This is a genomic window from Ruminococcus sp. N15.MGS-57 (genome assembly GCF_000980385.1).
GTDB lineage: Bacteria > Bacillota > Clostridia > Oscillospirales > Ruminococcaceae > Hominimerdicola > Hominimerdicola aceti.
Genome location: NZ_LARF01000010.1, coordinates 1 through 49,540, shown reverse-complemented (window position 1 = coordinate 49,540; position 49,540 = coordinate 1). Strand labels below are relative to the sequence as shown.

48 protein-coding genes are annotated in these 49,540 nt (G+C 43.4%); 26 read left to right on the top strand and 22 right to left on the bottom strand.

All coding sequences use genetic code 11. The features are described from left to right. Positions 1-383 precede the first annotated feature (383 nt). The 4 genes from WS40_RS03340 to WS40_RS03325 are packed head-to-tail and all read left to right on the top strand — an operon-like array spanning position 384 to position 2,812. A complete protein-coding gene (locus tag WS40_RS03340; RefSeq protein ID WP_046440174.1) occupies positions 384-680 on the top strand; it encodes a hypothetical protein in 297 nt (98 codons plus the stop codon). An 8-nt stretch (positions 681-688) separates the two neighbouring features. After that, complete coding sequence (locus tag WS40_RS03335) at positions 689-1,054, top strand: hypothetical protein (RefSeq protein WP_022287829.1); 366 nt, start codon at positions 689-691, stop codon at positions 1,052-1,054. Beyond that, a complete protein-coding gene (locus WS40_RS03330; RefSeq protein WP_046440172.1) occupies positions 1,054-1,659 on the top strand; it encodes a flavin reductase family protein in 606 nt (201 codons plus the stop codon). The genes WS40_RS03335 and WS40_RS03330 overlap by 1 nt, the downstream gene beginning before the upstream one ends. A gap of 4 nt (positions 1,660-1,663) precedes the next feature. After that, positions 1,664-2,812, top strand: a complete 1,149-nt coding sequence (locus WS40_RS03325; RefSeq protein ID WP_046440170.1) for a zinc dependent phospholipase C family protein — start codon at positions 1,664-1,666, stop codon at positions 2,810-2,812. 42 nt (positions 2,813-2,854) lie between these two features. Here the strand turns inward: WS40_RS03325 and WS40_RS11350 are convergent, their stop codons facing one another. The 12 genes from WS40_RS11350 to WS40_RS03265 form a co-directional block, all read right to left on the bottom strand. Then, a complete protein-coding gene (locus WS40_RS11350; protein ID WP_117864593.1) occupies positions 2,855-3,637 on the bottom strand; it encodes a hypothetical protein in 783 nt (260 codons plus the stop codon). Then, positions 3,631-4,329: an ABC transporter ATP-binding protein gene (locus tag WS40_RS03315; RefSeq protein WP_046440168.1), complete on the bottom strand. Its 699-nt coding sequence runs from the start codon at positions 4,327-4,329 to the stop codon at positions 3,631-3,633. Before WS40_RS03315 ends, WS40_RS11350 begins: the two co-directional genes overlap by 7 nt. A gap of 60 nt (positions 4,330-4,389) precedes the next feature. Beyond that, complete coding sequence (locus tag WS40_RS03310; protein WP_022287824.1) at positions 4,390-4,650, bottom strand: stage V sporulation protein S; 261 nt, start codon at positions 4,648-4,650, stop codon at positions 4,390-4,392. Between the two features lie 107 nt (positions 4,651-4,757). Further along, the gene (locus tag WS40_RS03305; RefSeq protein ID WP_046440166.1) at positions 4,758-5,525 is read right to left on the bottom strand and encodes a TIGR00282 family metallophosphoesterase; all 768 of its coding nucleotides are present in this window, start codon (positions 5,523-5,525) and stop codon (positions 4,758-4,760) included. Positions 5,526-5,643: 118 nt separating this feature from the next. Beyond that, the gene (gene ftsH / locus WS40_RS03300) at positions 5,644-7,584 is read right to left on the bottom strand and encodes an ATP-dependent zinc metalloprotease FtsH (RefSeq protein ID WP_046440163.1); all 1,941 of its coding nucleotides are present in this window, start codon (positions 7,582-7,584) and stop codon (positions 5,644-5,646) included. A 38-nt stretch (positions 7,585-7,622) separates the two neighbouring features. Then, positions 7,623-8,147: a hypoxanthine phosphoribosyltransferase gene (hpt, locus tag WS40_RS03295; RefSeq protein ID WP_046440161.1), complete on the bottom strand. Its 525-nt coding sequence runs from the start codon at positions 8,145-8,147 to the stop codon at positions 7,623-7,625. 99 nt (positions 8,148-8,246) lie between these two features. Continuing rightward, the gene (gene tilS / locus WS40_RS03290; RefSeq protein ID WP_325208387.1) at positions 8,247-9,575 is read right to left on the bottom strand and encodes a tRNA lysidine(34) synthetase TilS; all 1,329 of its coding nucleotides are present in this window, start codon (positions 9,573-9,575) and stop codon (positions 8,247-8,249) included. After that, complete coding sequence (gene dnaB / locus WS40_RS03285) at positions 9,565-10,926, bottom strand: replicative DNA helicase (protein WP_022287819.1); 1,362 nt, start codon at positions 10,924-10,926, stop codon at positions 9,565-9,567. The genes tilS and dnaB overlap by 11 nt, the downstream gene beginning before the upstream one ends. Before the next feature lie 2 nt (positions 10,927-10,928). Continuing rightward, a complete protein-coding gene (gene rplI / locus WS40_RS03280) occupies positions 10,929-11,375 on the bottom strand; it encodes a 50S ribosomal protein L9 (RefSeq protein WP_022287818.1) in 447 nt (148 codons plus the stop codon). Positions 11,376-11,399: 24 nt separating this feature from the next. Continuing rightward, the gene (locus WS40_RS03275; RefSeq protein ID WP_022287817.1) at positions 11,400-13,376 is read right to left on the bottom strand and encodes a DHH family phosphoesterase; all 1,977 of its coding nucleotides are present in this window, start codon (positions 13,374-13,376) and stop codon (positions 11,400-11,402) included. A 47-nt stretch (positions 13,377-13,423) separates the two neighbouring features. Next, the gene (locus WS40_RS03270) at positions 13,424-15,328 is read right to left on the bottom strand and encodes a ribonuclease J (protein ID WP_081855966.1); all 1,905 of its coding nucleotides are present in this window, start codon (positions 15,326-15,328) and stop codon (positions 13,424-13,426) included. A gap of 342 nt (positions 15,329-15,670) precedes the next feature. After that, positions 15,671-17,821 carry a sugar phosphate nucleotidyltransferase gene (locus WS40_RS03265; protein WP_046440159.1) on the bottom strand — a complete coding sequence of 717 codons (2,151 nt, stop codon included), beginning with the start codon at positions 17,819-17,821 and terminating at the stop codon, positions 15,671-15,673. Positions 17,822-17,980: 159 nt separating this feature from the next. Here WS40_RS03265 and WS40_RS03260 point away from each other — a divergent pair, with 159 nt between their 5' ends. After that, positions 17,981-20,341, top strand: coding sequence for an ATP-dependent helicase (locus tag WS40_RS03260; RefSeq protein ID WP_046440157.1), 2,361 nt, complete (start codon positions 17,981-17,983; stop codon positions 20,339-20,341). 101 nt (positions 20,342-20,442) lie between these two features. On the opposite strand, the gene WS40_RS03255 is transcribed toward WS40_RS03260, so the two are convergent. Both WS40_RS03255 and WS40_RS03250 read right to left on the bottom strand, forming a co-directional pair. Continuing rightward, the gene (locus WS40_RS03255; protein WP_022287813.1) at positions 20,443-20,655 is read right to left on the bottom strand and encodes a hypothetical protein; all 213 of its coding nucleotides are present in this window, start codon (positions 20,653-20,655) and stop codon (positions 20,443-20,445) included. 56 nt (positions 20,656-20,711) lie between these two features. Further along, entirely contained in the window at positions 20,712-21,794 is a 1,083-nt protein-coding gene (locus WS40_RS03250; protein WP_256320084.1) for a nucleoside recognition protein, read from the bottom strand. Between the two features lie 91 nt (positions 21,795-21,885). Here WS40_RS03250 and WS40_RS03245 point away from each other — a divergent pair, with 91 nt between their 5' ends. The 14 genes from WS40_RS03245 (at position 21,886) to gatB (ending at position 35,880) form a co-directional block, all read left to right on the top strand. Beyond that, on the top strand, positions 21,886-22,167 hold the full coding sequence (locus WS40_RS03245; protein ID WP_022287811.1) for a YabP/YqfC family sporulation protein: 282 nt from the start codon (positions 21,886-21,888) through the stop codon (positions 22,165-22,167). Then, positions 22,167-23,354, top strand: coding sequence for a sporulation protein YqfD (locus WS40_RS03240; RefSeq protein ID WP_046440155.1), 1,188 nt, complete (start codon positions 22,167-22,169; stop codon positions 23,352-23,354). The genes WS40_RS03245 and WS40_RS03240 overlap by 1 nt, the downstream gene beginning before the upstream one ends. A gap of 130 nt (positions 23,355-23,484) precedes the next feature. Continuing rightward, complete coding sequence (locus WS40_RS03235) at positions 23,485-24,444, top strand: PhoH family protein (RefSeq protein WP_038671482.1); 960 nt, start codon at positions 23,485-23,487, stop codon at positions 24,442-24,444. Between the two features lie 7 nt (positions 24,445-24,451). Continuing rightward, on the top strand, positions 24,452-24,961 hold the full coding sequence (gene ybeY, locus WS40_RS03230; RefSeq protein ID WP_046440186.1) for an rRNA maturation RNase YbeY: 510 nt from the start codon (positions 24,452-24,454) through the stop codon (positions 24,959-24,961). Next, on the top strand, positions 24,948-25,451 hold the full coding sequence (locus WS40_RS03225; RefSeq protein ID WP_325208386.1) for a diacylglycerol kinase family protein: 504 nt from the start codon (positions 24,948-24,950) through the stop codon (positions 25,449-25,451). Before ybeY ends, WS40_RS03225 begins: the two co-directional genes overlap by 14 nt. Next, on the top strand, positions 25,448-26,362 hold the full coding sequence (gene era, locus WS40_RS03220) for a GTPase Era (protein WP_046440153.1): 915 nt from the start codon (positions 25,448-25,450) through the stop codon (positions 26,360-26,362). The genes WS40_RS03225 and era overlap by 4 nt, the downstream gene beginning before the upstream one ends. Before the next feature lie 24 nt (positions 26,363-26,386). Continuing rightward, the gene (locus WS40_RS11345; RefSeq protein ID WP_195249467.1) at positions 26,387-26,554 is read left to right on the top strand and encodes a hypothetical protein; all 168 of its coding nucleotides are present in this window, start codon (positions 26,387-26,389) and stop codon (positions 26,552-26,554) included. Further along, a complete protein-coding gene (gene recO, locus WS40_RS03215) occupies positions 26,517-27,269 on the top strand; it encodes a DNA repair protein RecO (protein ID WP_038671479.1) in 753 nt (250 codons plus the stop codon). The genes WS40_RS11345 and recO overlap by 38 nt, the downstream gene beginning before the upstream one ends. A gap of 44 nt (positions 27,270-27,313) precedes the next feature. After that, a complete protein-coding gene (locus tag WS40_RS03210) occupies positions 27,314-29,710 on the top strand; it encodes an endonuclease MutS2 (RefSeq protein ID WP_046440150.1) in 2,397 nt (798 codons plus the stop codon). A 51-nt stretch (positions 29,711-29,761) separates the two neighbouring features. Next, a complete protein-coding gene (gene yunB / locus WS40_RS03205; RefSeq protein ID WP_046440148.1) occupies positions 29,762-30,391 on the top strand; it encodes a sporulation protein YunB in 630 nt (209 codons plus the stop codon). Between the two features lie 283 nt (positions 30,392-30,674). After that, complete coding sequence (gene ligA / locus WS40_RS03200) at positions 30,675-32,651, top strand: NAD-dependent DNA ligase LigA (protein WP_046440146.1); 1,977 nt, start codon at positions 30,675-30,677, stop codon at positions 32,649-32,651. A gap of 41 nt (positions 32,652-32,692) precedes the next feature. Next, positions 32,693-32,962, top strand: a complete 270-nt coding sequence (gene gatC, locus WS40_RS03195; RefSeq protein ID WP_022287800.1) for an Asp-tRNA(Asn)/Glu-tRNA(Gln) amidotransferase subunit GatC — start codon at positions 32,693-32,695, stop codon at positions 32,960-32,962. Positions 32,963-32,974: 12 nt separating this feature from the next. Next, on the top strand, positions 32,975-34,426 hold the full coding sequence (gatA, locus tag WS40_RS03190) for an Asp-tRNA(Asn)/Glu-tRNA(Gln) amidotransferase subunit GatA (protein ID WP_022287799.1): 1,452 nt from the start codon (positions 32,975-32,977) through the stop codon (positions 34,424-34,426). A 17-nt stretch (positions 34,427-34,443) separates the two neighbouring features. After that, positions 34,444-35,880: an Asp-tRNA(Asn)/Glu-tRNA(Gln) amidotransferase subunit GatB gene (gene gatB, locus WS40_RS03185; protein WP_046440144.1), complete on the top strand. Its 1,437-nt coding sequence runs from the start codon at positions 34,444-34,446 to the stop codon at positions 35,878-35,880. A 58-nt stretch (positions 35,881-35,938) separates the two neighbouring features. On the opposite strand, the gene mtaB is transcribed toward gatB, so the two are convergent. After that, positions 35,939-37,243, bottom strand: a complete 1,305-nt coding sequence (mtaB, locus tag WS40_RS03180) for a tRNA (N(6)-L-threonylcarbamoyladenosine(37)-C(2))-methylthiotransferase MtaB (RefSeq protein ID WP_046440142.1) — start codon at positions 37,241-37,243, stop codon at positions 35,939-35,941. 250 nt (positions 37,244-37,493) lie between these two features. On the opposite strand from mtaB, the gene WS40_RS03175 reads away from it, so the two are divergent. The 6 genes from WS40_RS03175 to WS40_RS03150 all read left to right on the top strand — a co-directional run bounded on the left by WS40_RS03175 (position 37,494) and on the right by WS40_RS03150 (position 45,149). Further along, on the top strand, positions 37,494-37,724 hold the full coding sequence (locus tag WS40_RS03175) for an HPr family phosphocarrier protein (protein WP_022287796.1): 231 nt from the start codon (positions 37,494-37,496) through the stop codon (positions 37,722-37,724). Positions 37,725-38,207: 483 nt separating this feature from the next. Next, entirely contained in the window at positions 38,208-38,477 is a 270-nt protein-coding gene (locus WS40_RS03170; RefSeq protein ID WP_046440140.1) for an HPr family phosphocarrier protein, read from the top strand. Between the two features lie 109 nt (positions 38,478-38,586). Then, entirely contained in the window at positions 38,587-39,345 is a 759-nt protein-coding gene (locus WS40_RS03165) for a YdcF family protein (protein WP_046440138.1), read from the top strand. Positions 39,346-39,441: 96 nt separating this feature from the next. Further along, the gene (locus tag WS40_RS03160; RefSeq protein ID WP_046440136.1) at positions 39,442-40,929 is read left to right on the top strand and encodes an L-fucose/L-arabinose isomerase family protein; all 1,488 of its coding nucleotides are present in this window, start codon (positions 39,442-39,444) and stop codon (positions 40,927-40,929) included. A gap of 181 nt (positions 40,930-41,110) precedes the next feature. After that, positions 41,111-44,824 (top strand): phosphoribosylformylglycinamidine synthase, encoded by a 3,714-nt coding sequence (locus WS40_RS03155; RefSeq protein WP_046440134.1) that lies wholly within the window; start codon positions 41,111-41,113, stop codon positions 44,822-44,824. A gap of 58 nt (positions 44,825-44,882) precedes the next feature. Further along, entirely contained in the window at positions 44,883-45,149 is a 267-nt protein-coding gene (locus WS40_RS03150) for a DUF1294 domain-containing protein (protein WP_242998281.1), read from the top strand. 238 nt (positions 45,150-45,387) lie between these two features. Here WS40_RS03150 and WS40_RS03145 read toward each other — a convergent pair whose 3' ends face one another. Together WS40_RS03145 and WS40_RS03140 are read right to left on the bottom strand one after the other, a co-directional pair. Further along, the gene (locus WS40_RS03145; protein ID WP_046440131.1) at positions 45,388-45,876 is read right to left on the bottom strand and encodes a hypothetical protein; all 489 of its coding nucleotides are present in this window, start codon (positions 45,874-45,876) and stop codon (positions 45,388-45,390) included. 50 nt (positions 45,877-45,926) lie between these two features. Then, on the bottom strand, positions 45,927-46,802 hold the full coding sequence (locus WS40_RS03140; protein WP_046440130.1) for a hypothetical protein: 876 nt from the start codon (positions 46,800-46,802) through the stop codon (positions 45,927-45,929). Positions 46,803-46,891: 89 nt separating this feature from the next. Here WS40_RS03140 and WS40_RS03135 point away from each other — a divergent pair, with 89 nt between their 5' ends. After that, entirely contained in the window at positions 46,892-47,212 is a 321-nt protein-coding gene (locus tag WS40_RS03135; protein ID WP_325208385.1) for a hypothetical protein, read from the top strand. Between the two features lie 74 nt (positions 47,213-47,286). Here the strand turns inward: WS40_RS03135 and WS40_RS11340 are convergent, their stop codons facing one another. The 5 genes from WS40_RS11340 to WS40_RS03120 all read right to left on the bottom strand — a co-directional run. Further along, positions 47,287-47,430: a hypothetical protein gene (locus WS40_RS11340; protein WP_022287957.1), complete on the bottom strand. Its 144-nt coding sequence runs from the start codon at positions 47,428-47,430 to the stop codon at positions 47,287-47,289. After that, positions 47,430-47,864, bottom strand: a complete 435-nt coding sequence (locus WS40_RS03130; RefSeq protein WP_046440127.1) for a hypothetical protein — start codon at positions 47,862-47,864, stop codon at positions 47,430-47,432. Before WS40_RS03130 ends, WS40_RS11340 begins: the two co-directional genes overlap by 1 nt. A 383-nt stretch (positions 47,865-48,247) precedes the next feature. Next, complete coding sequence (locus tag WS40_RS03125; protein ID WP_325208384.1) at positions 48,248-48,754, bottom strand: hypothetical protein; 507 nt, start codon at positions 48,752-48,754, stop codon at positions 48,248-48,250. Positions 48,755-48,803: 49 nt separating this feature from the next. Continuing rightward, positions 48,804-48,950 carry a hypothetical protein gene (locus tag WS40_RS11335; RefSeq protein ID WP_325208383.1) on the bottom strand — a complete coding sequence of 49 codons (147 nt, stop codon included), beginning with the start codon at positions 48,948-48,950 and terminating at the stop codon, positions 48,804-48,806. 272 nt (positions 48,951-49,222) lie between these two features. After that, positions 49,223-49,540: hypothetical protein (locus WS40_RS03120; protein ID WP_046440123.1), on the bottom strand; the 318-nt coding region annotated here is incomplete at its 5' end.

Below are 49,540 nucleotides of genomic sequence, written 5' to 3'. Positions count from 1 at the left end.
AGGGACTCCACACTTCCGTCCCAGCGTTTCAGCCAGAAATATATATATGAACGTGATTTATTGTATTTTCTGCTCGCTCGGCTCACTCCATATTTCTTTGCGTAATTCATTAAGGATTGACGAAACTTCATATCTTGTGTTATACTATTCATGAGAGATAGGCTTCCTTTCTGATTTGAATTTGGTGTGGTAACTTTATTTTATCAGATTTTTGTCTATCTCTCTTTTCTTTTTTCTTAATTTTGTCCAATATCTATTGTAGCACTACAACCGTTACTTTTTTATTAATAGATAATACTTGAAATCTTCGGGATAATATAGTATAATAATTTTACATGTTGTTATCCTGATAGGAAAACTCAGGCAGAAGGAATGGTGATAGTATGAAAAAAGGAGTTATCTCTGTGAACTCAAATGCAGAGAAAACTATTATCGCAATGACGATATCCGTTGTTCTTGCCATTATTTTTGACGGCAAAAAGAAAAAGCCTGCAAAGCGCAAAAACTTTGCTCAGCGTGTTTCAAAGCACTATAAAACTATCGACAATATAATGCTTATGACAGTTGCAAAGGACGTCAAGAAAAAAGAGCAGGAACGTGCGGCTCTTAAAAAGAAAAATTCATACAAGACCAAGCTCCGTGACCTTGAGATACAAGACGCTGAGTTTATTGAACTGTAGGTGATATCATGACGGAATATTTCAAGCGTTACCGCAGTTTTGTTGCAAGCTGTCTTGAGGATAAAGACTGCGACTTTGCAAAGCTCCTTGATTATCACAAAGAACATATCGCTTTTTTTCAGCACGAACGGCTGATACATCTTATCGTGACGGTGCTTTTTGCACTTTGTACTGTCATGACGTTCATTGCCATTGCAGTTTGGCAGGTCATGATACTCATACCCCTTGCCATTGCGTTTCTCGTACTGCTTGTGCCTTATATAAAGCACTACTATTTTCTTGAAAATCAGACTCAGCTTCTTTATAAGGACTATGACAAAATATACAGACGAGTACATAATTTTGGACTTGACAACGAGAAAGGCGTGAAATAATGGAGTACACAAAATACACCAAGGAGCAGTGGAAAGGCAGCGTCATAACCTCTCCCCTGCCACCTACTCTCGTTACCTGCGGCAGTATGGATAAACCCAATGTGTTCACAGTTGCGTGGACAGGTATTCTCTGCACTCAGCCGCCAGTTACCTACATCTCCGTCAGACCTGAGAGATATTCCCACGAGCTTATCACTCAAAGCGGTGAGTTCGTCATAAATCTGCCGACCAGAGAGCTTGTGAAAGCTGTGGATTGGTGCGGTGTGAAAACCGGCAGAAAAGTGGATAAGTTCAAGGAAATGCGCCTTACCGCAGAGCCGTCTGCAAAGGTATCGGCACCTTTGCTGGCCCAGTCCCCTGTGAATATCGAGTGCAAAGTAAGAGAAGTCGTGAGCCTTGGTACACATGATATGTTCATTGCTGACATTGTGGGGCTTGACGTTGCAAAAGAATTGCTTGACGAAAAAGGAAAGCTTTGCCTTGACAAAGCGGGGCTTCTTGCCTACGCTCACGGAGAGTATTACGGACTTGGCAAAAAGCTTGGCACGTTCGGCTACTCAGTAAGGAAAAAGAAAAACAACAAAAATATCAGAAAAGGAAAATAGAGTTATGAAAAAAATTCTCACAGCCGCAGTTGCGCTGGCTGTATGCTATAGGCTCAGACCTATCAAAGCGTACGCATGGAGCGGCACTACTCACGAGGACATTGTGAAAAAATCACTTGCACTTCTGGAAAAGGAGAAAAAGCAGAAGCAGGTGACATTCTATAAAGACTATCACAGCGAGATACTCAAGGGCTGCACACAGCCTGACGAGGAAAACGATATGGACAAAGGTCATGGCAAGCATTATTACTCCTGCGTTAATCCAAAGGGCAAGGAGCTTCCTGAAACTAACGGCTATTACCGCAACCGCTTTGGTGACCTTGCAGTGAGCGCAAGAACTTGCCTCGAAGAAAACTACACCGCCGCAGTATCTCTTTACAAAAGCGGTGACATAAAAAACGCCATGCGTGTTCTCGGCAGAGCCGCACATTTTATTTCAGACATGGGCTGCACTGTTCACGTTGCAAACATGAAATATCAGGACAAGGCAAACAACGTGCATTACGCTTTTGAGAAGCACGTTTCCACCACCTGCACAAGACACACAGCCGACAGCTTCGACAAGCGTCTGCTGAAATACTACGGCAAGGATAACTTTGGCGAGGCTTCAAACAAGCTTGTAAAATACGCAGGCAAGTTCGTTGACACCATTTCTCACCTTGACCCAAGAGCTTTTGATGACGTTGCAAAGAACACTCTGCCTGTCACACAGCAGAATGTCACAGCGCTTCTTCTAAAATTCTATGACGATTGCACCTCTGACGCAGGGAATTACATACTTGACGGCAAGGCATACACATTCAAAAACGAGATATCAGGTCTTGTACTCACTGTTACCCCAAAGGGATTGCAGCTTGAAAAACCTGACAAGGAGCTTGAACAGAAGCTGACGGTCTGTCTTACAGCGGACGGCACATTCGGTTTGAAGATAGGCGACGGCGGATATGTAAACGCTTCATGCAAAGGCTATGACTATCTGAAAATAGACGGCAAGCCTGTTCAGTTCAGGGTCACTGCGCTGGGAAAAAGACGTTTCAGAATATCCACTGAGTCCACAGACTATGTAAAGGTGCTTGCAAACTCAAAGGGCGGAAAGCTCTCATTTGCTGACCTTGAGCCTGAAAACTCAGCTCAGATTTGGATACTTAACTAAAGATCACAACACAAAAAAGGCAGACTCATCGTCTGCCTTTTTTTACTGCAAATTATGTTTGCGTGTTATTATAAAATTAGTCAACAGGAAATATGCCAAAATATATGCGAACTGATACATTGTCATAAACACAAGTCTTAGGTTGAATGCCACTTCCGTATCGGGCAAGCGTGACGTTGGCATAAAGAGCATATTCCACAGAGAAAGGTCGCCTGCCAGATTGCTTATCATCGAGGATAACATATTGCAAGCGAAGATTATGGCAAAGCCTACAAGAACTTTGTGCTTGAAACAGTTTGAAAGGGAGATAACAAAATATAAGAATATCTGCAAGCCTGCAAACAGCGTCAGAGTATACAGGCATATCAGAAACGAAGTGAGCGGTTCTTCAGCAAAGCCGTTGCCAAATGCGTTTATAAAATCTCCCACAGAGTCAAGATACTCTGTTGGGTCGATAAGCAACAGCGAAAGCACAAAAACGATCATGCTTGCCGCCGACCATATAACAGAAGAAATGAACTTTGTGAAAATATGATAATATGGCTTGACAGGTATTGTCAGCATAAGATAGCCCTCGTCAGTGAAAAGGGTCTTGTGAAAGTTTGTCAACGATATGGTAAAACCCACAGTGAACAAAGCCCCCACGGCAATACCATAGGCAATGCTCACAACAATGAATATCATCAGAAAATTAGGGCTTTTAACGCTCTCACCGTAACGAAGCATAAGAGAAAATATCAGTGCAACTATCATATATCCCACCACAAGAGGGAAAAACTTTCTTGCCGAGCGTTTAAGCTCATATTTCAAAAGCTTGCCTAACATCTGTACACCTCCCTGAAAAGCTGATCCACAGACTTGCCGGTTTCGTTATGGATAGCGTCAACAGATTTATGCAACCTTAGCATACCATTTTGTATCATTACTACGTCGTCAAGGACAGGTTCGATATCTGCAATAAGGTGGGTGGAAATTACCACAGCCGCCCGCTCGTTGTAATTTGAGATTATGGTGTTGAGGATATAATCTCTCGCCGCAGGATCAACGCCTGCAATTGGCTCATCAAGAAGATAAACGTCAGCCTCACGGCTCATAACAAGACAAAGTTGCACCTTTTCTTTTGTGCCCTTTGACATTGTCTTGAACTTTGACGCAGGGTTTATCCCCAGCCTGTTCATCATATCCTGAGCCTTTGCTACATTGAAATTGCTGTAAAAATCCTGAAAAAACCTGAGCATCTCATTTACTTTCATATCGTCAGGTATGAAATTTCTGTCAGGCAGATAGGAAACCACTTTTTTAGTTTCCACGCCAATAGGCATTCCGCATATGAGTATATCCCCTGCCGTAGGTTTTATAAGTCCACAGCAAAGCTTGATAAATGTTGTTTTTCCGCTTCCGTTCGGCCCTAGCAGACCGATAATTTTACCCCTCTCCAGCGCAAGGTCAAGATTGCTCAGCGCTGTAAAGCTTCCATACTGCTTTGTAAGCCCATAAGTCTGCAAAACAGTTTCCATGCTGTCCCCTCCTTTGTAGCAAAAAGCAGCAAGACTTTAACACGCCTTGCTGCCGCATTATTATCTTTCTTCACAAATAAGCTTGATCGCAGTTCTTTCCTCACCGTCGATCAAAACGCTTGCAAATGCAGGGATACAAATAAGATCAATGCCCAATGGTGCAAGATAGCCCCTTGCGATTGCTATAGCCTTGATCGCCTGATTGGCTGCGCCTGCGCCCACTGCCTGTACCTCAACTGCACCGCTGTCACGGATAACGCCCGAAACTGCTCCTGCCACCGAATTAGGGACAGACCTTGAAGAAACCTTTAGAATTTCCACTTGAATACCTCCATAAGTAAATTCAAAGAATTTACCCCACTTATTATACAAACTATATTATACTACATACATAATAAAATTTCAAGCTTTATTAATACTTTTCGTTATTATCGCTTAATAACACGCTGTATATTTGTTGCTTTTCCCGATTTTTCATCAAATTTTACCACAACTCCGTTTATAAAGCAATCATTGGTGCTTTCTGAAAACCTCACAGGGGTGCGATATTTGAACTTATTTATGACTATATCACTGTCTACCCCAAGTACGGAAAGCTCAGGGCCTGTCATTCCAACATCGGTGATATAGGCGGTATGTCCGCCTAAGATCGTTTCATCAGCCGTCTGAACATGGGTATGAGTGCCAAGCACAGCAGTGCATCGTTTTTGCAGATAAAAGCCCATAGCCTTTTTCTCAGAAGTTGCCTCCGCATGAAAATCAACGATTATATTAGGCGTATCGATGCTTTCAAGAAGCTTGTCAACATAGTTGAAAGGATTTTCCACGGCTTCCATATACATCGTTCCCATAAGATTTACCACTGCAATTTTATAAGGACACATATCGATATAAGTCACTCCATGACCCATAACGCCCTCAGGGTAATTGGCAGGTCTTAAAAGTTGCTCGTTTGTGTCATAAAGCTCCTCAGCCTCACGTCGTCTGAAAGAATGATTTCCTGTCGTTACAACGTCAGCCCCCATGTTGAGAAGCTGTCTGTAAGACTGCGGTGTGATACCATTGCCCTGAGCAGAATTTTCACCGTTCACTACGGTCACATCTATATCATATTCACGCTTCAGCTTATACATTCTGCTTTCAAGAAAATCGCAGCCGCTTTGTCCCACAACATCTCCGATAAAAAGTAAATTCATTTGCTATCTCCGTTCTATACTGCATTTTACAGTTACCCTTATTATACACTATCCTTACTGCAAAATCAAGCAGACATCACAAAAAAATCAGACGCTTTTACACGTCTGATCTTTCATATCAATTATCGTCAACTGAAATATCATCAACTATCTCAGGAGTATCCTGGATTTCTGGTGTTTTATCAGGTTCGCCCATGAACTCGCTCTCTGTAAGCTCGCCATTCATAAGCTTCTCAAATGTTGCACCGTCAACCTTTTCATATTTCATAAGATACTTAGCCACAACATGAAGCTTATCCATATGCTCGTTGAGTATCTTTTCAGCGTCAGTAAATGCACTTTCAATAAGAGTTCTTATCTCATTATCGATCTCAGCCGCAACGTTATCGGAATAGCTTGGCGTATTAGTGTAATCCCTGCCAAGAAATACTTCATGATCGCCCTGACCGTATACAACTGGACCAAGATTGTCACTGAAGCCGTAGCGTGTTACCATGTTTCTAGCTGTGGAAGTAGCTCTCTCAAGGTCATTTGAAGCGCCTGTTGAGATGTCGTCAAGGATCAGCTTTTCAGCAACACGTCCGCCAAGAAGAACCACGATATTTTCGTACATCTCGTTCTTGCTAACATAAGATTTATCCTTGACAGGCAGGCTCATTGTGAAACCGCCAGCCTGACCTCTAGGTATGATAGATACCTGATGAACTTTATCTTGTGATTTGCTGTAGTATGTGCAGAGTGCATGACCGCCCTCGTGATAAGCGGTAAGCTTCTTTTCGTCCTCTGTGATGACCTTAGACTTTTTCTCAGGACCTGCCACAACCTTGATAGAAGCTTCCTCAAGCTCATCTTTGGTGATAGCCTTTTTATTCTTTCTTGCCGCAAGGAGCGAAGCCTCGTTCACAAGGTTTTCAAGGTCTGCACCTGTAAAGCCTACAGTTGATTTAGCAATAGTTTCAAGGTCAACGTCAGGAGCGAGCGGCTTGTTTCTTGTGTGAACTTTCAGTATAGCTTCTCTGCCCTTAACGTCAGGATAGCCCACAAGTATCTGTCGGTCAAATCTGCCCGGACGAAGAAGTGCAGGGTCAAGTATATCACGTCTGTTTGTTGCAGCCATAACAATAACAGAATCGTTATCCTCAAAGCCGTCCATTTCAACAAGAAGCTGGTTAAGGGTCTGCTCACGCTCGTCATGACCGCCGCCAAGGCCTGCGCCTCTCTGTCTGCCCACTGCGTCGATCTCGTCTATAAAGATGATAGCAGGAGCGTTTTTCTTAGCCTGTTCAAAAAGATCTCTTACTCTTGAAGCACCGACGCCCACGAACATCTCAACGAAGTCAGAGCCTGAGATAGAGAAGAACGGAACTTTTGCTTCGCCTGCAACCGCTCTTGCGAGAAGCGTTTTACCTGTACCCGGAGGGCCGAGGAGCAGAACGCCCTTAGGTATTCTCGCACCGATCTCGGTATACTTCTTATTATCACGGAGAAAATCAACGATCTCCTTAAGTTCTTCCTTTTCCTCATCTGCACCCGCAACATCATCAAAGGTAGCTTTCTTGCTGCTTGGTGCCATTTTGGCATTTGTTTTTCTGAAAGATGACATCTTTCCGCCACCTGCATTCTTCATCATGAACACAAAAAAGAATATCATAACGCCCAGCATAAGCAGCGTCGGTATCAGATTAAGCCAGAAGCTGTTATCCGATATCGGTATAAGATTATACTGCAAAGGATCGTCCGGATTTTCAGTATTATATTTCTTACGATAGTTCTCAGCGTCCTCACCGCCAAGGACTTCATTTGCAAACAGTGAAACATTTGGAACTGTATAACTATATACCTTATCCTCGCCCTTGAGCTTATACTTAAGCTGTCCGGAGCCAAGGTCAAGCTCAAACTGTGACACGTTCAGGCTGTCAAACTGTTCCATTATCTCCGAATATTTTTTGTCGGAAGATTTTGTGCTCATGCTTGTTAGCATATAGACCAATCCGCAGATTATGGCAACCGATACCAGCAGATAGATCAACAGGGTCTTTCCATTATTATTGTTTTTCAATCGATCACAACCTTTTGTTCTGTATTATATTTGGCTCCTTATTCGGAAACTATACCGATAAAAGGAAGATTTCTATATCTCTCATCATAATCAAGACCACAGCCAACAACGAATTTGTCCTCGATCTCATAGCATTTGAAATCAGGTGTTATGTCTGCAACACGTCTTGACGGCTTATCAAGCATAACAGCTATCTTAACACTTGGCGCACCCATTGACGCAAACTTCTTTTTTAACTCGCAAAGCGTTCTTCCTGTGTCGAGAATATCCTCAACCAATAAAACGTCCCACTCTCTCAGGTCAAGACCCATAAAATCATGATCTCCTGAAATTGAAACATTTCCTGTTGAGCTTGTGCCAACATAACTCTTTGCAGTAATAAAAGCGATCTGCATATCGTTGTCGATACTTCTTACAAGATCAGCAGTAAACACGAACGCTCCCTTAAGAACGCACACAACAAGGAGCTTTTTTCCTTTATACTCTTCAGTTATCTCTGCTCCAAGCTTTTTCACAGACAATGCAAGCTCTTCCTCAGAATAAAGAACCGATATATTGTTCATTAACTAACAACCTCTCTGATTATATATTATCAATGTGACAGAAAAGTGAAAAAATACAAGTTCACACAAAAAACTTTTCAGCTTAGGGTGATATTCATCTCACTTTATGGTAAAAGCCAATATTTTAACGGTTTCAGAGTCTATCTTCACCCTTTCAGCCGCACCGCTTCCTTCAACGAAAACAACGCCCTGACTATCTTTTAGGATAACGGCACTGCTCCTGTCCTCAAGTCTGAAGGACTTGTTCACCAGCTTTCGCACATCGCTGTCAAAATCTCTGTTCACTAGGCGTATCTTCTCGCCCTCTCTGCGATTTTCGACAACAATCTCACCCTTTATTTTATCATAATCCAGGCAACAGTTTGCAAACTTTTTATGAACATTTGCGATTTTTCCGTCAAAAGGATAGAATTTGAACTCTATCTCCTTATTGCCGAACTGATAAACGCCCTCGTCGCTCACCTTAACGCTCCTGAGAGTGCTGTTTTCAAGCATCTCGCCCTTTGCAAAGCTGAGCACACCTTTTGAGCAGACCGCAAAGACTCCGCCCTTGATGTTCGCCTTGCCAACGTCAAGTATCAGCCTGTCGATATCCTTGATACTGTCATGGCTCACAGTAAGCCCCTCTTTCTCAAGAATGTGCATTATTGCACGACGGCGTACACTTTCGTGGAGCTGTCTTAGACACAATGCGTCATAGCCCTTTGGCAAGACCGCTTTCTCAAAGGCTTCAAGCCCCTGATTTTCAAGATAGTCACTGTCTGTTCTAAGCCTGTCAGCTGTCATGGAATATGAGCCAAAAAGCGAACTGTTAAGCTCCGCAAGCCTTGGCACAACAAGGTGGCGAATCTTATTTCTGGTATAATCGTCAGTAAGATTTGTGGAGTCAGTAACAAAGTCCTGTCCTCTCTCTTTGAGAAAGCCCTCTATTTCCTGACGAGTACAATTTATAAGCGGTCTTATGATATTTCCCCTCACAGGCGGTATTCCGCAAATACCTTTCAGACCTGTACCTCTTGCGAGGTTGAATATGGCAGTTTCAAGGCAATCTGAAAGACTGTGTGCTGTGCATATCTTGTCTGCACCGATACTGTCGAAAAAGTCATATCTAAGCTTTCTTGCCCCCTCCTCAGTGGATACAGAATGTTCCTTGCAATAACCCACAACATCGGCATGAAACACCTTCAGCTCGACCCCAAGCTTCTCGCAAAGCTTTTCACAAAAATGCTGATCTCTGTCGCTTTCCTCCCCACGGAGGTGGTGATTGACATGACAAGCGCACACATGATAGCCCAGCTCATATAAACACAAAAGGAGCGTAACGCTGTCGGCGCCTCCTGAGAGGCACACGAGCAAGCGTTCGCTCTTATTTGCCATATTAAATTTCTCTATGGTAGAAGCTACCTTTACAAGAAAATTATTCATCATCTCTCCTGAAATCAAGACCTCTGAACAGCGTATATTCGCCTATCCAGCCAAGCTGCACCTTATCTGTCTGTCCGTGACGGTTTTTCGCAACTATACACTCAGCCACAGACTTGTCGCCCTCATCGCTGTAGTAAGCGTCACGATAGAGGAACATGATGATATCAGCGTCCTGCTCGATAGAACCTGATTCTCGCAGGTCTGAAAGGATAGGTCTTTTATCGTCACGCTTCTCTGAGCTACGGGAAAGCTGTGAAAGTGCGATAACAGGCACATTAAGCTCCTTAGCCATAAGCTTCAATGAACGTGTTATCTCAGACACCGCCTCAACACGGCTGGCGTTTTTATTTGCTGATTGCATGAGCTGTATGTAGTCGATGACCACAAGTCCAAGATTTCTCATTCTTCTGAGCTTTGCTTTCATCTGCGGCACTGTACAGCCTGCACCGTCATCAAAATATATAGGAAGCTGTGACAGCGTATCTGCCGCACCTGCTATCTTCTCCCAATCGGAAGGCTCAAGATTGCCCGACCTAAGCAGGGTATTATTAACAAGTGCCTCTGAAGCGAGCATACGGGACACGAGCTGTTCCTTACCCATTTCGAGAGAGAATATAACAACGTCACGCTTTGTCGCCTTGCAGGTATTCACCGCAATATTAAGTGCAAATGCAGATTTTCCCATTGCAGGACGTGCAGCGATAATGATAAGGTCAGTTCTGTTAAGACCTGTTGTGATTGCGTCAAGCTGGCCAAAGCCTGTCTTTGCGCCAAGATGTTCGCCTGCGTCAGGACCTGATATCTCCTGCAAATGCTCGAATGTATCAACGATAACGTCGCTTATTCGTGTAAGACCCTGAACATCTCTGCCCTGTCTTATCTCAAATATAGACTGCTCGGCAGCGTCAAGCTGCGTCTGAGAATCCTCACCGCCGTCATATGCCTTTTCAAGGATCTGATTAGCGGCATTTATAAGCGACCTTACCCTTGCTTTTTCCTCAATTATCTTGCAATAACTCTCGATATTATCCGTTGACGGCACCATTTCCATAATACCAAGAAGATAATTCTTAGCCATTGCAGACGTTTCAAAAACACCCATTGTGACGGCTTCATTAATTACCGTGATAAGGTCCTCTTTGCTGCCTGTGGTGAACATTCTCACTATTATGGTGAAAAGCTGCTGGTGCTGTGGACGATAAAAGCTTTCAGGCTTTAGTATCTCAATGACCTTCGGAAGCACCGAAGGATCACGAAGAACTCCTCCCAGAACGGCTTCCTCAGCCTCCTGAGAAAAAGGCAGTTCCCTACCAAGGGTCGCTCCTGTGGTAAGCCCACGGAAATTATCAGCCATGATTACTCCTCAACGACCTTTACTTTAATGCTGCATGATACACCATGAGTAAGCTTTATCTGTGCAGTATAGTCACCGAAAGCCTTTATCTCGGCTGTAAGATTTATCTTCTTCTTCTCGATAACAACGCCATACTGAGCCTTGAGGCAATCTGAAATAACGTTTGCTGTAACTGCGCCAAAGAGCTTTCCGCCCTGACCTGCCTTAGCCTTTACCAGAACTTCCTTATCCTTTATTTTCTCTGCGATAGCTTTATTGTCGGCTGTTTCAACATCTATCTTGTGCTGAGCGGAAGCCTTTTTGCCTGCAAGGTCATTAAGGTTTTTAGCTGTAGCTTCAAGTGCAAGACCCTTTCCGATAAGAAAATTTCTTGCATATCCGTCTGCAACGTTGATGATATCTCCCTGCTTGCCTGAACCCTTTACATCTTTTAACAAAATAACTTTCATATTATTCACTCTGCCTTTCTTTTTTTATTCCTGCGAATTATTTTCCCAGTATTCGTCAATGGCGTCTGCAAGGCGTTTTCTCGCCTCATTCATTGAACAGTTGAGCTGAGTTGCCGCCATAGTAAGATGACCGCCGCCGCCCAAAGACTCCATGACTATCTGCACATTACAAGCACCCATGCTTCGTGCAGAGATATTTATCACACCGTTCGTTTCATAGATAACGAACGAAGCTTTTACGCCTGTTATACCAAGCAGCTCGTCTGCCGCCTGTGAAGCCGCTATTCTTATTTCAGAGAAGCTTTCCTCTGTATAAGCCACTGCGCACTCTTTATAAAGGTGAGCACTGTTTATAAGCGACGATTTTTGATGATAAGTCTCGATAGAGTTTGCAAAAAGCTTTTTGACAGCTATGGTATCAGCGCCCTTTTTCTTCAAAAATGCTGCCGCTTCAAAAGTGCTTACGCCTGTTTTCATAATGAAATTCTTTGTATCCAGCATTATTCCCGCAAGCAGAGCTTCCGCCGCATGGACTGTGATATTGGAATCCTCGCCGAAATACTCGATAAGAGCCGTCACAAGCTCGCAGGCCGATGATGCGTTAGGCTCTAAGAACGACATTATAGTCGGCTCGATACCGTTCACCATTCTTCTGTGGTGGTCGATAACTACCACATTTTTCGCCCTTGCAAGTATCTCCTTTGACTCCACCAGTGCAGGGTTATGGGTATCAGTTACCACAAGAAGCGTGTTATCGTCAAGTCTTTCAAGACCCTCCTGAGGGGTTATGTAATAATGCTCTGACTCGTTTTCGTTTATGTAATTTATAAGCGTTTTCGACAAATTCTGCTCAGGGTCTACCACAACGTAAGCTTCTTTTACCATGTTTCTGATAGCACAGCAGAAGCCTGTTGCAGAGCCTACGCTGTCAAGGTCGCCAAATCGGTGACCCATTATAAGCACCTTATCGTGGTTGCAGATAAGCTCCAGCATAGCCTTTGCCACCATACGGATACGGGTCTTATTGTTCTTGTCAGGTGCAGAAGAAATGCCGCCGAAGAACTTGAACTCACCGTCCTCCTTGACAGCCGCCTGATCTCCGCCACGTCCAAGGCACATTTCGAGAGCCTGCTTTGCAAACTTCTCGCTCTCCGCAAGGTTTGCACCATCTCTGCCCACACCTATGGACAATGTAAGGTTAGAACGCTCGCCAACGGCTATTTTTCTTGCCTGCTCGAGTATCTTAAATCTCTGCTCGATTATAGGTGCAAGGTGGCGTTCCTCCATATAAACATAGAACTTGTCGCTTGCTACTTTCTTCGACACCGCAGTAGTATTCTCCAAAAATTCCTCTATGAGCTTTTCTATCTCAACAACCACGTGAGCCTTTTCGCTCTCTCTGATATTTGACATAAGCTCGTCAAAGTTGTCGATAGTTATGATTATTACCGCTTTGTGGGACATTCTGAACTCATATTCAAGCTCCACATAATCGGTAACGTCATTGAAATAGACCATTGAAAGCTCACCGTTCACATCGGTGTGTATAGCCTTCGCCTTATAAAAATGGGCGTTTATGCACACAAGGTCGCCGTCAGAGGAATATATCTTGTCCATATCAATGTTCATAAGCTCAGTGAGGTCAATGCCGTAAGCCTCTTCCTCAGAGTAGACCTGTCTGCCAAAAAGTCTGTTATACCACACGATGACGTTTTCGCTGTCGATTATTATAGCAGGAGCAGGAAAATTCAGGAGAGAATCTCTCTCCGTCTTTGAGATCATCGTGGAAAGCTTTGCCACATACTTACGAGTGTGATTGTGGAAAACCACTTCTTCAAGCACCCACAATACAGCCGCCGCCACAGACACTAGGATAAGCACACTGCCCGACTCTCTGTGAGACGGAGTAGAATGCAGCATAAAAGCGCCTATAAGTGACGAAAGCATGGTAACGCACACTGTTATTCTTATTATGATCTGTAATCCGTTGTTACTTTTCATTTTAAAGCTCCTGCATTTCTATAAACAACCGCACTGTTGTCAGGCGGTCATAATTCCATTATTATCGGCAAAATCATAGGACTTCTCTTTGTCTTTGTGAAGATAAAGTCCGAAAGATTGTCCTTCATTCTGCCCTTTATGGTATTCCAATCCTTCATATTTCTGTCAAGACAATCCTGAAGTGTTTCAGTAAGAAGCTTCTGAGCTTCGGTCATAAGCTCCTCGCTCTCTCTTACATACACAAAGCCTCTTGAAACCACGTCAGGCCCTGCAAGGATATCTCCCGAAGCCCTGTCGATAGTTGCCACGGCAATGATAAGTCCGTCCTGAGCAAGATGTTTTCTGTCACGGAGAACTATTGCGCCAACGTCGCCAACGCCAAGACCGTCCACAAGTACCTTGCCCGCAGGCACTTGTCCTGTTATCTTCATGTCAACGCCGTCTGTTTCGATAACGTTGCCTATATCAGCAATGATTATATTGCTCTCAGGGATTCCCACAGAAAGCGCCGTATCTCTGTGCTTCATAAGATGTTTATACTCACCGTGTACAGGGATAAAGAATTTTGGCTTTGTGATAGAAAGCAACAATTTCTGCTCTTCCTGACAAGCGTGTCCTGAAACGTGCACCTCGTACATTGACTCGTATATTACCTCTGCACCCAATCTCATAAGGTCATTTACTACCTTTGTGACATACTTCTCATTTCCCGGAATAGGGTTTGCGGAGATTATGATAAAGTCCATAGGAGTGATAGTAACGTTCCTATGCTCGTTTGCCGACATTCTTGTAAGCGCCGACATAGGCTCACCCTGACTTCCCGTTGTGACGATGACCATTTTTTCAGGTGCATATCTCGATATAGTGTCGATATCCACAAGCACACCGTCAGGCACTTTAAGATAGCCAAGCTCGATGCCCTTTGAGATAACATTCACCATACTTCTGCCTGACACAGCCACTTTTCTGCCGTGTGTGACAGCGTTATTTATTATCTGCTGAACTCTGTGAACGTTTGAAGCGAAAGTGGCAATGATTATCCTCTTGCCCTCAGCCTTGTTGAAAAGCTTCACAAAGCTTTCGCCAACCTTGCGCTCGCTCATGGTATAGCCGGGTCTTTCAGCGTTTGTAGAGTCAGCCATAAGAGCCAAAACGCCCTTGTTTCCAAGCTCTGCAAATCTAGGCAGGTCGATTATACCGCCCTCGATAGGTGTATAGTCTACCTTAAAGTCGCCAGTATGGATAAGCACACCAGCAGGGGTATGGATAGCCATTCCCACAGCATCAGGGATAGAGTGATTTACTCTTATAAACTCCACCGCCATACAGCCAAGCTTAACTGTCTGTCTTGGCGTTACAACGTTGAGTTTTACAGTTCCTAGAAGTCCATGCTCTTTCAGCTTGCCCTCAACAAGACCAAGCGTAAGCCTTGTGCCGTAAACAGGCACGTTGAATTTTTTTAGAAAATACGGCAGACCGCCTATATGATCCTCATGACCATGTGTAAGCACAACGCCCCTGAGCTTTTCCTGATTTTTCTCGACGTATGAGAAATCAGGGATAACGATATCAACGCCCGGCATTTCACTGTCAGGGAATGCCAGACCGCAGTCGATAACGAACATATCGTTTGAACACTCGATAACGGTGAAATTCTTGCCTATCTCGTTAAGACCGCCAAGAGGGATTATCTTCACAGGCGTTCTTCTTACAGGCTCTTTCACTCTGTTCGCCGCAGGTCTTGGACGTCTTTGCTGAGTATTCTGCGGTTTTCTCTGTGGAGTTTCATTTCTCGGCTGAAGCGTTTTTTTCACACTGCCCGAAGCTCTCTGACTTTTTACACGGTCAAGCTCTTTTGAAGCCTGAGCCAGAGGTATCTCGCTCTTATTCTGTTTTTTTCTGAAAAAACGTTTTTGTGTAGGATTTTTTACTGTGTTGTTCTTTTCGTTCATAAAATAATGTACTTTGCCCTGCTGTACTCCGCTTTTAAGCCTTCAAAGGCACAAAATGCCGCAAAAAAGCAGCACAAACATACGGCAGGAGCAATTATCTCCTTCCTGCTGCATTTTATCATGCTCAAATAATATTCGATTTTTCCGTTTAGATTCAATATACCGCTGCGTTTGGGCTTTATTATCATGTGCTGTCAAAAACGCTTAAAGCCTCAAAGAAAGACAAAATGGTGTGATGAACGCAGTTTAAATACAGCGGCATGAGCCGCCTTTGTCCGAACAAAAATATCTGATTATATTGTACTCCATTTTCGTCTCAATGTCAATAGCAATTTATTACATTTATTTGAATATGCCCTTTATCCTGCTTGTTATATCCTCGCAAAAGGCAGCCGCCTGCTCGCAGCTCACGCTTTCTGCAAACACTGTTATACCTTTTTTATCCCTCAGCGGTCTGATAACTGCGTGTGTCTTGCCCATTGTTATCTCTCCCTCTACCGAACAGCCAAGCTCTGAAAATATCTTTTCCTTGTTTTCACGGCTCATTGTTATGCCCACAAATCGGCTTGAAGTGTATGCGTCAGGCACATCACAGAGAGCTTTTTGTAGCGTTATCCCCTGCTCTGACAGATAAGACGTTACCGCTGACGCAAGGTAAAGTCCGTCATAGGCAAACATATTATGGGTTGAAACGGCAACGTCCTTTGCTATGTCAGCATTGTTTTCGTATCGGTAAAGCCTGCCACAGTGGACTTCAGCAGTGGCATCGGCATTAGAGGGGAAATTCTCAGGCAATGCCACCGCAAGCCCCTTTTCAAAGCACACCCCTGCATACATTGCCACCAGTTTTTCCCACATGACATAGCTTGTTTTCTCACTGTAAGCTGATACTTTTGTGCCGTCTGCGGAAAGATTGAATATTATACGCTCACCGTCTATATCGTTCCTGCCGTGAAAGAGTCTGTCGGCAATGGTCGCCTTTTTAACATCATATGTGCGGATATCCACATTTACGCCTTTAAATCGGTCAGGGAGTATTTTTTCAAGCTCTGCGACGTATATCTCCCTCACCGCTGAAAAATCTGTCACACGACCCGTCTGAGAAAGCCCCACACTGCGATAAGCTCTGTCGTCAGCTATGCTTCCAATGCGGTCAAGAAGCTTTTCATCAGGCAACATTCCCCCTGCCGAAATAAGCCTTGCATGACCTGAAATGTTTGTGCCAATGAGTATGCCAAACTCTCCGCCAAATCTGTTTACAGCATAAGAAAGCTCTGAAATGCCTGCTCTGCCTATACTGTAAACGTTCACTCCTGCCTGACATATGCCGCAGTCAAGGGCTTGTTTGAGCAAAAGGCTTTCGTCAGAGCCATAGGCTGTCACTATACTTCCGCCTTTTTTTGCGGCGCTTGCGGCACAAAGTCCAAAAAGCATAGCCTTTTGCGCTGTGGCTTCACCGCCCCACAAACTGCACTCGCCGTTTTCGTCTATGACAAGTCGGCTGTCAGATGATCTTTTCACGTTTTCATAAAGCCTTGCGCCCTTTTCAACAGTTTTTCCAGACCATATGCCCACGCCTTTTTCAATGACGGCTTCACTTGCGATATGAGCCTTTTCGCCCATGACGGAATATTCACCGCACTTCACACCGCTGTCAAGGACAGCCCCACGGCATACCACTGCACTGTTTATATCACAGCGTTCAGATATCACCGAGCCTATGCCAACATATCCGTTCACCTTGCCGCCCTTTACAACAGCGTTATTGTCTATGACGCTTCCGCTTTCTATGACAGACCCTGACATGACAGAAACGTTCTCTCCTATATAAACAGGCTCACCTATTGCCGCACCGCTGAAATTATTTTCCGTCAGCCTTTGTGACATATTTTTGTTGTAAAGCATATGCCTTTGACAATCAAGAAAAGCCTCAGGCGTGGTTATCCTTTTATAATAGCCTTTTCCGTCAAGCAGGACAGCTTCGCCACTTTTCACAGCCTCTGGGATAATATCCACTGACATATCCATAGGCTTTTCAGGATTAAGGCTTTCAAAAAGCTCTCTTTTCACTATATATATGCCAGCAGGTTTGTTTTCAGTATCATAAGTCAGAGCCGTACAAAAGGTATCGTGGCTCAAATGAACTTTTATGATCTCATCAAGAGGGTGAGTGCATATACAGTTACATTCCACGGCAAGAATTTCTGTTTCATCGCACATTGCTGTTCTAACAGCCTGCACAGTGCTTTTGCCTGCGGTGTTTATCATATGGAGCTTTATCTTACCTGAGTATTTTTCATCAAGAAGCCTTTCTACCTGTTCAGAACCATAGCACACCGCAAGGACAGCTTCTTCAAAGCCTGCTTTCTCCAGCATTTCAAGAGTAAAAAGCAGAATTTCTTTTCCGCATAATCTCAGAAGAGCCGCAGGTCGCCTGTCTGTCATGGGCATCAATCTTTCTCCACGTCCTCCGCATAAAACAACAGCTTTCATATATGTTCCTCCGTTCATAATATTTGATTTAATGTATTATTGGAAAACATACCCACTGTTATTCATGTGAAAAAAATTTGCCGCCGCCCTTTTCAAGATAGAAAAAATATGCTATAATGTAGGATACGGCATAAAAGAAATTTTACGGAGGTGTATATAATGGAGCAGTTTACGGCTCTTAAAAGAAAAGCACTTGAAAAATATTTTTCACGAATGAACGACCAACAGCGCAAGGCTGTATTCAAAATAAAAGGACCTCTCCTTATACTGGCAGGAGCAGGAAGCGGCAAGACCACTGTTTTGGTAAACCGCATCGCAAACATGATATACTTCGGCAACGCATACAACACAGAGCAGACCTACGGCACGCCCTCTGAACAGGACATACAGTTTCTCAAAGACTACATTGACGGCAAGACAAATGACGCTTTTACCCTCGCAGACATTGTGGCATATGACTGCATAAAGCCGTGGAGCATACTTGCTATCACGTTCACAAACAAGGCGGCAGGCGAGCTTAAAGAACGTCTTGCAGGAATGTTGGGAGAGGCAGGTCAAGGCATAACGGCGGCGACTTTCCACTCCGCCTGCGCAAGGATACTCAGGCGAGAATGTGACAAGCTTGGATTTTCAAGCAGTTTCACCATTTATGATTCTGACGATTCTCAGAGAACTGTAAAAAGCATATTGAGAGAGCTTGGCATATCCGAGAAGATGTTTCCACCGAGAACGATACTCAGCGAGATATCCCACGCTAAAGACCTGCTCCAAGAGCCTGATGAATACATCGCCTCAGCCGCAGGAGATTATCGTAATCTGACCATAGGCAAGGTATACAAGCACTATCAGAAGAAGCTCAAAGCCGCAAACGCTATGGACTTCGACGACATGATCTGCCACACAGTCAAGCTTTTTGAGCAGTTTCCTGACGTCCTCGACCACTATCAGAACTTGTATAAATATATAATGGTAGACGAGTATCAGGACACCAACAAGGCTCAGTTCAGACTTGTTTCGCTGCTGTCACAGAAGTATAACAACCTGTGCGTTGTGGGTGATGACGACCAGAGCATCTACAAGTTCCGTGGTGCGACTATCGAGAACATCCTCAACTTCGAGGAGCAGTTCGACTGCAATGCTGACACTGATGTTATAAAGCTTGAACAGAATTACCGTTCAACACAGAACATTCTTAACTGCGCAAATCAGCTTATAAGCAACAATCAGGGTAGAAAGGGCAAAAATCTGTGGACAGCTTCGGGTGACGGTGAAAAGGTCACAGTATACAAGGCTTCAAGCGAGCGCAGTGAAGCAAAATTCGTGGCTGACACTATTTTAGAGGACATAAACAAGGGCAGAAAATACAATGACCATGCAATTCTCTACCGAATGAACGCACAATCGAACGCTTTGGAGCAGACGTTCATACAAAGTGGAATACCATATAAAATAATAGGCGGTCTGAAATTCTACGACAGAAAGGAAATAAAGGATATCCTCGCTTATCTTTCTGTAATAAACAACCATTTTGACTTTCTACGTCTGAGAAGAATAATCAACGAGCCGAAACGTGGTATCGGCGAAGCCACTGTAAACGCTCTTGAGCAGATAACCTCAGACCTTGGGGATTCACCTATCCACATTATGCAGGAAGCCGATATGCTTGCTCCCCTTGTGAAGCGTTCAAAACAGCTTATGCCTGTGGGCGATATGCTCTCAGAGCTTACTGAGCTTTCTGACACTCTGCCACTTGCGGAGCTTTTGGACAAGCTTCTTGATATGACAGGCTACAAGCGTCATCTTGAAATGCAGGGCGACGAGGGTCTTACACGTCTTGAAAACATCAACGAGCTTAAATCCACCATGTCAAGCTACGAAGAAAATGCTGACGAGCCGTCGCTGTCGGGATTTTTGGAGGAAATATCACTTTACACTGACGTTGACAATCTCGACTCTGACGCTGACTATGTTGTGCTTATGACAATGCACTCTGCAAAGGGTCTTGAGTTCCCTATAGTTTTCGTGGTAGGCATGGAGGACAACATCTTCCCGTCATCAAGAAGTCTTGAATCAGAAGCTGACACCGAAGAGGAACGCAGACTTGCCTATGTTGCGGTGACACGAGCAAAGGAAAAGCTTTATCTTACCCACGCAGAGGAACGTATGCTTTACGGTCGCACTGACAGAAACAGGATATCACGCTTTATAAAAGAGCTTCCTGCCGATTGCATAGAAAAGCAAGCCGAGGAAACAAAGGCTTCACCTTATCTCAACGGCTATGAAAAGCCTCACAGCATGAGTCTGCAACAGCAATTGGCTCAGCGAAAGGCTGATAAGAGCAATTTTTCTGTTAATACCGAAACTTTCGCACCAGGCGACAGAGTTTTGCACAAGATATTCGGAGAAGGCACTGTTTTAAGTTCAAAACCCATGGCTAACGATACTCTTGTTGAGATAGCATTCGATAATCGTGGCACAAAGAAGATAATGGCAAATTACACGAAGATCAAAAAGATATAAGGTTATAAGATAGAAAGATCCGCAGGGCGAAACAAAACGCTCTGCGGATCTTTTGCAATATAAAAGCCGTACACCAAAAAATGTACGGCATATTTTATGTATCAGATAACATCGTCTTCCTGATTTGGAATGTTAAGCTGTTTCTTTGGAACACGCTTGATAGGATCATAGACCCACTTCTTACAGCTATAATCAGCGTCTACCAGACCCTGCTTCTCACAAAGGACCTTATTTCCTTCTCTTGATCTGTTGCCGAAAAGGCAGTAAGAACATGACGGTGAAATTCTGTTACCAAAATAGCTCTTCTTTGCCATGATTTATACAACTCCTTTAAGATAAGTTAATCTTTTTTCATTTGTTATTAATTATATCATACTGTTTTAGAAAATGCTAGTCTTTTCTTCAAAGTTAGTAATAAAATCATCATAATCAAGCAAAACGAGGGAACAAAATTGTTCACTTTGACGAATTTAACATTATTTGTAACAGAAGTCAAAACTGAATCAGGAATAAAGAAAGGATAGATAAAACGGCATATGACAGCAGACAAAAAGGCTGATGTCAAACGTGAGATAAAAAACGGCACAAGGGAGAAATCCACGCCAAGTGCAGATATTTGTATAATCACACACAGACCACCGAAGGAGCATACAGCGGCTATAAATGGCAGAAGATAAAATGGACTTCCCGAAAGCTCAGTGAGAGAGGTTATTTCAAGACAGCTTTTCACAAGCACAAGTCCGTTTTCTGGCAGTGAAAACACATCTTTCAGAAAGCTGAACGCTCCGCAGTATTCAAGAGAGGACATAAACGCTCCGAAAAAGACTATCATAACGCAGATAACAAAAAGTGACTTTCCTGCTGAGATAACGCTGTCGGTGAACATTCTGCCGTCAAGTCTGAAAGTCGGCTTTGATGTTTTCTTATCCTCATTTATAGCTCTGCCAAGAACAAGTGCAGTGAGAAAATTTGCCGCTAGTATGGATACGAACACTGCAATGCCTGCTCCTGTACAACCAAACACCGCAAGACCCACTGTACCAGAATAGAAAGCAGGCCCTCCACAGCAGCAAAAGCAGGACATTATCTTTGCAGTACGCTGGGATATTATCTTTCTCTGACACAGATCTGAAAGAAGCTTTACTCCCACAGGATAGCCTGCGGTATTGCCAAGAAGAAATACAAAGAAAAGCTGAGGCGGTATGCCCATTATAAATCTCGATATAGGATAAAAAGGCATTGAAACGCAGTAGTAAAGCCCACTTGAAACAAGTATCTGCGACAGCGCCATAAAAACGAACAGCGACGGGATTATGATATTCATACAGCGGTCAACGGCTTCGGAGATACCAAGCTTTACGCTCTCGCCCCCTGATATGGTGATAATGCAGAACCATATGACCACCCCCGCAAGTATGTATACGCAAAGCTCCTTTGCAAGTCTTTTCAACATTTTTATTACCTCCCTACTTTTACTTTTTAAGTATATGTCAGTCTGTCTAATAATATAATTAAGCATAAGACAATGAACGGAGGACGCAAAAATGAAGAAGATACCATTTTTAAGCTTTTTCGGCATGACAAAAGAATTGACCGCACTAAGCTCATACATAAGCATAACTGACGACAGAGCCGCCGTTATCGAAAACTGCAAGCAGATAGTTGAGTGCAGTGAGATAATGGCTAAGGTGCTGACAGGCTCTTTTGAGATAGAGATATGGGGCAGCGGACTAACAATGTCAAATTTCTGCTCCGACAGCGTGGAGATAAGAGGAAAAATAGAGTCGGTCAAGCTTGTGTCAAGAAGTATCAGGGAGAGAGGATAATGATTTTCGGTTATATAGATTATGTTATCACAGGGGACAGCTTCACCAAGTTTTTCCGCAGGATAATGTCAAAGGAGCTTCCCGTTAGCAAAATGTGTGAAAAGAACGGAAAGCTCACTTTGCGTATGCCTGCGGAACACTGTAAGGCACTTGAAAGACTATGCGATGAACTTGGGCTTGAATGCACCGCCACAAAACGTCACGGAAGCTTTGTTCTTGCAAAACGTCTTTTCGGAAGAGGAGGACTTGTCATAGGCACTGCGACTGTCATGCTTTCGTGCTTCTATCTATCAAACGTGGTGGTGAGGTTTGACATACTCAGTGATGATGAAAATATCAGAAAAGGCGTTATGTCGGTACTTAAAGAGGAGGGCGTTGAAACCGGCACTTATATCCCAAGCATTGATCTCATAGTCACAGAACGTGCGTTAAAACAAAAAGTGGAGGGCATATCATGGGCAGGCATAACACGCAAGGGGGATACGCTGATAATCGACGTTATCGAAACTGAGGGTGACACAAAGCGTGAGTCAAACCGCTATCCCTCAAATCTTGTTGCCTGCGAAAACGGAGTTATCGAAAAAGTCGAGGTTTATGACGGACAGCTAAAGATACCTGTGGGAAGCGGTGTGACAAAGGGCGATATCGTTGTAGGCGGTGAGATCATCACATCAAAATCAAGCTGGATAGACGGCAAGGAAAACGTTGAAACAAAGACAAGCTATGCACGCTCAAAGGGTAAAATACTAGGCACTTTTGAGCGCACTGTCACATTCACACAGCCCTTTGAGGACAAGGAAGAAAAGACGACAGGCAAGAGAGATACAAAGCGTTTTTTCACTGTGTTTGACGCTGATATCCCTCTTTTTTTCTCAAAGCCTGAGGGTTACTGGAAAAATGAGCAGAGGTATTCTCCCATGTCGCTTTTCGGGCTTGAAATGCCTTTTGGCATAACCACCTGCGAACTTGAAGAGTATAAATTTTCACAAGACACCCTGACAGAACAGCAGGCACTTGACGCCGTTCATGAAAAGGCGTATTTATATGAGGAAAATTTTCTCTCAGACTATGAGATTAAAGACCGACAAGTGGAGGATAATGTGACAGAAAACGGAGTAACCGCTACTGTAACATACACCCTATACGGCGAGCTTTGCAGAGAGGTGGAATTTTTTATTAAGAAATGATCAAAAAGTGTGAAAAGGTGCATAAAAAAAGTGTTAAATCTTACTGAGATTGTTGCAATCAGAGGAAAAATGTGATATAATAGCTTTGTATAATAGGTATATCAGAACAAAAAAAGAGGAAGTTGTGCTAATGGCGGAAAAACTTATCAGCGTGGACAGAATGGAAACTGTACTCAGCCTTTTCGGCAATTATGACGAGAATGTTAACCTTATCCAAAAAGAGTATAATGTTGTGATTCTCGGCAGAGGTGACGATATCAAGATAACAGGCGATGAGGAGAACGTATTTAACGCCTCGGAAGCTATAAACAGCCTTATTGCTCTTATCAACAAGGGCGAGGCTATCACTGAGCAGACTATAAGATATGTTTTCACACTTGTGCGTGAGGGCAAGCAGTATGAGATAAAGCATATGTCTGATGACGGCGTGTGCGTAACAGTGAGCGGAAAGCTCGTCAAGCCGAAAACTCTCGGTCAGAAAAGATATGTTGAAGCAATAAGGAAAAAGACTATCGTCATGGGCATTGGTCCTGCGGGAACGGGCAAGACTTATCTTGCGGTGGCAATGGCGGTAAAGGCTTTCAAGGCGCACGAGGTGGAGAAGATAATCCTCACACGTCCTGCGGTTGAAGCAGGAGAAAAGCTGGGCTTTCTTCCGGGCGACCTGCAATGTAAGGTAGACCCATATCTCAGACCGCTTTATGACGCACTTTTTGAAATGCTTGGTCCTGACACTTTCGCTAAACAGCAGGAGCGTGGCTGTATCGAAGTCGCTCCGCTGGCATACATGAGAGGACGTACTCTTGACGATTCTTTCATTATCCTTGATGAAGCGCAGAACACCACTCACGAGCAGATGAAGATGTTCCTTACACGTCTTGGATTCAACTCAAAGATAGTCATAACAGGCGATATAACGCAGATAGACCTGCCTGACCAGAGAAAGTCAGGACTTATTCAGGCAATGAACGTACTCAAAGGCATTGACGATATATCAATAAACAGATTTACCGACAAGGACGTTGTCCGTCACAAGCTTGTGCAGGACATAATCCTTGCTTATGAAAAATATAACAAAAAAGGAATGTGAAAAAGTAATGGGCAAGGTAAAAGTAATGATAACCAACAACCAGACAGAGGTAAAGATTCCTGTTGGCATAAGGCTTCTTGTAAGACGCTGTTGCCATGCTGTGTTGGAATATGAGGGTCACAATGATGATTTTGAAGTTTCTGTATCTTTTGTGAATGACGAGCAGATACATGAGCTTAACAAGGAGCATAGAAACATAGACCGCTCAACAGACGTGCTGAGCTTTCCTCTTGGCGAGAACGGTGATTTTGACATGAACCATGAAACAGGTGCTTTCCTGCTGGGAGATATAGTCATAAGCCTTGAAACAGCTTACCGTCAGGCTGAGATATATGGTCACTCTCTTGAAAGAGAGATAGGCTTTTTGACAGTACATTCAATGCTTCATCTCCTTGGCTATGACCATGAAGAAAGCAATCTTCAGGAGAGGATAATGCGTGAAAAGGAAGAAGCTATACTTGGCAATCTGGGCATATCCCGTGACGCCACTTTCTTAGGCGAGCATGAACACAGGTAAAACAGGGATAGGACGTTTCTTCAAGGGCTTTGTTTATGCCTTTGAGGGCGTTGTGAGCTGCATAAAAACAGAGCGCAATATGCGTTTTCACATTGGCGCTGCAGTGCTTGTGATACTGCTAATGCGATTTTACGGGCTTAGCGCCGCCGAAACTGCCGCAGTTTATATCTGCATAGGACTTGTTATTTCACTAGAGCTTGTGAACACGGCTGTTGAAGCCGCTGTGGATATGGCGTGTAAAGATAAAAACCCCCTTGCTAAAAAGGCTAAAGACTGTGCGGCAGGGGCTGTTCTCATTGCGGCGGCAGCTTCTGTGGCTGTGGGAATAAGGATATTCTGGGACTATTATGCTTTTATGGCTATAGCCTCTTATTTTGCAAGAAACATATGGCTAGGGATAGCTTTAGCCGCAGGTGTGATACTGTGGCTCGTATGGGTGTTCAAAACGCCTGCTGACAAAGATAAAAAAGATAAGGAAAAATATATATGAACAAGAAAAATGCAAATTCAAAAAATGCGTTCGTCACTATTGTTGGACGTGCGAACGCAGGCAAATCCTCATTGCTAAACGCACTTGTGGGCGAAAAGATAGCCGCAGTGAGCAACAAGCCGCAGACAACAAGAACAAAGATAACAGGTGTTCTCACAAAGGGAGAAACGCAGTTCGTTTTCATGGACACACCTGGTATGCACAAGGCTAAAAACAAGCTTTCCGAGCATATGCTCAACGCTGTGAACGAGTCTGTTGCAGGGGTTGACCTTATTATCCTTATGGCTGACTGCACAAAGAAAATATCCGAAAACGAGCGTGAGCTTGTAAAGGGCTTCAAGACAGGCAAGACTAAGGTGATACTTGTGCTGAACAAGATAGATCTTCTTGAAAACAAAGAGGATCTTATCGCAGTGATAGCAGAGTATTCAAAGCTTTATGATTTTATAGATATCGTACCAGTGAGCGTTCTTGAAAAGGATGGCCTTGATATTATTATGGAAGATCTTGAAAAGAATGCTGTGGAGGGTCCGCACTACTTCCCTGATGATAAATTCACAGACCAGCCAGAAAAGGTCATAATGGCTGAGATAATAAGAGAAAAGGCTCTCAATAACCTTAATGACGAAGTTCCTCACGGCATAGCTGTGACTATCGAACATCTTAACGAGCGTGAAAATAGAAACGGTGAAGCTATACTTGACGTTACCGCTACTATTTACTGCGAGAGAGAGTCACACAAGGGTATCCTTATTGGAAAAGGCGGCTCTATGCTTAGAAAGATAGGTCAGGAAGCAAGAGCTGACCTTGAAGATTTCTTCCAGATAAAAGTAAATCTCCAGTGCTGGGTCAAGGTAAAAGAGGGCTGGAGAAACCGTGAGGGCATGATAAAGAATTTCGGTTTGGAATAAAGGCAACATATTTTTCCGCTTATAATGACCGCCAAAAAAGCTGATAATATCAGTAAGGCGGTGAATATCATGACTTTATGGGACAAGTTCTTTGAAAGCGGCAGGATAGAGGATTATCTCACATATGCCGCACACAGAAAAGAGGATACTGACAATGCTGACCTTTATGGGACTGATACTGAGGGAAAATGACAGGGGCGAAACAAGCAAATCCGTCACTGTCCTCACAGCAGAGCGTGGAGTCATAGATATATTTGTTCGTGGAGGCAGGAAAAGCACGAAAAATGCGTCATCAACGCAGCTTTTTGCATACTCTAAGCTGTGCGTTGAGGAAAAGAAGAACGCTAAAGACCAATCAATGTTTTTTCTCAACAGCAGTGAATCAGAGAAGCTTTTTTACAACATCAGGCTCGACCCTAAAAAAACGGCTCTTGCCTCTTACTTTTCTGAGCTTCTCATGTATATACGAACAGAGGAAAGCGGCTGTGACGAGATAATGCGGCTGACGCTGAACACACTTTATTTTCTCGATAAAGGCGACAGGGATAACGAACTTCTCAAATCTATATTTGAGTTTCGTCTGCTGTGCGAAGCAGGATTAAGACCTGCGCTTCTTGGCTGTTCAGTTTGCATGGCGTATGAAGCTGACATTATGCACTTCAATCTGTCAACAGGTGTCTTGGAGTGTGACAAGTGCTGTTACAATCCTGACAGTATTTACGACATTGAATTAGACAGGACTATGCTATACATAGTCCGATTTATTGCACTGACGGAATATGAGCGGCTTTTTGCTTTCAAGATAAGCGAAAGATATCAGAAAAAACTGACAGCTTTTACAGAGCGGTTTGTTAGATATAATCTGAAAGGCAAGTTTCCGTCGCTTGATTTTTACAGACTTTTGTAGGCATTGCGTAGCTTTGCCTATTGTCATATTTTGAGGTATATATAATGGACGAAAGATTTTATGATTCATTGGAGCTGAACAAAATTCTTGAAATGCTTTCAAAAGAATGCTCCAACGAAAAAACGAAAAAAATGGCTTTGGGGATAAAGCCTTGTTCTGATCTTTACACGGTCAAGAAAGAAACAGGCAAGACCGCCGAAGCACTTGAACTCAGCGTGAGATACGGCACGCCGAATTTTTACAACATAAATGACGTATCAACTTACATCAAAAGAGCCGAGGCAGGCGGTGTGCTTTCTCTTGGAGAGCTTATCCAGATAAGACGCTTGCTTGCGCAGACCTATGAGCTTCACCACTGGTATGAGCAGTGTGAGAACAAGGACACTTCCCTTTCATATCTCTTTGAAATGCTCTATCCAAACAAGTATCTGCAACAGCGACTTGAAACGGCTATCATAGATGAAACAAAGCTTTCTGACGACGCAAGTGCGGAGCTGAGAAGCATAAGACAGAAGATAACACGTTCAGGGCTTAAGATAAGAGAGACCCTTGACAAGATGATAAAATCCCCGAGCACTCAGAAATATTTGCAGGAGAGCATTGTCACAATGCGTGACGGACGTTTCGTTCTTCCGGTAAAGACTGAGTTCAAGGGCAATGTCAGCGGTCTTGTTCATGACACTTCCGCAACAGGCTCAACGCTTTTTATCGAGCCTATGTCAGTAGTGGAAGCCAACAACGATATCCGCATTTTGCAGGGTCAGGAGCAGGACGAGATACACAGGATAATCGCTGAATTTTCCATGGAATGTGCCGAAATGAAAGACCAGCTCATTTCAAACTACAATGCGGTAACAGAGCTTAACCTTTATTTTGCAAAGGCAAACCTCGGTGCAAAAATGAGAGCAATGCTCCCTGAGATATCCAATGACGGTGTTATCGTGCTAAACAAGGCACGTCACCCTCTTATCGACCCCAAAAAGGTCGTGCCTATAAACTTTTCTATTGGCACTGACTATCACTCCCTGATAATAACAGGTCCTAACACAGGCGGTAAAACAGTTGTGCTTAAAACTGTGGGTCTGCTCACGCTTATGACAATGTGCGGTCTGCTTATCCCTGCGTCAGACGGAAGCAGGATATCTGTATACAAAAACGTGCTTGTTGATATCGGCGACCAACAGTCTATAGAAAACAATCTGTCTACATTCTCTTCTCACATAAGCAGAGTAAAGACCATACTTGACGAAGCAGACAGCGAGAGTCTTGTGCTTCTTGACGAGCTTGGTTCAGGCACTGACCCTGTGGAGGGCGCTGCGCTGGCGGTAGCTATAATCGAACGCATAAGGATATTTGGTGCGACGCTAGTTACAACTACTCACTATCAGGAGCTTAAAATGTACGCAATCGACACTCCTGACGTTGAGAACGCTTCATGCGAGTTTGACGTGCAGACTTTGCACCCGACATACAGGCTTATCATAGGCTCACCCGGTAAGTCCAACGCTTTTGCTATCTCTGAAAGTCTTGGTATCGACAAGGATATAATCAAGTACGCTGAGTCGCTTATTTCTGAGGATAACAGAAAGTTTGAAACTATCATAGACAATCTTGAACGCACAAGGATACAGCTTGAAGAAAACAACAGGCTTGCGGAGAAATACCGTGCGGAAAGCGAGGCTCTCAGAAAAGAGCTTGCAGAGCAGAAAGAAAAATTCTACGATCAGAAAGAAGCCGAGCTTGAAAAGGCAAGACGTGAGGCTCAGCAGATCGTAAATCGTGTTCAGCGTGAGTCGCAGGCGCTTGTTGACGAACTTGACAAGCTGAGAAAAGAGAAAGAAAATCCAAACTTCACTCAGAAAGCCATTGACGCAAGGCACAAGCAGAAGTCCACAATGAACAAGCTATACAGCGAGGCTAACCCTGTTTCTGAAAGCAGGAACGAGGGATATGTGCTGCCAAGACCGCTGAAAAAGGGCGACAACGTGCTTATCGTTGACACAAACAGAAAGGGTATCATTATAACGCCCCCTGACAACAGCGGAATGTGCTTCATTCAGGCAGGCATAATGAAAACCAAGATAGATGTAAAGAAGCTTCAGCTTATCGAAAAGCAGCAGCCGCAGAAACAGTCCAAAAAGCCTGTTAAAAAAGGCTGTGTATCCAAAAGCGGCATTGAGAGCCGTATGACAAGAAAAGTATCCACCGAGCTTGATATCAGGGGCTATGCCGCTGACGAGGGCGTTCATGAAATGGAGCAGTTTATTTCTGACGCTATCATGTCAGGAGTGACGATGCTCACCATAATCCACGGCAGAGGCACTGGTATTCTCCGTGACGCCATAAGGCGTGCACTTAAACACCACCCGTCTGTAAAATCATTCCGAAAGGGAGTTTACGGCGAGGGCGAGGACGGAGTAACCATAGTCGAACTTAAATAATCACATATCACCGCATTTTGGTATATAATAAGCCAAAGGCGGTGATTTTTTTTGAGCGTCCACAAGCGTTCTTTCAAGAACAGAATTTCATACATAATTCTTGCTGTCGTTATTATTCTTGCACTGCTCACGACAGTGTTTTTTGCACAGCTTTCAAGGCACATCAGCGAAATAAGCGAATTTGAAAGCAAGCAGGCGGCACTTGACGTGATAAATGCGGCCATAAGCAGAGAGCTTGAAAAACTGCCCCAGAGCAGTTATATAAAGATATCTGAAACTGACAGCAGGATAACCTCCATAAACAGCGATACGAACGCTGTGAACAGGCTTCAAAGCAGTGTTTCAAGGGCTGTGAACGAAAGTCTTTCACAGCTTGAGGGTACAAAACTCAGCGTACCCATCGGCACACTTTCAGGAATAAATATCCTCACAGGCAGAGGTTTTGACATACCACTGCGGCTTCATCAGATAGGTGCGGCAAAGACCGAACTTAAAAGCGATTTAACGGAAGCAGGGATAAATCAAACAAAATACAGCCTCTATCTCACTGTGACCATAGAAATGACAGCCATTCTTCCTGCACACTCTACGGATATCGTGGTGAGCTACGACTATCCCGTAAGCGAAACTGTTATCGTAGGGGAGATACCTGATATGTACTTAGGCAAGGGAAAAGGCTGATTTTTTCGCAGTTTATAGAAAAAAGGCTTGTATTTCACCAGCAATTATGGTATAATACAAAGGGCAATACCGCATAAGGCACGCCTAACGGCTTTGCACGCAATCTGCTTGCAGATTTTCCGTTATCTCGCACAGAAACTCCTTGAAATACGGAAGTATTCCTGCGTCGTTTCTATACAAGCTAACGAAAAATCTGGCTACGCATCTTGCGTACAATCCTTATGTGGTATTGCCCTGCGTATGATATGCCGTAAAAAGTTGGCAGAAACGGAGTTGTGTTATTTTGAACGAACAGGACGCTAAAAAACGTATAGACGAGCTTGTGAAGCTTTTGAATTATCACTCTCAGCTTTACTATGTTGAGGACAGGAACGAGATCACAGACTATGAATACGATATGCTCCAGCAGGAACTAAAGGGTCTTGAGGAGCAGTTTCCGCAGTTTATCAGAAGCGACTCCCCTACTCAGCGTGTAGGCGGCAAGGCGATATCAATATTTGAGAAAGTCACACACCGTGTGCAAATGGGTTCTTTGCAGGACGTTTTTTCCTTTGAACAGGTGAGAAGCTTTATTGAGACAGTTCAGCAGACTGTGGATAAACCGCAATTCGTTGTTGAGCCTAAAATAGACGGGCTTTCGGTATCCCTTGAATATCATAACGGTGAGCTTGCCATAGGTTCTACCCGTGGTGACGGCTTTGTGGGCGAGGACGTTACTTCTAATCTGAAAACTGTAAAGTCCATTCCTATAAAAATAAATGAGGAACTGCCTTTGATAGAAGTCAGAGGTGAAACATATATGCCGAGAAATATTTTTCTGAACCTTGTTAAAGAGCAGGAGGATAATGACGAGCAGCCTTTCAAAAACCCTAGAAACGCCGCCGCAGGTTCTCTTAGACAGAAAGACCCTAAGATAGCGGCAAAAAGAAAGCTTGATATCTTTGTGTTCAATGTTCAGCAAATAGAGGGCAAGGAGCTTACTTCCCATAAGGAGTCACTTGACTATCTGAAAACACTGGGATTCAAGACTATCCCTGATTACAAGCGTGTGTCTACCGCTGATGAGGTCATAGGCTGCATAAAGGCTATCGGAGAAAAGCGTTTTGACCTGCCATTCGATATTGACGGCGTTGTTATAAAGGTCGACGATTTCAGACAGCGTGAGATACTTGGTGCAACTGCAAAAGTGCCAAAGTGGGCTGTGGCTTACAAGTTTCCGCCTGAGGAAAAGACCTCAAAGCTGCTTGATATAGAGCTTAACGTGGGCAGAACTGGTGCTATAACACCTGTGGCCGTGTTTGAGCCTGTTTTTCTTGCAGGCACGAGCGTTTCAAGGGCGACCCTACACAATCAGGATTTTATAAGAGAGAAAAACATTTCCGTGGGGGATATCATCAAGGTGCGCAAGGCAGGAGACATCATTCCCGAGGTGCTGGGTTCTGTGGAAAAACATGGCGACGGAGTTTTCACGCTTCCTGAGTGCTGTCCTGTATGCGGAACAAAGCTTGTGAAGTCCGAGGAAGAAGCGGCAGTAAGGTGTCCGAACGTTGAATGTCCTGCGCAGATATTCAGAAGCATTGTTCACTTTGCTTCAAAGGGCGCAATGAACATTGACGGTCTTGGTCCGCAGATAGTTCACACCCTTCTTGACAACAAGCTTATCACCTCTGTGGCTGACCTTTACACTCTGAGCGAAAACAAGCTTTTTCAGCTTGACAACTTCAAGGAAAAATCAGCGAACAATCTGCTTAGTGCTATAGAAAAGTCAAAGTCCAATTCTTTGGACAGATTGGTGTTTGGTTTGGGCATAAGAAATATCGGACAGGCTTCTGCGAAGCTTCTGTGCGACAAGTTCGGCGACCTTGACAACATCATGAACGCTTCCTCTGAGCAGATATCCGAGATAGACGGCTTTGGCGGCGTAATGGCGCAAAGCGTTTACAACGCTTTCCATGAAGAGCATATGATAGAGCTTATCCAAAGGCTCAAAGAATGTGGGATAAACACAAAGTATGAGAAGATACAGATAGACGACCGCTTTGCAGGAAAGACTTTTGTTCTCACAGGCACTTTGCCGACACTGAAAAGAAGCGAAGCAAAAGCACTCATTGAGAAATACGGCGGCAAAGCAAGCGGCTCGGTGTCCAAAAAAACGGACTATGTTCTTGCAGGTGAGGAAGCAGGAAGCAAGCTTGATAAAGCTCAGCAGCTTGGTATCGAGATAATCACCGAAGAACAGTTCAAGGATATGATAAAATAAGATAATATCTTTTTATATAAATAAAACAGGAGGAATGTAAAATGAACATTGACATTAAACACATTGCCAAGCTGGCAAGACTTCGCATCGAAGACGATCAGCTTGATAAGTTTGAGTCAGAAATGGAAAACATCGTGGGAATGGTTGAAAAGCTCCCCGACATTCAGGACGAAATGACCCTTGACCCTGACAACCCGATGATACTCAGAAAAGACGTGGCTGTTCAGGATAAATTCACAAGACAGGAGCTTATGCAGAACGCTCCTCAGGTAAAGGCAGGCTGTCTTGTCGTGCCTAAAACAGTAGAGTAAGGAGTGTTATAATTGGAACTTTTTGAAAGAAATGCCTGCGACTTGTCAGAAATGATAAAGAACAAGGAAATAAGCTCCGCAGAGCTTACAAAGTCTGTTTTTGACAGAATAAAAGCAGTTGAGGGCAAGGTAGACGCTTATCTGACACTTGACGAAGAAAACGCTATGAAAAAAGCCGCTGAGATAGATGAAAAGCTTGCAAAGGGCGAGGAACTTTCACCTTTGGCTGGTATACCTGTTGGTATCAAGGACAATATCTCAACAAAGGGTCTGAGAACAACTTGTGCGTCAAAAATGCTTGGCAATTATGTTCCGCCTTTCAATGCAACTGTAATGAACAAGCTTGACGATATCGTTGTAACAGGCAAGCTCAACATGGACGAGTTCGCTATGGGTTCATCAACTGAGAACTCACATTTTAAGCCTACTAAAAACCCATTTGATACAGAGAGGATACCTGGCGGTTCATCAGGCGGATCTGCTGCGGCTGTTGCTGCAAGAGAGGCTATCGTTACTCTTGGTTCTGATACAGGCGGATCTATCAGACAGCCTGCTTCATACTGCGGCGTTGTAGGTCTGAAGCCTACATACGGCAGCGTTTCAAGATACGGTCTTGTTGCTTTCGCTTCATCACTGGATCAGATCGGACCTCTTGGCAAGTGCGTAAAGGACGTTGCTATGGTACAGTCCGCTATCGTTGGTCATGACAAGTATGACGCTACTTCTTCCTATAGAGAGTATCCTGATTTTGCGGCTGACCTCAAGGCTGACGTAAAGGGTCTGAGAATAGGTATCCCAAAAGAATATTTCGGCGAGGGTATCGACCCATTCGTTAAGCAGTCTGTAATGAACGCTGTGAAAGAGCTTGAAAAGCAGGGCGCAACTGTAAAGGAGATCTCTCTGCCGTCTACAGATTATGCACTTTCATCATACTACATCATTTCTTCTGCAGAAGCTTCTTCAAATCTTGCAAGATTTGACGGTGTAAGATACGGCTTCAGAGCTGAAGAATATGACGGACTTGTTGATATGTACGAGAGAACACGTTCAGAGGGCTTCGGCGACGAAGTAAAGAGAAGAATAATGCTTGGCACATTCGTGCTTTCATCAGGTTTCTATGACGCTTACTACAAGAAAGCAAAGCTCGTTCAGAAGAGAATAATGCAGGAGTTCGCATCTCAGTTCGCTGACGTTGACGTTATCGCTACTCCTACAGTTCCGTCAACAGCATTCAAGATCGGTGAAAACACTGACGATCCCCTTAAAATGTACGCAAACGATGTCTGCACTGTTACAGTGAACATTGCAGGTCTGCCTGCAATAAGCATTCCTTGTGCATATGACGACAAGGGTCTGCCTGTTGGTATGCAGCTTATCGGCGGAAAGTTTACAGAGCAGCGTCTGCTTAACACAGCTTATGCTTATGAGCAGCTTGTTGGCGGATTCAAAATGCCTGAGCTTTAAGGAAAGGGGTCACAAAAATGGTAAAAGGCTACGAAGTTGTAATCGGTCTTGAAACTCATGCTGAGCTTAATACCGAATCAAAAATATACTGCGACTGCAAGAACCAGTTCGGTCTTGAAGTCAATTCACAGGTTTGCCCTATCTGCATGGGTATGCCTGGCACACTGCCTACTCTTAACGAAAAGGTAGTTGATTATGCAATAAGAATGGGTCACGCACTCAACTGCGAGATAAACCGTGTCTGCAAGCAGGACAGAAAGAACTATTTCTACCCTGACCTGCCAAAGGCTTATCAGATATCACAGGCAGAAGTTCCTCTCTGCGGCAAGGGTTATGTTGATATCCTTGTTGACGGCGAGGAAAGAAGAATAGGTATCACAAGAATACACATCGAGGAGGACGCAGGTAAGCTGCTCCACTCTGACAAGTTCCATGGTGTATCACTTGTTGACCTTAACCGCTGCGGTGTTCCGCTTATCGAGATAGTTTCTGAGCCTGATATGCGTTCCTCACAGGAAACAAAGGTTTATCTTGAAACACTTAAATCTATCCTACAGTATCTTGGCATATGCGACTGTAAGATGCAGGAAGGCTCTATCAGATGTGATGTAAACGTATCTGTTCACAAGCCTGGCGAGCCATTCGGCACACGTTCTGAGATGAAGAACGTAAACAGCTTCTCTGCCGCTGTAAGAGGTATCGACTACGAGGTAGAAAGACAGATAGCTGTTCTTGAAGCAGGCGGAAAGGTCGAGCAGGAAACTCGCCGTTGGGACGACGAAAAGGGAATGAGCATTCCAATGCGTTCAAAAGAGGACGCACAGGATTATCGTTACTTCCCTGAGCCGGACCTGCTCACTATCGTTGTTGAGCAGGAGCGTGTTGACGAGCTTAAAAAGAGTATCCCAGAGCTTCCAAACGTAAAGATACTCAGATATGTAAAGAAGTTCGATCTGAACATAAAGGACGCAACGTTTATAGCAGAGTCTGTTTCCCTTGCAAAGCTTTTTGACGATTGCATGGCAAAGGACAAGTTCCCAGCAAAGTGCTATACAACATGGATACTTGGCGACCTTGTTAAGTACATGAACGCAACAGGCAAGACTCTCGAAGATACAAAGCTCACTGCTGACAATCTTACTGACCTCGTCGCTGCTATCGAGGCAAAGACCATTTCCAACGCTGGCGGAAAGAAAGTTTTTGCAGTTCTTCTCGAGGAGGACAAAAAGGTAAGCGACATTATCGAGGAACAGGGTCTTGCACAGGTCTCTGATGACAGCGCACTTGAAAAGATCGCTGACGAAGTTCTTGCCGCAAACGAAAAGTCTGTAAATGACTACAAGGGCGGAAAGACAAATGCTCTGGGCTATCTGGTAGGTCAGTGCATGAAGGCTTCAAAGGGCAAGGCTAACCCTGGAAAAATGAAAGAGATAATTCTTGCAAAGCTTGGCTGAACACAGAAAAATCTGATATAACGAAAGAGGATCGCATTTGCGGTCCTCTTTTTTGTACTCATATAAGTTTTCCGTAACAAAACTCGCCATCTGACGAGGTTATCTCTATCTTTAAAAGCTGTCGCCTTAAGGAAACTTCTTCGCTCGTCCTCGGTATTTTCACTGTCACATAATTTGGCGCATGACCTTGGTGCCACTGAGAGCTTGTTTCCTTTTCAAACAAAACCTCCTGCACTGTGCCAACAAGGCTTTTGAGATACAAAGCCTTCGTTTCATTGCATACATCTGCCATTTGAGCCGCACGACTGTGCTTGGTCTTGCGGTCGAGCTGACCTTTCATTTTGTCGGCAACAGTGGTAGGTCTGCGTGAATACGGGAAAATATGCGTTTCTGCAAAAGATATCTTCTTTGCAAATGCCAACGAATTTTCAAATTCCTCGTCAGTTTCCTGTGGAAAGCCCACCATTATGTCGGTGGTTATAGCGCAGTTTGGAAAATACCTGCGAAGCTTCTCGCAAAGCTCAGCATACTCCGCCGTATCATAATGGCGATTCATGCGCTTCAAAGTTTCGTCACAGCCACTTTGCAGGGAAAGATGAAAATGCGGACAGAGTTTTTCAAGCTTTGACATTCGCAGGATATCTTCATCTGAAATAAGCTCAGGTTCAACAGAGCCGATACGCACTCTGTAATCGCCATCACAGCCGCAGGCGGCTTCAACAGCGTCAATGAGCCGTGTGCCGTTTTTGAAGTCTCTGCCGTAACAGCAAAGATTTATGCCTGTGAGGATTATCTCCTTGTGACCTGAGTCAACGAGCTGCTGAACTTCGGGAGCGATATCCTCCAAAGGTTTTGAGCAGATGTGTCCTCTAGCAGTGGGGATAATACAGTAGGTGCAATACTGATCACAGCCGTCTTGAATTTTGATATACGCACGAGTTTTTTGGTCAGCACCTGAGTTTGTCATTTTCTCAAAAGCCTCTCCCCTCTCACGAGGAACTATCCTGATAATACGCTCGCCACTTGTGATATACCTTTTTATAAGGGCAGGTATCTCCTTTTTTGCACCTGTGCCAACTATGATACCGCACTCGTCAAGAGCAGAAGCTTCCTCTTCAAAAGCCTGCGGAAAACAGCCTGCCAAAACTATCAGACACTCAGGATTGGCTTTTTTTATCTTGTGAATAAGCTGTCGGCATTTTGAGTCCGACTGAGCGGTAACAGTGCAGGTATTTACAACACAGACCTCTGCATCAGCATAATCCTCCGTGACCTCATACCCCTCGGACAGCATTGCTTCCTTTATATTTTCTGTTTCATATTGGTTTACCTTGCAGCCGAATGTATAGAAAAAGGCTTTCATATTTGATTTCCTTTCAGTAGCCAAATGTTTATAATGCACAATAAGTTGCAATAATATATGTGCATATTGCATAAATCTAAACTTTGATTTTTATCACTCTTGACTATTGTACCATATTTTAATTTTTTTTGCAAATATCCATTGACAAATCAGAAAAATCGTTTATAATATAAATTGTAGAGAAAAGATCTACAGAATTTATGTGGGAATCAAGATCGGATATACCGATCATTCTGAAGGAGGAATATTTATGACAAAGGTAAAAATCATGCTCGATTCCATTGCAGCGGTAAAGAAGTTTGTAAGCGTAGTTTCTATGTACGACTTTGATGTGGATCTTGCGTCAGGAAGATATGCAGTTGACGCTAAGTCAATTATGGGTATTTTCAGCCTTGACCTTTCAAATCCTATCCAGCTCGTAGCACACACAGACGACGCTACTAAATTCCTTGACGAGATCAAAGAATTTATTGTTGACTAAACTTTGATATCACGAAAGCACTGAGTTTTAAAAGCTCAGTGCTTTTTTTGTTGCAAAATTTAAACGATTTCGCATTTTTGCAAAATATCATCATATAGTTTAATATATTTACGAATATACACTTTCTACTTTTGTTGTATTTTCATTCAAAGCGCATATAAAACGTTTGAGATTTTCGTAATAAGAAAACTTTTAGCTGATTTGTTATAGCTTTTATATAAGTTCCACATTAACTAAAACGTTTTAACATGATTAATTATCCAAATTTTATATAACAAATTAACATGAAATAAGTAAAATTCATATTAATATCTTCGTATATAATATTTTACACAATATCTGTTTACTATTTGTTCACACAGGCATATAATTATATATGGATTAAGATATGTGACATATAAGTATAGAACTGCTGTTGCCAATGTAATAAGAAACGAAAATCTCAGAAATTTTCGGTTCTTTTTACTTTTTCAGAGGTTATTATTGCGAAAGGAGGATATGCCAAAGGGCATAATCACGAATATGATCAAAGCTTATATCAGGATAAACGATCTTAATGACATCAAGACTTTGCATGAAGCGGCTTTAAGCTGCAAATACGATCTGGTGGTGCAGTCAGGAACAAAAATACTCAATCCAAAATCACTTATGGGTATTTTCGGTCTTGGCACAAAGAAAACTGTATCGCTGGTAGCTAAATATGACGACAAGCGTGATTTTCTCGAAAAATTCGGTGATCTGATCTCAACTTAGATCATTCCTTATAAAAGCGTTCTGCTGCTGCGGAGCGCTTTTCTCTTTTGCCCTTGTAATCACAAGAGCTATATGTTATAATAGTACAAAAAAGACAAGGAGATAACTAATGAGCGTAAAAATAATATTGCTTGCACTGGAAACTTTGCTGTTGTTTCTGTTTCTTGTACCATTACCTGTTATATGCTCGGGCAACCTGCTTGGCATTATCGTTTCGGTGATGCTAATGCTCATAACGGCAAACTGGACAAAATTCTGCGGTATTATATCAAAAATATGGGGACATGGCGCAGGTAAATTCGGGCTTATCTTTGTAAGCACACTGATACTTGCTGGGATAATATATGTGGGTATTCTTTCCATACTTATGTACAAAGCGCAGGAAAACCGTCCCGAAAAAGCCAATGTTATAGTTGTGCTTGGCTGTCAGGTAAAAGGCGAACGCCCCTCACGAATGTTACGCAGACGACTTGACGCTGCAATTATGGCTATGAACGACAATCCCGATACGCTTTGTATAGTTTCAGGTGGCAAGGGTGATGATGAGAAAATAAGCGAAGCCTTGGCAATGAAAAATTACCTTCTTGAAAAAGGCATGGACAGCGACAGGATAATAATGGAGGACAAGTCCACTTCAACTTACGAAAATATCCAAAACTCTCTCAAGATACTCGATGAACTCGGCATGAGCCATGATATGACTATCGTCACAGACGGCTTTCATCAATACCGTGCAAGCCTTATAGCAAAGGCTCAGGGGGTGGATAATGTCACCGCTTATTCAGCCTACACCGAGCCACGATACCTGTTCACATATTGGGTGAGAGAGTGGCTTGGGCTAACGCACTTTTTCATGCTGGGCAGCTAACTAAATTTCACGAAAATTTGCACAAAAAGCTATTGAAAACAGCACAAAGGTATGCTAGAATAAAGTCATAAATAAATGAAAATCGGAGGTTGAAACATGAAAAATACACCAGAAGTAAAACTTGGCATCGTTGCAGTTTCAAGAGATTGCTTCCCTATGTCGCTTTCAGAATCAAGACGTATCAAGGTCTGTCAGGAGTACAAAAAGGCTTACGGAGATATCTACGAATGTCCTACAGTTGTGGAGAACGAGAATGATATGCTCAAAGCCCTTGACGAGGTAAACACAGCAGGGTGTAACGCACTTGTTGTATATCTTGGAAACTTCGGACCTGAGTCCTCAGAAACACTTCTAGCAAAGAAGTTTGGCGGTCCTGTTATGTTCGTTGCGGCTGCTGAAGAACCATGCGGTGATGCACTTATCGACAACAGAGGCGACGCTTACTGCGGAATGCTCAACGCAAGCTATAACCTTGCACTGAGAAACATCAAGGCTTATATCCCTGAGTACCCTGTTGGTACACCTGACGAGTGCGCAAAGATGATAAGCGAGTTCGTTCCAGTTGCAAGGGCTATCCTCGGTCTTAAGGATCTGAAGATAATCTCATTCGGACCACGTCCACAGGACTTTCTTGCCTGCAACGCACCTATCAGACAGCTCTACAATATGGATATCGAGATAGAAGAAAACTCAGAGCTTGACCTTTTCGAGTCATTCAACGCCCATGCCGGCGACGAGAGAATATCTGCTGTTGTGGCTGACATGGAAGCAGAGCTTGGCAAGGGCAATAAAATGGCAGGCATCCTTCCAAGACTTGCGCAGTATGAGCTTACCCTTCTTGACTGGGCAGAAGCTCACAAAGGCTCAAGAAAATATGTTGTATTTGCAAACAAGTGTTGGCCTGCATTCCAGACGCAGTTTGGCTTCGTTCCTTGCTATGTTAATTCAAGACTTACAAAGATAGGCATTCCTGTTGCCTGCGAAGTAGATATCTACGGTGCTGTCAGCGAATACATAGGCGTTTGTGTATCACAGAAGCCTGTTACGCTCCTTGACATCAACAACACTGTTCCTGCGGACATATACAATGATGATATCGCAGGAAAGTTCCCTTACACACATAAGGATACATTCATGGGCTTCCACTGCGGAAACACAGCTTCATGCCTTGTAAAAGAGCCTCAGATGAAGTTCCAGCGTATAATGAAGAGAAATCTTGAGCCAGACAGCGAGCCTAATATTTCAAGAGGTACACTTGAGGGCGATATCGTTGACGGAAATATAACATTCTTCCGCTTCCAGTCAACGGCTGACGCACAGCTCAAAGGATATATTGCAGAGGGCGAAGTTCTTCCTGTTGCAACACGTTCATTCGGCTCTATCGGTATTTTCGCTATCAACGAAATGGGCAGATTTTACCGCCATGTTCTCGTTCAGAAGAACTATCCTCACCATGGTGCTGTTGCTTTTGGTCACTATGGAAAGGCACTCCACAGTGTTATGACATATCTTGGCATAACAGACATAGGCTTCAATCAGCCAAAGGGTATGCTTTATCCAACAGAAAATCCGTTTGCAGATTAATATTTTAGGGATACCGCACTGTAATGGTGCGGTATTTCTGCTTTTATGAACTAAAAAATCAACAAGTGAGCCAACGCTTATTCACACATAATTATATGCCATGCCGAATAATAAGAATTTTATTGACAAATATGCGAAAAATGTAGTATAATAGAAGTAACTATTATAAGGAGATGTAGCCATGTCTGTTTACCGTATTTATGTAGAAAAAAAGCCTGAATTTGCAGTTGAAGCAAATTCACTTATCAGCGGAATAAAGTCAGCTCTGGGACTTGAAAACCTTACAGGTCTGAGAGTTATAAACCGCTATGACGCAGAGGGTCTTTCAAGAGAGGATTTCGACCTTGCAGCACCAGTCGTTTTCTCTGAGCCTGCTGTTGACGTTACTTACGATCACCTGCCTGCTGTAAAAGCTGACGAGTTCGTTTTTGCAGTTGAGTATCTGCCAGGTCAGTTTGATCAGAGAGCTGATTCCTGCGCACAGTGTATCTCACTTCTCACTGGAGGGAAAAGACCTACTATCAAGTCAGCGAGAATTTATATCGTTTCTGGCAAACTCACAGAAGCAGAGCTTGACCAGATCAAGCACTATATGATAAACCCTGTTGAGTCAAGAGAAGCTTCCCTTGATTGCTTCGATACACTCGATATCAAGTACACTATCCCTACCACAGTCAAGACTGTTGAGGGCTTTATCTATTCAACAGACGATGACCTGAGATTCATGCTCACAGACTTGGGTCTTGCAATGGACTTTGACGATATCAAGTTCTGTCAGGATTATTTCAAGAACGTTGAAAAGAGAAATCCTACTATCACTGAGATAAGAATGATAGATACATACTGGTCTGATCACTGTCGTCATACTACATTCTCCACTATCGTCGATAACGTTTCTATCGACTCTGACTACATAGCTGCTACCTTTGCAGACTATATCAACACAAGAAAAGACCTTTATGCAGGCAGAACTGACAAGCCTGTTACACTTATGGATCTTGCTTGTATCGGCGCAAAGCAGCTTAAAAAGGCTGGTCTGCTCAAAGGCCTTGACGAGAGTGAGGAAATAAACGCTTGCTCTGTTAAGATAACTGTTGACGTTGACGGCAATCCTGAGGACTGGCTGCTCATGTTCAAAAACGAAACACACAACCACCCTACAGAGATCGAGCCTTTCGGCGGTGCGGCTACCTGCCTCGGCGGTGCTATCAGAGATCCGCTGTCAGGACGTTCATATGTATATCAGGCAATGAGAGTAACAGGTGCAGGCAATCCGCTGGTTCCTGTTGAGGACACTATCACAGGTAAGCTTCCACAGAGAAAGATAGTTGTAGGTGCGGCAAACGGTTATTCTTCATACGGCAACCAGATAGGTCTTGCTACCGGTCACGTTCACGAGATATATCACCCGGGCTATGTTGCGAAGAGAATGGAGATAGGTGCTGTAGTAGGTGCTGCTCCTGCTGAGAACGTAAGACGTGAAAGACCTGAGCCTGAGGATATCGTTATCCTCCTTGGCGGAAGAACAGGACGTGACGGCTGCGGCGGAGCAACAGGCTCTTCAAAATCACACAACCTCCACTCACTTGAAAACTGCGGAGCTGAGGTACAGAAGGGTAACGCACCTGAGGAAAGAAAGCTTCAGCGTTTGTTCAGAAACCCTGAAGTTACTTCAATGATAAAGCGTTGTAACGACTTCGGTGCAGGCGGAGTTTCCGTTGCTATCGGCGAGCTTGCTGACGGACTTTCTATCAACCTTGACGCTGTTACAAAGAAGTATGACGGTCTTGACGGCACTGAGCTTGCTATCTCCGAGTCACAGGAGAGAATGGCTGTTGTTATCGCAAAGAGCGACCTTGAAAAGTTTATGGCTGAGGCTGCAAAGGAAAACCTTGAAGCAACAATGGTGGCAAGAGTAACTGCTGAGCCAAGACTTAAAATGAACTGGTGCGGCAACACTATCGTTGACCTTACAAGAGAGTTCCTTAACTCAAACGGAGCTGAAAAGCACACAGATATCTCTATCCCTGCACCTGTTTTCGCTGCGGAGAGCAACGAGGAAGACACTGCTGACCGCTGGGAGTCTATGATATCAAACCTCAACATCTGCTCACAGAAGGGCCTTATTGAGAGATTTGACTCAACAATCGGTGCAAACACAGTTCTTATGCCATTTGGCGGTAAATATCAGAACACACCTACACAGGCAATGGCTGCAAAGCTCCCTGTTCTTCACGGCAATACAAAGACAACGTCCATTATGGGCTGGGGCTATGACCCATATCTCTCATCTGTAAGCCCATACCACGGTGCAATGAGCGCTGTAGTTGAGTCTATCGCAAAGGTCATCGCAATAGGCGGTACATATGAGAAGTGCTGGCTCACATTCCAGGAGTATTTCGAGAGAACACAGAATGATCCTGAGCGTTGGGGCAAGCCTATGTCTGCTCTCCTCGGTGCATACAAGGCACAGATAGAACTGGGATGCGGTTCTATCGGCGGCAAGGACTCAATGTCAGGTACATTCGAGGAAATAGACGTTCCACCTACACTTGTTTCATTCGCTGTTTCAGTAACAGACGCAGACAAGGTAGTTTCACAGGAATTCAAGAAGGCCGGCTCTAAGGTAATCCTTATCAAGCCTGAATATGACGACAACAAGCTTGTGAACTTCGATTCACTGAAGGCAGTATTTGAAAAGGTAGAAAAGCTTATTGCTGAGGGCAAGGTGCTTTCATGCTGGGCTGTATCCTACGGCGGTGTATCTGAGGCTGTTGCAAAAATGGCATTTGGTAACAAGATAGGCTTTAAGTTCACAGACAAGCTCACAGCAGAAGAGCTTTACAGAGCTTGCTATGGCGCATTTGTTATCGAGCTTGCAGAGGGCGTTGACACAGACGAGAGAGTTATCGGTGAAACAACAGAAAGCTACGAGATAAAGTCAGACAATTACACAATAAGCCTTGACAAGCTCCAGACACTTTGGGAGGGCAAGCTTGAGCCTGTATATCCTGTTCATGTGAAAGAGCCTGCTGAAAAGCCTGAAAAGTACAGCTACAAGGCAGACAAGAGAGTTGCACCTGCTATCAAGGTGGCAAAGCCAAAGGTGCTTATCCCTGTATTCCCTGGCACAAACTGCGAATACGATACAGCAAGAGCCTTTGAAAAGGCAGGCGCTGAGGCTGACATCTTCGTTGTAAGAAACCTCACAGAACAGGCTATCAAGGAGTCTGTTGACGCAATGGAGAAGAAGATAAAAGAGTCACAGATAGTAATGCTCCCAGGCGGATTCAGCGGAGGCGACGAGCCTGACGGCTCAGGCAAGTTCATCGTATCATTCCTGAGAAACCCAAGACTTACAGACGCTATCCATGACCTGCTGAAAAATCGTGACGGTCTTATGCTTGGTATCTGCAACGGCTTCCAGGCACTTATCAAGCTTGGTCTTGTACCATATGGTGAGATAAGAGATATGAGAGACGACTCCCCTACACTGACATTCAACACCATTGCAAGACACCAGTCTAAAATGGTAAACACAAGGATCGCTTCCAACAAGTCACCATGGCTTGCAGGCTGTGAGGTAGGCGATATCCACAGCGTGGCTATCTCACACGGTGAGGGACGTTTCGTTGCAACAGCAGAGGAAATCGCACAGCTTGCTGCAAACGGACAGATCGCTACACAGTATGTTGACTTTGACGGAGAACCTACATTTGACATTCATTGCAACCCCAACACATCATTCCAGGCTATTGAGGGTATCACCTCACCTGACGGACGTGTTCTTGGTAAAATGGGTCACTCAGAGCGTAAGGGCTGCTGCGTATCAAAGAACGTTCCTGGTGAAAAGGATCAGAAAATATTTGAAAGCGGCGTAGCTTACTTCAAGTAAAAAAACAAAAATACAAGGGCGGAGCTTTTCCGCCCTTTGTTTATATGAGGACAAAGATATGCTGAAATACATTATAATATATCTTTCCGCAATGAGCCTTTTGACGTTCATACTTTTTGGTGCAGATAAGCACAAGGCAAGAGCACACAAATGGCGGATACCTGAGAAAACGCTCCTTGGTCTGAGCCTGCTTGGCGGCTTTACAGGAGGATTTCTGGGCATGGAATTTTTCCGTCACAAAACAAAACATTGGTATTTTTATATGGTGATGATAATTTCTCTTGCACTATGGGCATTTATCATATACAAGGTCATTGCAGAGTAGAATAAGTTCTTTAGGTAGTCGGTAACGGCTGCCTAATTTTTTGCCAATTCTGGTAAAAAGCATATAAAGCAGCGTAAACTTATTGGCGAAAAATAAAGTTAATCCTGTATAATAAAACTTGACACATACAAAACAGTGCATAGTATTATACCACAAAAAAAGACTGCTTTCTACCATTTTTTCGGGGTAGAAAGCAGTCTTTTTTCATTGTGCGTTTTTTACAGCGGCTTCAGTAAGTTCAGTTTCCGTGAAGATATAATTGCCTGCCGTCATTAGGAGTGATATACACCGTGATAGTTCCCAGCTTGCAATTTTCACTGATAGCACCACCAGTAATGCCGAAGTTCATCGTGTCAGACGGAGCGGCTGAGCCTTCATCCAAATTCTTTATAGTGTCAAGCGCAAGTTTGTCAGTTGAAGTGCCGTCTTTAGTGAAACTGCCCTCAATATCACCCTCGGAAGCAAAATTAAACTTCGCCATAATGCCCACATTAGAGTGATTTGTAACTGTGATAGCCTTTGTATCGCTAGTCCATTTGCCGTCTGCCTGATCGACCTGATGTGTTTCAGGATTCCAAGTCTTTTCGCCCTCGGTGTAATCGAAGGTCATATCTTCCCAAGTAATGTCGGCGGATATAGTTACAGGAGATTCCGCACCTGCCATATATTTGCCCTGCACGTCGGCAGTGGTGTCCGCAAAGGCAGGAACCGCCATAGAGGCTGTCATTGCCAGCGACAGTATGGATATAATAACTTTTTTTCATTTTTCTGCCCTCCTTATTCCGCTGTAACGGTGTAAATGCCGTTTTCATCAGGTCCACTAACGGTGCATCCCTCTGCTAGTTGAATACCGCCATATCTGCCTGTTTCATATTCATCCGGCTTAAAGTTATATGTACCCACACCGCAGACAATCTTTGCCTCTTCTCTATAAACATTATCAAAGGAGAATTTGCCTATCCGAATATTACCCGACAGTTTTAAGGTCGGCGTACCGGTAGTAACCATGGGAACTTTAAGCGTCCCTAACGTAAAATCGCCGGAAATGGTGACATCTTTCTTAACTTTCATTGTTCCGGTAATATTATTGACTCCCTCGAATTTCCAAATGCCGCCATAGCTAGTAAAGCAATCTTTCATGATGACACAATCTCTCAAGGTCACATCTGAGTAATTATTATTGTCGCCCAACCCATTCAGAGTACAATTGTCAACGATCAGATGTTGTTCAGCTCTTCCATTCATCTGCACATAACAACCGATAGTACCGTTGCGCAGCGTCAGCGTTTCGTTGCCATCATTTGAGAGTGAAATAGATTCGACGCTCAGCGTCTTTCTGTTCAGATCAAACTCCAGATCTTTTCCTGACGAAAGCGTCAGCATCTCGTATGCTCCGTTAAGATCGTTGTTTAGCTTTGCCTTGCCACCATTTTCAAATACACCGCGCAGATCCTCCAAATTTTTCACCATAGTTGTGTCTGAGGTATCTGAGGTGATCTTTACTGTAATAGTTCCGATCTTCTGATCTTTTGTGATCGCACCTCCGGAAATACCAAAAGCAGTTGTGTCTGTTGGGGCGTTTTCAATTGTTGTATTCTCTGCAGAAGCAAGATCAAACTCGGTCTTGTCAAAGCTGCCATTCAGCCCATCCACATCGGCTGCGTAAGGAGCTTGGGCTAGACGTTCCGTCGCATAAGGAGGAATTCGACCCGCCGTTGGGTTTCTACGAGAAGTGCAGTATTATGGACGAAATGCCTCTGGCTTACTGCGTTATCGAGCTTGTATTCGATGAGGATGGTCACGGTGTTGACTTTATTTTCCGCTACTGCAACAAGGAGATGGCGATAGTTGAGGGTGTGCCCGTGGAAGAAATGCTGAATCGGTCTTTTTATGAAGTATTTCGCAACGGAGACCGAAAATGGCTGGTATCTTACGCAGATGTAGCACTCAACGGCACAAAGCACACGCTGAAAGATTTTAGCCCTGAGATTGGGAAAGACCTCACCATATATTGCTATCAGCCCGAACCCGGTTTCTGTGCCTGCGTCCTGCTGCCAGAATAAATGCACACCCCTAGAACAACCTTTCGTTAAAAAATATAAAGGTAAAAAGTGAAAAGGCTCTGATAAGACCTATTTTAGGTCATCTCAGAGCCTTTAATCGTTAAATGAGGCACAGGTTCGATAGATACTTTTTTAGCAAGTTCTTCAAGATAATCAAGCGTAAGTTCACTTTCTGATTTTGAATTGAGCTCATCTAATGCTTCCAATAACGTCAACATTACAATACACCTCCTTGCTCATAGCCATATATTACCTTAGTCTGTCCACTTTCTTCGCCAGGCCATCCGGATATGTTGTAAGCTTTGAACGCGTCAGTTAACAAAATTTGAAGGTGTTCTTTATCGTTTAGCAATCCTTTCGGGAAATCAATACGTGTTATTTTCCAACAAACTTGTTGTTCATGAATACTCTTTATTGCTTGAACAGGTATCGGATTTGATTTATACATAAAGATAAATTCCTCTATATCATTATTCGTATCATGATGGTTATAGCAATGTGCTAACCATGTTTCAGAATTTTTGTCAATAGTTAAGTACAGGGGCATGATACCTTCTGTCGTGTCCATAAAGCTCCCGTATGGGTTCTTAATCTTTTTCTTAGCCAGTTCCTCTCTTTGCGTTGGAGTCAGCTTTTCATTAACAAATGCCATAGTCTAAACCTCACAATAATAAAAGTATTTAAGGGTATTTTAAAGAGAAACCTTATAAAACCTCTTGCTGCGCTTGTATAGTAAATACAATGAATGAAACGTAAGCACTCAGAATCTCTTCCTAATGAATTATATAGATTATTTAATTGTTTGGTTGGGATTCCATTTATTGAATTCGTGTTGCCAATTTCTTCTATATTAGGGTTAACATCCGGATTTGGTTTTAATTATAGCTTCATCAATTTCGGCACTTGGTGCAACCAAAACAACAGTATCATCTCCAACAGGACGTCACAATGTAACATCTTTGCCTGAAATATAGTCTTCATAACCTTTTTCAGATATTAAATAAGATGCACCTTTACTAAATATTTCGTCTATATTCATAATATACTCACCCCATAATCTTTAGTTGCAATGTTATTAATTCTTGTAATTTCCTGCCAAAGCCCATTTTCTTCATTCCAACCTTGCCATTCCTTACAAACACGAAGCTCCTTTTCGTGTTTTAATAGCGTTTCCTTCAATTTCTCAATTAACTCTTGATTAATGAATTTAAATGGTGCTTCGTGTCTTTTCTCATTCCTAATTTGATTCCAACATACCATAAACGCTATCCAATTCTTTGCTGGATCGCAATCAAGAAGATACAATATGGCTTCTTCGAATTTGGCAACAATTTTTTCATTTTTAGTTTCCTCATAAAGTTTGTATACTCCAAAATCTATAATTCTACTAAAATCCGTTGGTACATTTGCTGGAACAAAGTGACTTATAGGACAAGCATATCCTTTCTCTCCGCAAAGGAACTCAGCAACCTCGTTATTTTCAAATGCTTTTTTTGTAAGTTCAAGCAGCTCTTCATTTGTAATTTGTTTTTCTAATTTCATAACATTTCCTTTCCCACCAAACGACGAATAAACATTTTCTATTTTTACATCAAGTATATCTATTTGTATCAATCACGGGGACATCTTCTAAAATATCATCTATCATTAACGTTGTGAATTTGAATGTAACCATCAAACCCTCCGCATCTACCCCACCGATGACTAAAGAAGTATAATAAACTTCAAGCAACTCCATAGAGTAAATTACCCAATCTCAAAAAGTCTATAGAGCTGCTTAGACCAAATTAGATGTGGAGATAAAGATAATGATAATGAAAACAACGATCGCAACGGTAAAGAACGAATTTCGCCTGACTGAATGGTCAGCCCAGATCCAGGCACAGAAAAGTAGCTGACTTACAGTGCATAAATGGTGTGAAGAAAACGGTGTCAATGTTAATACCGTGTACTTGAATTTTGTTCCGATTATTTCGCTGCTCATTTGTTATTTAATTCCTTGCCATTAATCTATTCATTCTCTAAAATATATTCATATTCATTATCTTCGCTCCAACGGCTGTCTATATCCTTAACAGACAGCGCATTGATCGAGCCGTCATCTCTGCCAACAGCCACGATCGCATATTTATTGCTATCTGAAATTTCATACATATATACATCGGCTAAAACATGTTCCTTGTCATTGTCAAGAGATTCGGCATACGGAGCACCGAATTTTTCCTTAAAGCTCAGAAAATCTCTGCTGTTCCATGCGGTTATATCATCATATTTTACAATACTTTGTGGATTGATTATCCTGTAAATATCTATAACTTCGTACTTATT

Bases quoted from the DNA above. Each gene is read 5' to 3' on its own strand.
- WS40_RS03340 (WP_046440174.1), top strand. From the start codon at position 384: ATGAAAAAAGGAGTTATCTCTGTGAACTCAAATGCAGAGAAAACTATT.
- WS40_RS03335 (WP_022287829.1), top strand. From the start codon at position 689: ATGACGGAATATTTCAAGCGTTACCGCAGTTTTGTTGCAAGCTGTCTT.
- WS40_RS03330 (WP_046440172.1), top strand. From the start codon at position 1,054: ATGGAGTACACAAAATACACCAAGGAGCAGTGGAAAGGCAGCGTCATA.
- WS40_RS03325 (WP_046440170.1), top strand. From the start codon at position 1,664: ATGAAAAAAATTCTCACAGCCGCAGTTGCGCTGGCTGTATGCTATAGG.
- WS40_RS11350 (WP_117864593.1), bottom strand. From the start codon at position 3,637: ATGTTAGGCAAGCTTTTGAAATATGAGCTTAAACGCTCGGCAAGAAAG.
- WS40_RS03315 (WP_046440168.1), bottom strand. From the start codon at position 4,329: ATGGAAACTGTTTTGCAGACTTATGGGCTTACAAAGCAGTATGGAAGC.
- WS40_RS03305 (WP_046440166.1), bottom strand. From the start codon at position 5,525: ATGAATTTACTTTTTATCGGAGATGTTGTGGGACAAAGCGGCTGCGAT.
- hpt (WP_046440161.1), bottom strand. From the start codon at position 8,147: ATGAACAATATATCGGTTCTTTATTCTGAGGAAGAGCTTGCATTGTCT.
- tilS (WP_325208387.1), bottom strand. From the start codon at position 9,575: ATGATGAATAATTTTCTTGTAAAGGTAGCTTCTACCATAGAGAAATTT.
- dnaB (WP_022287819.1), bottom strand. From the start codon at position 10,926: ATGGCTGATAATTTCCGTGGGCTTACCACAGGAGCGACCCTTGGTAGG.
- rplI (WP_022287818.1), bottom strand. From the start codon at position 11,375: ATGAAAGTTATTTTGTTAAAAGATGTAAAGGGTTCAGGCAAGCAGGGA.
- WS40_RS03275 (WP_022287817.1), bottom strand. From the start codon at position 13,376: ATGAAAAGTAACAACGGATTACAGATCATAATAAGAATAACAGTGTGC.
- WS40_RS03270 (WP_081855966.1), bottom strand. From the start codon at position 15,328: ATGAACGAAAAGAACAACACAGTAAAAAATCCTACACAAAAACGTTTT.
- WS40_RS03265 (WP_046440159.1), bottom strand. From the start codon at position 17,821: ATGAAAGCTGTTGTTTTATGCGGAGGACGTGGAGAAAGATTGATGCCC.
- WS40_RS03260 (WP_046440157.1), top strand. From the start codon at position 17,981: ATGGAGCAGTTTACGGCTCTTAAAAGAAAAGCACTTGAAAAATATTTT.
- WS40_RS03255 (WP_022287813.1), bottom strand. From the start codon at position 20,655: ATGGCAAAGAAGAGCTATTTTGGTAACAGAATTTCACCGTCATGTTCT.
- WS40_RS03250 (WP_256320084.1), bottom strand. From the start codon at position 21,794: ATGTTGAAAAGACTTGCAAAGGAGCTTTGCGTATACATACTTGCGGGG.
- WS40_RS03245 (WP_022287811.1), top strand. From the start codon at position 21,886: ATGAAGAAGATACCATTTTTAAGCTTTTTCGGCATGACAAAAGAATTG.
- WS40_RS03240 (WP_046440155.1), top strand. From the start codon at position 22,167: ATGATTTTCGGTTATATAGATTATGTTATCACAGGGGACAGCTTCACC.
- WS40_RS03235 (WP_038671482.1), top strand. From the start codon at position 23,485: ATGGCGGAAAAACTTATCAGCGTGGACAGAATGGAAACTGTACTCAGC.
- ybeY (WP_046440186.1), top strand. From the start codon at position 24,452: ATGGGCAAGGTAAAAGTAATGATAACCAACAACCAGACAGAGGTAAAG.
- WS40_RS03225 (WP_325208386.1), top strand. From the start codon at position 24,948: ATGAACACAGGTAAAACAGGGATAGGACGTTTCTTCAAGGGCTTTGTT.
- era (WP_046440153.1), top strand. From the start codon at position 25,448: ATGAACAAGAAAAATGCAAATTCAAAAAATGCGTTCGTCACTATTGTT.
- WS40_RS11345 (WP_195249467.1), top strand. From the start codon at position 26,387: ATGACCGCCAAAAAAGCTGATAATATCAGTAAGGCGGTGAATATCATG.
- recO (WP_038671479.1), top strand. From the start codon at position 26,517: ATGCTGACCTTTATGGGACTGATACTGAGGGAAAATGACAGGGGCGAA.
- WS40_RS03210 (WP_046440150.1), top strand. From the start codon at position 27,314: ATGGACGAAAGATTTTATGATTCATTGGAGCTGAACAAAATTCTTGAA.
- gatC (WP_022287800.1), top strand. From the start codon at position 32,693: ATGAACATTGACATTAAACACATTGCCAAGCTGGCAAGACTTCGCATC.
- gatB (WP_046440144.1), top strand. From the start codon at position 34,444: ATGGTAAAAGGCTACGAAGTTGTAATCGGTCTTGAAACTCATGCTGAG.
- mtaB (WP_046440142.1), bottom strand. From the start codon at position 37,243: ATGAAAGCCTTTTTCTATACATTCGGCTGCAAGGTAAACCAATATGAA.
- WS40_RS03175 (WP_022287796.1), top strand. From the start codon at position 37,494: ATGACAAAGGTAAAAATCATGCTCGATTCCATTGCAGCGGTAAAGAAG.
- WS40_RS03165 (WP_046440138.1), top strand. From the start codon at position 38,587: ATGAGCGTAAAAATAATATTGCTTGCACTGGAAACTTTGCTGTTGTTT.
- WS40_RS03160 (WP_046440136.1), top strand. From the start codon at position 39,442: ATGAAAAATACACCAGAAGTAAAACTTGGCATCGTTGCAGTTTCAAGA.
- WS40_RS03155 (WP_046440134.1), top strand. From the start codon at position 41,111: ATGTCTGTTTACCGTATTTATGTAGAAAAAAAGCCTGAATTTGCAGTT.
- WS40_RS03150 (WP_242998281.1), top strand. From the start codon at position 44,883: ATGCTGAAATACATTATAATATATCTTTCCGCAATGAGCCTTTTGACG.
- WS40_RS03145 (WP_046440131.1), bottom strand. From the start codon at position 45,876: ATGACAGCCTCTATGGCGGTTCCTGCCTTTGCGGACACCACTGCCGAC.
- WS40_RS03135 (WP_325208385.1), top strand. From the start codon at position 46,892: ATGGACGAAATGCCTCTGGCTTACTGCGTTATCGAGCTTGTATTCGAT.
- WS40_RS11340 (WP_022287957.1), bottom strand. From the start codon at position 47,430: ATGTTGACGTTATTGGAAGCATTAGATGAGCTCAATTCAAAATCAGAA.
- WS40_RS03130 (WP_046440127.1), bottom strand. From the start codon at position 47,864: ATGGCATTTGTTAATGAAAAGCTGACTCCAACGCAAAGAGAGGAACTG.
- WS40_RS03125 (WP_325208384.1), bottom strand. From the start codon at position 48,754: ATGAAATTAGAAAAACAAATTACAAATGAAGAGCTGCTTGAACTTACA.
- WS40_RS11335 (WP_325208383.1), bottom strand. From the start codon at position 48,950: ATGGAGTTGCTTGAAGTTTATTATACTTCTTTAGTCATCGGTGGGGTA.